57 protein-coding genes (2 of these 57 running past the window's edge) are annotated in these 54689 nt (G+C 67.7%); 29 read left to right on the top strand and 28 right to left on the bottom strand.

From position 1 onward, the window contains the following. The 6 genes in view from lepA to recO are tightly spaced (at most 54 nt apart) and all read left to right on the top strand, a layout consistent with a single transcriptional unit that may run on beyond the window. Positions 1–1378, top strand: partial view of a translation elongation factor 4 gene (gene lepA, locus B9Y82_RS13245; RefSeq protein WP_162292096.1) — the 3' portion only. The gene continues 416 nt to the left of window position 1, outside the view; the window shows 1378 of its 1794 coding nt (coding positions 417–1794); the start codon falls outside the window, past its left edge; the stop codon is at positions 1376–1378. 54 nt (positions 1379–1432) lie between these two features. Then, on the top strand, positions 1433–2227 hold the full coding sequence (gene lepB / locus B9Y82_RS13240) for a signal peptidase I (RefSeq protein WP_100473568.1): 795 nt from the start codon (positions 1433–1435) through the stop codon (positions 2225–2227). A 52-nt stretch (positions 2228–2279) separates the two neighbouring features. Next, complete coding sequence (locus B9Y82_RS13235) at positions 2280–2663, top strand: DUF4845 domain-containing protein (RefSeq protein ID WP_014038086.1); 384 nt, start codon at positions 2280–2282, stop codon at positions 2661–2663. Next, complete coding sequence (gene rnc, locus B9Y82_RS13230) at positions 2653–3333, top strand: ribonuclease III (RefSeq protein WP_100473567.1); 681 nt, start codon at positions 2653–2655, stop codon at positions 3331–3333. The genes B9Y82_RS13235 and rnc overlap by 11 nt, the downstream gene beginning before the upstream one ends. Further along, entirely contained in the window at positions 3330–4226 is an 897-nt protein-coding gene (era, locus tag B9Y82_RS13225) for a GTPase Era (protein WP_005410599.1), read from the top strand. Before rnc ends, era begins: the two co-directional genes overlap by 4 nt. A gap of 18 nt (positions 4227–4244) precedes the next feature. Further along, positions 4245–4964, top strand: a complete 720-nt coding sequence (gene recO / locus B9Y82_RS13220; protein ID WP_100473566.1) for a DNA repair protein RecO — start codon at positions 4245–4247, stop codon at positions 4962–4964. A gap of 513 nt (positions 4965–5477) precedes the next feature. Here recO and B9Y82_RS13215 read toward each other — a convergent pair. Then, positions 5478–6206, bottom strand: a complete 729-nt coding sequence (locus B9Y82_RS13215; protein WP_014038083.1) for a response regulator — start codon at positions 6204–6206, stop codon at positions 5478–5480. Between the two features lie 127 nt (positions 6207–6333). Between B9Y82_RS13215 and rlmD the strand changes: the two genes are divergently transcribed. The 9 genes from rlmD to B9Y82_RS13170 all read left to right on the top strand — a co-directional run bounded on the left by rlmD (position 6334) and on the right by B9Y82_RS13170 (position 13689). Further along, positions 6334–7668 (top strand): 23S rRNA (uracil(1939)-C(5))-methyltransferase RlmD, encoded by a 1335-nt coding sequence (gene rlmD / locus B9Y82_RS13210; protein WP_100473565.1) that lies wholly within the window; start codon positions 6334–6336, stop codon positions 7666–7668. Between the two features lie 34 nt (positions 7669–7702). Next, entirely contained in the window at positions 7703–8188 is a 486-nt protein-coding gene (locus tag B9Y82_RS13205) for a CYTH domain-containing protein (RefSeq protein WP_100473564.1), read from the top strand. Between the two features lie 113 nt (positions 8189–8301). Beyond that, positions 8302–8997 (top strand): DsbA family oxidoreductase, encoded by a 696-nt coding sequence (locus B9Y82_RS13200; protein WP_100473563.1) that lies wholly within the window; start codon positions 8302–8304, stop codon positions 8995–8997. A gap of 162 nt (positions 8998–9159) precedes the next feature. After that, on the top strand, positions 9160–10167 hold the full coding sequence (nagZ, locus tag B9Y82_RS13195) for a beta-N-acetylhexosaminidase (RefSeq protein ID WP_100473562.1): 1008 nt from the start codon (positions 9160–9162) through the stop codon (positions 10165–10167). Continuing rightward, positions 10167–10721, top strand: a complete 555-nt coding sequence (locus B9Y82_RS13190; RefSeq protein WP_005410592.1) for a hypoxanthine-guanine phosphoribosyltransferase — start codon at positions 10167–10169, stop codon at positions 10719–10721. Before nagZ ends, B9Y82_RS13190 begins: the two co-directional genes overlap by 1 nt. Positions 10722–10803: 82 nt before the next feature. Next, positions 10804–11550, top strand: a complete 747-nt coding sequence (locus tag B9Y82_RS13185; protein ID WP_049430529.1) for an S-methyl-5'-thioinosine phosphorylase — start codon at positions 10804–10806, stop codon at positions 11548–11550. Positions 11551–11638: 88 nt separating this feature from the next. Beyond that, complete coding sequence (locus B9Y82_RS13180) at positions 11639–11845, top strand: cold-shock protein (protein WP_005410590.1); 207 nt, start codon at positions 11639–11641, stop codon at positions 11843–11845. 125 nt (positions 11846–11970) lie between these two features. Next, positions 11971–13239 carry an FAD-dependent oxidoreductase gene (locus B9Y82_RS13175; protein WP_100473561.1) on the top strand — a complete coding sequence of 423 codons (1269 nt, stop codon included), beginning with the start codon at positions 11971–11973 and terminating at the stop codon, positions 13237–13239. Positions 13240–13419: 180 nt separating this feature from the next. Next, entirely contained in the window at positions 13420–13689 is a 270-nt protein-coding gene (locus tag B9Y82_RS13170; RefSeq protein WP_100473560.1) for a hypothetical protein, read from the top strand. A 1-nt stretch (position 13690) separates the two neighbouring features. On the opposite strand, the gene pdeM is transcribed toward B9Y82_RS13170, so the two are convergent. Genes pdeM through B9Y82_RS13150 form a run of 4 tightly spaced genes read right to left on the bottom strand, consistent with a single transcriptional unit; the run spans position 13691 to position 19380 of the window. Further along, positions 13691–14332: a ligase-associated DNA damage response endonuclease PdeM gene (gene pdeM, locus B9Y82_RS13165; RefSeq protein ID WP_100473559.1), complete on the bottom strand. Its 642-nt coding sequence runs from the start codon at positions 14330–14332 to the stop codon at positions 13691–13693. Continuing rightward, entirely contained in the window at positions 14322–16781 is a 2460-nt protein-coding gene (locus tag B9Y82_RS13160) for a ligase-associated DNA damage response DEXH box helicase (protein ID WP_100473558.1), read from the bottom strand. The genes pdeM and B9Y82_RS13160 overlap by 11 nt, the downstream gene beginning before the upstream one ends. Next, positions 16778–18385, bottom strand: a complete 1608-nt coding sequence (locus B9Y82_RS13155) for an ATP-dependent DNA ligase (RefSeq protein ID WP_100473557.1) — start codon at positions 18383–18385, stop codon at positions 16778–16780. Before B9Y82_RS13155 ends, B9Y82_RS13160 begins: the two co-directional genes overlap by 4 nt. Next, entirely contained in the window at positions 18382–19380 is a 999-nt protein-coding gene (locus tag B9Y82_RS13150; RefSeq protein WP_100473556.1) for a ligase-associated DNA damage response exonuclease, read from the bottom strand. The genes B9Y82_RS13155 and B9Y82_RS13150 overlap by 4 nt, the downstream gene beginning before the upstream one ends. 113 nt (positions 19381–19493) lie before the next feature. Between B9Y82_RS13150 and B9Y82_RS13145 the strand changes: the two genes are divergently transcribed. Beyond that, positions 19494–21131: an acyl-CoA dehydrogenase family protein gene (locus tag B9Y82_RS13145; protein ID WP_100473555.1), complete on the top strand. Its 1638-nt coding sequence runs from the start codon at positions 19494–19496 to the stop codon at positions 21129–21131. Between the two features lie 280 nt (positions 21132–21411). Here B9Y82_RS13145 and B9Y82_RS13140 read toward each other — a convergent pair whose 3' ends face one another. The 3 genes from B9Y82_RS13140 to B9Y82_RS13130 form a co-directional block, all read right to left on the bottom strand. Further along, positions 21412–21822: a hypothetical protein gene (locus B9Y82_RS13140; protein ID WP_100473554.1), complete on the bottom strand. Its 411-nt coding sequence runs from the start codon at positions 21820–21822 to the stop codon at positions 21412–21414. A 156-nt stretch (positions 21823–21978) separates the two neighbouring features. Beyond that, the gene (locus B9Y82_RS13135; RefSeq protein WP_049413058.1) at positions 21979–22320 is read right to left on the bottom strand and encodes a hypothetical protein; all 342 of its coding nucleotides are present in this window, start codon (positions 22318–22320) and stop codon (positions 21979–21981) included. Between the two features lie 124 nt (positions 22321–22444). Then, positions 22445–23620: a thiolase family protein gene (locus B9Y82_RS13130; protein WP_100473553.1), complete on the bottom strand. Its 1176-nt coding sequence runs from the start codon at positions 23618–23620 to the stop codon at positions 22445–22447. Between the two features lie 182 nt (positions 23621–23802). On the opposite strand from B9Y82_RS13130, the gene B9Y82_RS13125 reads away from it, so the two are divergent. Beyond that, entirely contained in the window at positions 23803–26646 is a 2844-nt protein-coding gene (locus B9Y82_RS13125) for an autotransporter serine protease (protein ID WP_100473552.1), read from the top strand. A gap of 47 nt (positions 26647–26693) precedes the next feature. Here the strand turns inward: B9Y82_RS13125 and B9Y82_RS13120 are convergent, their stop codons facing one another. Next, positions 26694–27791 (bottom strand): Glu/Leu/Phe/Val dehydrogenase dimerization domain-containing protein, encoded by a 1098-nt coding sequence (locus B9Y82_RS13120; RefSeq protein WP_008264553.1) that lies wholly within the window; start codon positions 27789–27791, stop codon positions 26694–26696. Between the two features lie 279 nt (positions 27792–28070). Between B9Y82_RS13120 and B9Y82_RS13115 the strand changes: the two genes are divergently transcribed. Next, a complete protein-coding gene (locus B9Y82_RS13115; protein WP_100473551.1) occupies positions 28071–29147 on the top strand; it encodes an HDOD domain-containing protein in 1077 nt (358 codons plus the stop codon). A gap of 3 nt (positions 29148–29150) precedes the next feature. On the opposite strand, the gene B9Y82_RS13110 is transcribed toward B9Y82_RS13115, so the two are convergent. The 3 genes from B9Y82_RS13110 to B9Y82_RS13100 all read right to left on the bottom strand — a co-directional run bounded on the left by B9Y82_RS13110 (position 29151) and on the right by B9Y82_RS13100 (position 32119). Beyond that, positions 29151–30743 carry a phospholipase D family protein gene (locus B9Y82_RS13110; RefSeq protein WP_100473550.1) on the bottom strand — a complete coding sequence of 531 codons (1593 nt, stop codon included), beginning with the start codon at positions 30741–30743 and terminating at the stop codon, positions 29151–29153. A gap of 129 nt (positions 30744–30872) precedes the next feature. Continuing rightward, positions 30873–31571 carry an RNA pseudouridine synthase gene (locus B9Y82_RS13105; RefSeq protein WP_100473549.1) on the bottom strand — a complete coding sequence of 233 codons (699 nt, stop codon included), beginning with the start codon at positions 31569–31571 and terminating at the stop codon, positions 30873–30875. Between the two features lie 47 nt (positions 31572–31618). Next, positions 31619–32119: a M48 metallopeptidase family protein gene (locus B9Y82_RS13100; protein WP_100473548.1), complete on the bottom strand. Its 501-nt coding sequence runs from the start codon at positions 32117–32119 to the stop codon at positions 31619–31621. Positions 32120–32182: 63 nt separating this feature from the next. Here B9Y82_RS13100 and B9Y82_RS13095 point away from each other — a divergent pair, with 63 nt between their 5' ends. Beyond that, positions 32183–32740: a DUF2058 domain-containing protein gene (locus B9Y82_RS13095; protein ID WP_014647975.1), complete on the top strand. Its 558-nt coding sequence runs from the start codon at positions 32183–32185 to the stop codon at positions 32738–32740. Between the two features lie 170 nt (positions 32741–32910). After that, entirely contained in the window at positions 32911–33177 is a 267-nt protein-coding gene (locus B9Y82_RS13090) for a DksA/TraR family C4-type zinc finger protein (protein ID WP_012480956.1), read from the top strand. A 38-nt stretch (positions 33178–33215) separates the two neighbouring features. On the opposite strand, the gene B9Y82_RS13085 is transcribed toward B9Y82_RS13090, so the two are convergent. Together B9Y82_RS13085 and B9Y82_RS13080 are read right to left on the bottom strand one after the other, a co-directional pair. Continuing rightward, positions 33216–33809, bottom strand: coding sequence for a mechanosensitive ion channel family protein (locus B9Y82_RS13085; RefSeq protein WP_005418176.1), 594 nt, complete (start codon positions 33807–33809; stop codon positions 33216–33218). A 35-nt stretch (positions 33810–33844) separates the two neighbouring features. Beyond that, the gene (locus B9Y82_RS13080) at positions 33845–34024 is read right to left on the bottom strand and encodes a hypothetical protein (RefSeq protein ID WP_100473547.1); all 180 of its coding nucleotides are present in this window, start codon (positions 34022–34024) and stop codon (positions 33845–33847) included. Between the two features lie 126 nt (positions 34025–34150). Here B9Y82_RS13080 and B9Y82_RS13075 point away from each other — a divergent pair, with 126 nt between their 5' ends. The 3 genes from B9Y82_RS13075 to B9Y82_RS13065 are packed head-to-tail and all read left to right on the top strand — an operon-like array spanning position 34151 to position 36152. Next, positions 34151–34729, top strand: coding sequence for an RNA polymerase sigma factor (locus B9Y82_RS13075; protein ID WP_100473546.1), 579 nt, complete (start codon positions 34151–34153; stop codon positions 34727–34729). Beyond that, positions 34726–35259, top strand: a complete 534-nt coding sequence (locus B9Y82_RS13070; RefSeq protein WP_100473545.1) for a hypothetical protein — start codon at positions 34726–34728, stop codon at positions 35257–35259. The genes B9Y82_RS13075 and B9Y82_RS13070 overlap by 4 nt, the downstream gene beginning before the upstream one ends. 11 nt (positions 35260–35270) lie before the next feature. Further along, a complete protein-coding gene (locus tag B9Y82_RS13065) occupies positions 35271–36152 on the top strand; it encodes a DUF4097 family beta strand repeat-containing protein (RefSeq protein WP_100473544.1) in 882 nt (293 codons plus the stop codon). 49 nt (positions 36153–36201) lie between these two features. Here the strand turns inward: B9Y82_RS13065 and B9Y82_RS13060 are convergent, their stop codons facing one another. From B9Y82_RS13060 to B9Y82_RS13050, 3 genes are all read right to left on the bottom strand, one after another. Then, entirely contained in the window at positions 36202–36384 is a 183-nt protein-coding gene (locus B9Y82_RS13060; RefSeq protein ID WP_005410566.1) for a hypothetical protein, read from the bottom strand. Positions 36385–36395: 11 nt separating this feature from the next. Next, a complete protein-coding gene (locus B9Y82_RS13055; RefSeq protein WP_053462562.1) occupies positions 36396–36689 on the bottom strand; it encodes a YkgJ family cysteine cluster protein in 294 nt (97 codons plus the stop codon). Between the two features lie 229 nt (positions 36690–36918). Next, positions 36919–38280 (bottom strand): Hsp70 family protein, encoded by a 1362-nt coding sequence (locus B9Y82_RS13050; RefSeq protein WP_100473543.1) that lies wholly within the window; start codon positions 38278–38280, stop codon positions 36919–36921. A gap of 192 nt (positions 38281–38472) precedes the next feature. On the opposite strand from B9Y82_RS13050, the gene B9Y82_RS13045 reads away from it, so the two are divergent. Continuing rightward, positions 38473–38808 carry a zinc ribbon domain-containing protein YjdM gene (locus tag B9Y82_RS13045; RefSeq protein ID WP_014038055.1) on the top strand — a complete coding sequence of 112 codons (336 nt, stop codon included), beginning with the start codon at positions 38473–38475 and terminating at the stop codon, positions 38806–38808. A 7-nt stretch (positions 38809–38815) separates the two neighbouring features. Here B9Y82_RS13045 and B9Y82_RS13040 read toward each other — a convergent pair whose 3' ends face one another. Beyond that, positions 38816–39967 (bottom strand): transglutaminase domain-containing protein, encoded by a 1152-nt coding sequence (locus B9Y82_RS13040; protein WP_100473542.1) that lies wholly within the window; start codon positions 39965–39967, stop codon positions 38816–38818. Between the two features lie 229 nt (positions 39968–40196). Here B9Y82_RS13040 and B9Y82_RS13035 point away from each other — a divergent pair, with 229 nt between their 5' ends. The 4 genes from B9Y82_RS13035 to B9Y82_RS13020 all read left to right on the top strand — a co-directional run bounded on the left by B9Y82_RS13035 (position 40197) and on the right by B9Y82_RS13020 (position 43072). Further along, positions 40197–40799, top strand: coding sequence for an HD domain-containing protein (locus B9Y82_RS13035; RefSeq protein ID WP_100473541.1), 603 nt, complete (start codon positions 40197–40199; stop codon positions 40797–40799). 48 nt (positions 40800–40847) lie between these two features. Beyond that, positions 40848–41021: an oxidoreductase-like domain-containing protein gene (locus B9Y82_RS13030; RefSeq protein ID WP_032958663.1), complete on the top strand. Its 174-nt coding sequence runs from the start codon at positions 40848–40850 to the stop codon at positions 41019–41021. Next, positions 41018–41635, top strand: a complete 618-nt coding sequence (locus B9Y82_RS13025; protein WP_100473540.1) for a DUF998 domain-containing protein — start codon at positions 41018–41020, stop codon at positions 41633–41635. The genes B9Y82_RS13030 and B9Y82_RS13025 overlap by 4 nt, the downstream gene beginning before the upstream one ends. Before the next feature lie 78 nt (positions 41636–41713). Next, positions 41714–43072, top strand: a complete 1359-nt coding sequence (locus tag B9Y82_RS13020; RefSeq protein ID WP_275539627.1) for a virulence factor family protein — start codon at positions 41714–41716, stop codon at positions 43070–43072. Between the two features lie 82 nt (positions 43073–43154). Here the strand turns inward: B9Y82_RS13020 and mprF are convergent, their stop codons facing one another. Next, a complete protein-coding gene (gene mprF, locus B9Y82_RS13015) occupies positions 43155–45719 on the bottom strand; it encodes a bifunctional lysylphosphatidylglycerol flippase/synthetase MprF (protein WP_100473538.1) in 2565 nt (854 codons plus the stop codon). A 193-nt stretch (positions 45720–45912) separates the two neighbouring features. Between mprF and B9Y82_RS13010 the strand changes: the two genes are divergently transcribed. Beyond that, complete coding sequence (locus B9Y82_RS13010; RefSeq protein ID WP_005418155.1) at positions 45913–46260, top strand: RidA family protein; 348 nt, start codon at positions 45913–45915, stop codon at positions 46258–46260. Between the two features lie 53 nt (positions 46261–46313). Here the strand turns inward: B9Y82_RS13010 and rnfB are convergent, their stop codons facing one another. The 9 genes from rnfB to B9Y82_RS12965 form a co-directional block, all read right to left on the bottom strand. Further along, entirely contained in the window at positions 46314–46727 is a 414-nt protein-coding gene (rnfB, locus tag B9Y82_RS13005; protein WP_100473537.1) for an Rnf electron transport complex subunit RnfB, read from the bottom strand. 25 nt (positions 46728–46752) lie between these two features. Beyond that, on the bottom strand, positions 46753–47343 hold the full coding sequence (locus B9Y82_RS13000) for an HAD family hydrolase (RefSeq protein WP_075677000.1): 591 nt from the start codon (positions 47341–47343) through the stop codon (positions 46753–46755). Positions 47344–47421: 78 nt separating this feature from the next. Further along, positions 47422–49503 (bottom strand): methionine--tRNA ligase, encoded by a 2082-nt coding sequence (metG, locus tag B9Y82_RS12995; RefSeq protein WP_100473536.1) that lies wholly within the window; start codon positions 49501–49503, stop codon positions 47422–47424. A gap of 102 nt (positions 49504–49605) precedes the next feature. After that, a complete protein-coding gene (locus B9Y82_RS12990) occupies positions 49606–50049 on the bottom strand; it encodes a DUF2147 domain-containing protein (protein ID WP_049421044.1) in 444 nt (147 codons plus the stop codon). Between the two features lie 155 nt (positions 50050–50204). Then, positions 50205–50609, bottom strand: coding sequence for an SMU1112c/YaeR family gloxylase I-like metalloprotein (gene gloA2, locus B9Y82_RS12985; protein ID WP_100473535.1), 405 nt, complete (start codon positions 50607–50609; stop codon positions 50205–50207). Then, entirely contained in the window at positions 50606–51676 is a 1071-nt protein-coding gene (locus B9Y82_RS12980; protein WP_100473534.1) for a serine hydrolase domain-containing protein, read from the bottom strand. Before B9Y82_RS12980 ends, gloA2 begins: the two co-directional genes overlap by 4 nt. A 16-nt stretch (positions 51677–51692) precedes the next feature. After that, complete coding sequence (locus tag B9Y82_RS12975; RefSeq protein ID WP_100473533.1) at positions 51693–53633, bottom strand: DUF885 domain-containing protein; 1941 nt, start codon at positions 53631–53633, stop codon at positions 51693–51695. 94 nt (positions 53634–53727) lie between these two features. Beyond that, positions 53728–54513: a queuosine precursor transporter gene (locus tag B9Y82_RS12970; RefSeq protein WP_100473532.1), complete on the bottom strand. Its 786-nt coding sequence runs from the start codon at positions 54511–54513 to the stop codon at positions 53728–53730. Beyond that, positions 54510–54689: the 3' end of a DUF502 domain-containing protein gene (locus tag B9Y82_RS12965; protein ID WP_100473531.1), read on the bottom strand. It continues 504 nt past the right edge of the window; only the last 180 of its 684 coding nucleotides appear in the window; its start codon lies beyond the right edge, outside the window; it ends in the stop codon at positions 54510–54512. The genes B9Y82_RS12970 and B9Y82_RS12965 overlap by 4 nt, the downstream gene beginning before the upstream one ends.

Here is a 54689-nt window from a genome sequence, read left to right as displayed (position 1 = left end):
CATCGAGCGTGCCAAGGCCGAGATCGAGGCCGTGATCGGCATCGACGCCTCCGACGCCGTGCCGGTCAGCGCCAAGACCGGCCTGAACGTGCAGGACGTGCTGGAAGCGATCGTGCACCGCATCCCGCCGCCGACGCCGCGCGATACCGAGAAGCTGCAGGCGCTGATCATCGATTCCTGGTTCGACAACTACCTGGGCGTGGTCTCGCTGGTGCGCGTGATGCAGGGCGAGATCAAGGCCGGCGACAAGCTGCAGGTGATGTCGACCGGCCGCAATCACCAGGTCGACAACGTCGGCGTGTTCACCCCGAAGCGCAAGGTGCTGCCGGCGTTGAAGGCCGGTGAAGTGGGTTGGGTGACCGCCAGCATCAAGGACGTGCACGGCGCCCCGGTCGGCGACACCCTGACCCTGGCTGGCGACCCGGCGCCGAAGCCGCTGCCGGGCTTCCAGGAAATGCAGCCGCGCGTGTTCGCCGGCCTGTTCCCGGTCGATGCCGAGGACTACCCGGACCTGCGCGAAGCGCTGGACAAGCTGCGCCTGAACGATGCCGCGCTGCGTTTCGAGCCGGAGAGCTCCGAGGCGATGGGCTTCGGCTTCCGCTGCGGCTTCCTCGGCATGCTGCACATGGAAATCGTGCAGGAACGCCTGGAGCGCGAATACAACCTTGACCTGATCAGCACCGCGCCGACGGTGGTGTATGAGGTCCTGAAGACCGATGGCTCGATCATCAACATGGACAACCCGGCCAAGCTGCCGCCGGTGAACCAGGTCGAAGAGATCCGTGAGCCGATCATCCGTGCCAACGTGCTCACCCCCGAGGAGTACATCGGCAACATCATCAAGCTGTGCGAGGAAAAGCGCGGCAGCCAGATCGGCATCAACTACCTGGGCAGCCAGGTGCAGATCAGTTATGAGCTGCCGATGGCCGAGGTGGTCCTGGACTTCTTCGACAAGCTGAAGTCGGTCAGCCGTGGCTATGCCTCGCTGGACTATCACTTCGTGCGCTTCGACGCGGGCCCGTTCGTGCGCGTGGACGTGCTGATCAACGGCGACAAGGTCGATGCGCTGTCGCTGATCGTGCACCGCAGCCATGCCGATCGCCGCGGCCGCGAGCTGTGCGAGAAGATGAAGGACCTGATCCCGCGCCAGATGTTCGACGTGGCCATCCAGGCCGCGGTCGGCTCGCAGATCATCGCCCGTACCACGGTCAAGGCGATGCGCAAGAACGTGCTGGCCAAGTGCTATGGTGGCGACGTTTCGCGCAAGAAGAAGCTTCTGGAAAAGCAGAAGGAAGGCAAGAAGCGCATGAAGCAGGTCGGCCGCGTGGAGATTCCGCAGGAAGCGTTCCTGGCCGTGCTGCAGATGGACAACAAGTAAGCCCGCACCGGCCCTGCTGGGCCGGTCGTCTGGTGACGTTGCAAAGGACCCTGAATGAAACTGTTTGAGATCCTCCTGGTCGTGCTGACCCTGGCCTCGGGCCTGATCCTGCTCGCGGACAAGCTGTATCTCGCCAAGCGTCGCGCCCAGCGCGCGGGCCTGCTCGATTCCGAGCCGGTGCTGGTGGATTACTCGCGCGCGTTCTTCCCGGTGCTGGCGATCGTGCTGGTCGTGCGCAGTTTCATCGCCGAGCCGTACAAGATCCCGTCCAGCTCGATGATGCCGAACCTGCTGATCGGCGATTTCATCCTGGTCAACAAGTTCTCCTACGGCCTGCGCCTGCCGATCAGCAACACCAAGATCGTGCCGTTCGGCGAGCCGTCGCGCGGCGACGTGGTGGTGTTCCACTTCCCCGGCCACAGCGACAACGACCCGGCCAAGGGCGAGAACTTCATCAAGCGCGTGATCGGCGTGCCAGGTGACACCGTGGTCTTCGAAGGCGACGGCGTGATCCTCAACGGCGAGCCGCTGAAGTACGACAACAAGGGCATCTATGCCGGCCACAAGGGCCAGGGCGAGGGCGCCAACCTGCTGGTCGAGCACCTTCCCGGTCGTACCCACACCGTGCTGGAGACCGACTATCCGCGCGGCCAGGGCCAGTGGACCGTGCCGGCCGGCAGGTACCTGGTGATGGGCGACAACCGTGACAACAGCGACGATGGCCGTTTCTGGGGGCTGCTGCCGGAAGAAAACCTGCGAGGCAAGGCCTTCCTGATCTGGCTGAACTGCCAGGGCTGGTTCTGCAAGGATGGCTTCGAGCCGTCGCGGATCGGCTCGAGCATCAACTGATCAGGCATCAACCGAGTATTTTCACATCCAACGCGTATCTGGGGAGAACGCAATGAAGACGATGAACACGCAGCGTGGCATGACCCTGACCTCGTTCCTGGCGGTCCTGATCGTGGTCGGTTTCTTCCTTTACATCGGCATGAAGCTGTTCCCGATGTACCAGGAGTATTACGCGGTGCGCTCGGCGATGAAGAGCCTGGCCAAGGAGCCCGGGGTGGGCAGCATGGAGCCGGCCCGGATCCAGGATCTGTTCTTCAAGCGCCTGTACATCAACTACTCGGAAAACGTGAAGCCGGCCAACGTGAAGTTCGACCGTCGCGACAATGGCTGGACCCTCAAGGTCAACTACGAAGTGCGCCGTCCGCTGGTCGGCAACCTGGATGTGGTTGGCAAATTCGATTCATCCCAGGACCTGACCCGAAGCGGTGCCGAATAAACCTTTCCAACGTGGTGACCTGATCGGTCATCCCTTCCACGACCCGGCGCTGCTGAAGCAGGCGCTGACCCATCGCAGTGCCGGTGCGCCACACAACGAGCGCCTGGAATTCCTGGGCGACAGCATCGTCAACATGATGGCGGCCGAGGCGTTGTACCGACGCTGGCCCAAGGCTGACGAAGGCGCGATGACTCGTGCCCGCGCCGAGCTGGTGCGTGAGGGCGCGCTGGCGGTGATTGGACGTACCCTGGAACTGGGTGAGCGGCTGATCCTGGGCCCGGGCGAAATGAAGTCCGGCGGACATCGTCGTGATTCGATCCTGGCCGACGCGGTGGAAGCCGTGGTGGCCGCGATCTACCTGGATGCCGGCTTCGAGGCCTGCCGGGCGGTGGTACTGCCCTGGTTCAGCGCTTCGATCGAGGCACTGCCGGCCTCCGGCCGGCCCGAGAAGGACCCCAAGACCCGCCTGCAGGAGTGGCTGCAGGCCCGCCAGAAGGCGTTGCCGCAGTACGAACTGGTGTCAGAATCCGGTGACGACCACGCCAAACATTTCCGGGTACGCTGCATCGTAGCTGACCCGGCCGCCAGCACCGAGGGCGAAGGCCCCTCGCGGCGGCTTGCCGAACAACAGGCGGCTGCGGCCGTCCTAGAACAACTGGATTCCAAGTGAGCGAACAAACTCCCCATCATTGCGGCAGCGTGGCCGTCATCGGCCGCCCGAACGTGGGCAAGTCGACCCTGACCAATGCCCTGGTCGGTGCCAAGGTCAGCATCGTCTCCAATCGTCCGCAGACCACGCGTCATCGCCTGCTGGGCATCGCCACCTATCCGGAAGGCCAGCTGGTGCTGGTCGACACCCCCGGCCTGCACAAAGTGCAGAAGCGGGCAATGAACCGGGTAATGAACCGCGCCGCGCGTGGCTCGCTGGAAGGCGTTGATGCTGGCCTGCTGGTGATCGAAGCCGGCCGCTGGGATGAAGAAGACAGCCTGGCCTTCAACGTGCTGCGCGACGCCGGTATCCCGGTCGTTCTGGTGGTCAACAAGATCGATCGCCTGAAGGAAAAGGGCGCGCTGCTGCCGTTCCTTCAGCAGGTGACCGAAGGTCGCGACTTCGCCGCCGTGCATCCGATCTCCGCGCAGAAGCGCAACGGCCTGGAAGCACTGGTGCGCGACGTGCTGAAGCTTTTGCCGGAAGCCCCGCCGATGTTCGGCGAGGACGAGATCACCGACCGCAGCCAGCGTTTCCTGGCCGGTGAACTGGTGCGCGAGCAGTTGATGCGACAGCTCGGCGAGGAACTGCCGTACGCCACCACCGTCGAGATCGAGCGCTTCACCGAGGACGGCAACCTGCTGCGCATCGGCGCGGTGATCTGGGTCGAGCGCGAGGGCCAGAAGGCCATCGTGATCGGCAAGGGCGGCGCTCGCCTGAAGGAGATCGGCGCCAAGTCCCGCCTGCAGATGGAGCGTCTGTTCGGGGCCAAGGTGTTCCTGGAAACCTGGGTGCGCGTGCGTGAAGGCTGGTCCGACGACGAGGCCGCGCTGAAGGCCTTCGGCTACGAATAAGCCGCGACGGTCGCTTCGATGATGATCGAGGACGACACCGGCTTCGTGCTGCACGCACGGGCCTACCGCGAGACCAGCCTGCTGGTCGAAGTGTTGAGCGCGCAGCATGGCCGCATTGGCCTGCTGGCGCGTGGCGTGTCCACTGCCAAGGGCCAGGTGCTGCGTGCCGCCCTGCAGCCGTTGCAGTGGATCCGCTTCAGTGCCCAGCAGCGGGGTGAACTGGCCCAGCTGCGTGGTGCCGAGGCGCTGGATGCCGCGCCGCGCCTGGTCGGCCAGGCGATGCTGGCCGGCTTCTACCTGAGTGAACTGACCCTGCGCCTGGCCCCGCGCCAGGACCCGTTGCCGGAACTGTACTTGGCCTACGGCGAGGCGCGCGCACGGCTGGCGGTGGGCGCCGGTCTGGCCTGGACCCTGCGCCGTTTCGAACGCGAGCTGCTGTCTTCGCTGGGCCTGGGTTTCGAGCTGGACAGTGCCAGCGATGGCCAGCCGATCGACCCGGCGGCGCGCTACGAACTGGATCCGCAGGAGGGCGCGCAGCGCCTGCTGAGCGAGCGCGGCGGGGAACGCCGGGCAGCGGCCACTGGCTCGGCGCTGCTGGCGTTGGCGGCAGATGAAGAGCCGGATGCCGCCGACCTGGCCAGCCTGCGCCTGCCGATGCGGCGGGTGCTGGCCCATCACCTGGGGCCGCGCGGCCTTAAATCATGGGAAATGCTCGAGCAGCTCGCGCCCAGGCGTTGAGGGGGGCGGCAGGGCTTGCAGCCCTGCACCTGCCGAGGCCAAAGCAACAGCAACAGCGTGCATACCGTGGGTAGGCGGGGTGGGTCCGGTTGAGGGGGGCGCTGCAAGTACGTCCATGTAAGCTCGGTCGCCGCATCCATGCGGCTCACGCCCCCGCAACCGGACCCACCCCGCCTTCGACAGTTTTCCGCGATCTGTCGGAATGGCATGGGGTCGGATCCGTTTTCCTCCGGAAAACGGATCCGACCCCAGTTTGAATTTCGATATCTGACAGAGATTCATCCACGGATGGCGTGGATCTACCCGATCGCGGAAATCTGTCAGAGGTGGGGCGGTGTCGGAGTGCGGGGTGTCAGCCGCATGGATGCGGCTGCCAAGCCTACAAGGACGTACTTGCGGCGTCCCCGCACTCCGACACCGCCCCACCAGCCCACGGAATTCCAGTTTTTGCTCTTGCCGTTGCCTTGGCTTGAAGCCTCTGCAGGTGCAGGGCGCAGCCCTGCCGAACACCCCTCAATGCAGCAGGGCAGCCACCGCATCGCGGAACCCCGCCTGGGCCTGTCCGGACTCGGGCGCATGATGTAGCTGGCGCACCGCCCGGCCCAACCGTGCCGCTCCCACGAAGCCACAGCTGGCCTGCAGCCGGTGCAGCTGGCTGCGCAGCTGGCGCTCGTCGTGCTGGTCCACCGCCTGCTCCACTGCATCACGCACGCCCGGCAACTCGGCCAGGAACAGCTCGCGCAGGGCGATCAGGTGGTTGCGCTGGCCATTGAGCGCGGCCAGGGCTGCGGTCTCGTCCCAGTCCTGTACGGCCAGCTCGACTGCGGCCGGGGCCTGTGCAACGAAGATTCCCGCCGGGCTGTTGACCAGCGCACGGCGCACCGCCTTCAGCAGCTGGTCGCGGCCCAGTGGCTTGACCAGGGTGTCGCTGAAACCGGCTTCGCGCAGGCGGGCGTGGATGGAGGTATCGCCGTCGGCGGTATGTGCCAGCGCCGGCGTGTCGGGGTGTGAACGGCGCAGCTCGCGCAGCAGCTGCGCGCCATTGCCGTCTGGCAGGTTGACGTCGATCAGCCACAGATCATGCGCGCCGGGTTCGGCACTGGCCAGGGCACTGGCCAGCGAATCTGCGGTATCCACATCCGCCGGTAACGTTTCCAACGCCGCCTTGAAAAAACCGCGGCTGATGATGTCGTCCTCGACAAGCAGGAAGCGGGGCCGTGCGGCCCGCGGGGTCATCTGCATCAGGGCTGCCTCCATGTCAGCTGTCCCAATCATCAAGCACGGCGGCCACGGGCGCAAGCGGGTCCCGGCCCCGTCGGTCAGGATCTGCGACAATACGCCCCCATTTTTGCCCGCAGCCTGTTGCCACGTGGCCCGATCCCGTTCCCGCACCGACCGTACCCCATTCCAGACCGAGATCCTCGACCTCAGCCATGATGGTCGCGGTGTCGCCCGCCGTGAAGGCGAGGGCGGCAAGGTCACCTTCGTCAGTGGCGCGCTGCCCGGCGAGGTGGTGATGGCTGAACAGACCGCCCGCAGCCGCCATTTCGACGAGGCGCGCACCGTGGAGGTGCTGCAGGCCTCGCCGCAGCGGGTGACCCCCAAGTGCCCTCATTTCGGTACCTGCGCCGGTTGCGTGCTGCAGCACCTGGACGAGGACCAGCAGATCGTCGCCAAGCAGCGCGTGCTGATGGACAACCTGGAGCGGATCGGTCATGTGAAGCCGGGCACCGTGCTGGCGCCACTGGTCGGAGAAAGCTGGGGTTACCGCCGCAAGGGCCGCTTCTCGGTGCGCCGGGTCGAGAAGAAGGACAAGACACTGGTCGGCTTCCGTGAACAGGATCCGCGCTTCGTCGCCGACCTCAGCCAGTGCCTGACCGTGATCCCCGAGATCGGCACCAAGGTCGAGGCGCTGTCCACTTTCATCGAGTCACTCGATGGCAAGCGTGACATCCCGCAGATCGAGTTCATCGCCGGTGACCAGGCCGTGGTCCTGACCGTGCGCCATCTGCAGCCGCTCAGCGATGCCGACCGCGTGGCCTGGGCCGCCTTCGGCCAGCAGCATGGCTTCGTGATCTACCTGCAGTCCGGCGGCGTGGACACGGTGCAACCGCTGGACGGGCAGGGCGTGCCGCTGTCGTTCCGGTTGGCGCCGTGGGATGTCGAGCTGGCGTTCCGTCCGCTGGACTTCATCCAGGTCAATGCCAAGCTCAACGAGAAGATGATCGCCCACGCCCTGGACCTGCTGGAACCGGGGGACGACGAGCGCGTGCTGGACCTGTTCTGTGGCCTGGGCAACTTCACCCTGCCGCTGGCGCGCCGCGTGCGCGAGGTGGTCGGCGTGGAAGGCGATGCCGGCCTGGTCGCGCGTGCGCGTGAGAACGCCGAGCGCAATGGCCTGGCCAACGCGCAGTTCTTCAGCGCCGACCTGACCCAGGACCAGCGCAGCACCCCGTGGATGCGCCAGGGCTTCGACAAGCTGCTGCTGGACCCGCCGCGCTCGGGCGCGATCGAAGTGCTGCAGCAGCTGCCGCTGAAGCAGTTCAAGCGCATCGTTTACGTCAGCTGCCACCCGGGCTCGCTGGCCCGCGATGCCGGCTATCTGGTCAATGAGCAGGGCTTCACCCTGGTCAGTGCCGGCGCCATGGACATGTTCCCGCACACCGCGCATGTGGAAAGCATCGCGGTGTTCGAGAAGCGCTGACAGGTTGTCATCACCCATCGCGCATAATGGCGCGATGGGCATCGAAATCGAACGCAAATTCCTCGTCAGCAGTGATGGCTGGCGCACCGCCGCGCATCGGGTGATCCCGATGGCGCAGGGCTACATCAACGACATGGGCGCGCTCGACCGCGGCACCCAGAACGCCTCGGTGCGCGTGCGCATCGAAGGCGACCATGCGGCCCTGAACCTGAAGTCGCGCACCATCGGCCATACCCGCCAGGAGTTCGACTACCCGATCCCGGTGGACGATGCGCGCGCGCTGCTGGCGTTGTGCGTGGGGGGGCTGATCGACAAGCGTCGCCATCTGGTTGAACACGCCGGCCTGACCTGGGAAGTGGACGAATTCCTCGGCGACAACGCCGGCCTGGTCGTGGCCGAAGTCGAGCTGGACAGCGCCGACCAGGCCATTGACCTGCCGGACTGGGTGGGCGCCGAAGTCACCGACGACGCGCGCTACTACAACGTCGCGCTGGCTAGCCGCCCCTATTCACAATGGTGAAACCCCAGAAAGGGGACGGAGGGGATTAAGTCGCCTTTACCCCACTTGTGCGGGAAACGACTTAATCCCCTCCGTCCCCTTTTTTCGAGGGAGGCGGGCCCCATGTCGGGGGGATGAGAATCGACATCTACTCCGACGTGGTCTGCCCCTGGTGCTGGATCGGCAAGCACCGCTTCCAGCAGGGCGTGCAGTTGCTGGGCGCCAATGCGCCTGAACTCGATATCCACTGGCAGCCGTTCCAGCTGGATCCGGACGCGGACGACACCCCGGTGCCGCTGCGCGAGGCCTACGTGCGCAAGTTCGGTGGCGTCGAGCGTACCGAGCAGATCCTCGGCCAGACCCAGACCACCGCACGGGCCGAGGGCCTGCCGATGGATTTCAGCCAGGGCCAGGTGCGGGTGACCACGCTGCCGGCGCACCGGGTGCTGTGGCTGGCCGGACAGCACGGCGTGCAGGATGCGGTCGGGGAGGCGCTGTTCCGCGCCCACTTCGAGCTTGGCCAGAACCTGGCGGACCCTTCGGTGCTGATCAAGGCCGGTGTGGCAGGCGGCCTCGACGCGGGTGAAATCGCGCAGATGCTGGCCTCCGACCGAGGCTTGGCCGAAGTTGAAGCAAAGCTGGAGGAGGCCCGCGCGTTGGGCATTTCCTCGGTGCCGACCTTCGTCATCGACGGCCGCTGGGCCATTTCCGGAGCACAGCCCCCAGAGGCATTCGCCAACGCCCTGCGCCAGATCGCGGCCGAACAGGGCACCCCGAGCACCCTGGCGGGCGGCGACGAGGCCTGCGGCCCGGACGGCTGCAAGGTCTGATCAGATCGCGGTCAGAGCCCCTGCGGGGATCCGACCCCGGGGTCAGACCCCCGCAGGGGCTCTGACCCCACGCTTCCCTTTTGCCTTGACCACTGCGCCTGTCGGCCGGTTCTGCGACAATGCGGCACTGCGCCATGCGGGCGCGTGTTGTGGAGATCGACCATGCTGCTGATCGGCGTTGCCGGCACCGAACTGACCGCCCAGGAACGCGACTGGCTGCAGCACGATGCCGTGGCCGGGGTGGTGCTGTTCAAGCGCAACTTTGCGTCGCGCCAGCAGGTGACCGATCTGAGCGCGGCGATCCGCGCCGCTGCCCCGCGCCCGCAGCTGATCTGCGTGGACCAGGAAGGCGGCCGCGTGCAGCGCTTCCGCGAGGGCTACAGCGCGCTGCCGCCGCTGCAGGAGATCGGCGCGCTGTACGCGACCGATCCGCAGCGGGCGCTGGCCCTGGCCGAGCAGCACGCCTGGCTGATGGCCAGCGAGGTGCGCGCCAGCGGCCTCGACCTGAGTTTCGCGCCGGTGGTCGATCTCGGCCGTGGCAACCGCGCCATCGGCAACCGCGCCTTCAGTGAAGACCCGCAGGTGGTGGCCGCGTTCACCGCCGCCTACGTGCGTGGCATGCATGCGGTCGGCATGGCCGCCACGCTCAAGCATTTCCCCGGCCACGGCACCGTGCTGGAAGACACCCACGTCGATACCGCGATCGATCCGCGCGCGCTGGAGGAACTGCGCACGCAGGACCTGGTCCCGTTCCAGGCCGGCATCGCCGCCGGTGCCGACGCGGTGATGATGGCGCACGTGATCTACCCGCAGGTGGCGCCTGAGCCGGCCGGCTATTCCCCGCGCTGGATCCAGGACATCCTGCGCGGCGAACTCGGCTTCCGCGGCGTGGTGTTCTCCGATGACATCGGCATGGCCGCCTCGCACAGTGCCGGCGGCGTGCCGGCGCGCGTGCATGCACACCTGGATGCCGGCTGCGACGTCGTGCTGGTCTGCCACCCGGAACTGGTCGATGAAGCCCTGCACGCCGTGCAGGGACGCTCCCTCAATACTGCTGCGCTGCTGGGCCTGCTCGGCCGCGGCGCGCTTGGCTGGGACGGCCTGCAGGCCGATGCCCGCCATGGCGATACCCAATCCCGTCTGCTTGAAACCCTTGGAAGAACCGTCTGATGCCCAACCTCACCATTTCCCAGGCCCTGGCGCAGGCTGACCTGCTGGTCGACCGCCCTACCATCGACAAGGCCATCGCTGGTATCGCCGACGCCATCGCGCGCGATTACAAGGGCGAGGTGCCGCTGTTCCTGTCCATCATGCACGGTGCGCTGCCGTTCGCCGGCCAGCTGGCGCTGGAACTGGGCGCGCGCGGCCAGGACGTGCAGTTCGATTACCTGCACGCCACCCGTTACCGCGGTGAAACCACCGGCGGCGACCTGGTCTGGAAGCACAAGCCGGCCACTTCGCTGTTCGGCCGCCGCGTGCTGCTGGTGGACGACATCCTTGACGAGGGCTACACCCTGCAGGGCGTGCGTACCTGGTGCCTGGAACAGGGCGCGACCGACGTGCGCATCGCCGCGATGACCGTGAAGAAGCACGACCGCGCACTGCCGGACGTGACCGCAGACTACGCCGGCATCGAGCTGCCGGACCGCTACGTGTTCGGCTTTGGCATGGACGTCAACGAAACCCTGCGCTGCGTGCCGGCCATCTACGCGATGAAGGAATAACGGCGTAGCTGCCCACAGCGCGTCTTCTTCCATCGCCGGCATCCTCGGGTGCCGGCGTTCGTCTTTTCATGGAGTGCTTCGAATGCAACAGATCGCCCTGGCCGTGATTGGCGGTACCGGTGTCTACAACCTGGCCAAGCTTGACGACGTGCAGACCCACGAGGTCGATACCCGTTTCGGCCGCCCGTCCGGCCCGGTGCGCGTGGGCACGCTGCTCGGCCATCGTGTGGCGTTCCTGGCGCGGCATGGCGAGGGGCATTCGCTGCCGCCGCACAAGATCAACTACCGCGCCAACCTGGCCGCGCTGCAACAGCTGGGCGCGCAGCGCGTGCTGGCGTTGAACACGGTCGGTGGCATCACCGAACACTTTGGTCCGCGCGTGCTGGCCTGCCCGGACCAGATCATCGACTATACCTGGGGCCGCATCAGCACGATCTGTGAAGAAGAAGGCACCGACGTGGTCCACGTCGATTTCGGCCATCCGTACACGCCGATGCTGCGCAGCAAGATTCTGGCGGCAGCCAAAGTGACCGGTGTCACGGTCCATGACGGTGGCTGCTATGGCGCAACGCAGGGCCCGCGCCTGGAAACCATCGCCGAAATCGCCCGCATGCGCCGCGACGGTTGCGATCTGGTGGGCATGACCGGCATGCCGGAAGCCGCACTCGCGCGGGAGCTGGGGCTGGATTACGCCTGCCTGGCGATCATCGCCAACTGGGCCGCCGGTTGTGGTGATGGCGAGGAGATTACGATGGCTGAAGTGCTGGCCAATGTGCAGGCGGCCAGCAACGGACTTCCGGAACTGGTGGGCGAATTGGCGCGGGGGTGATTGTCTTCCCCGAGCAAGCTTTGCATACTCAGCTTGTGCGCGGGTTCAGCGTACACCACCCATTCATTGCATAAGGTCTCGCATCACCATGCCGAACGGTACCGTCAAGTGGTTCAACGACGCCAAGGGATTTGGCTTCATCTCGCCGGAGGATGGCAGCGCCGACGTGTTCGCGCACTTCTCCGCCATCAACTCCAAGGGCTTCCGCAGCCTGCAGGAAGGCCAGCGTGTCACCTATGACGTGACCCAGGGCCCGAAGGGTGCCCAGGCTTCGAACATCACGCCGGCCGAGTGATCCACTCGACAGTGCGTTGAAAACCCCGCTTCGGCGGGGTTTTTTTTGCGTCACGGCAAGGATTGTGCTGCCGGGGGCAGGAGTGCAGATGGTCATCCGGAATTGCGCTCGGGCACAATGCGGCCATGAAGGAACGACTGCGTATCGCCGTGATCGGCTACGGCACCGCCGGACAGGCAGTGTCCATCCTGCTCTCCCGTGATGGCCACGAGGTGGAGATCTTCGAACGCGTGCCCACGCCGGGGCCCGTTGGCGCCGGCTTCCTGCTGCAACCCAGCGGCCTGCAGGTGCTGTGGCAGATGGGCCTGCTTGATGCCGTGCGCGCGCATGCCGCGCCGGTGCACCGCCTGTATGGCGATACCCCGTGCGAACGCGCGGTGATGGACATGCGCTATGACGGCCTGGATGCGCGGCTGCATGGCCTCGGCATGCAGCGTGGGGCGCTGTTCTCGCTGCTGGACGCGGCGCGTGCGGGTGCGGGCCAGCTGCATGCCGGCGTCACCATTGCCGCAGTAGATGCCGCGCAGGGCCGCCTGCGCGACAGTGACGGGCGCATGCATGGCCCGTTTGATCTGGTGGTGGCCGCCGATGGTGCCGCCTCGACACTGCGCAGCACGATCGAAGGCGGTACCGGGCTGGACCGGGTGTATCCCTGGGGGGCGCTGTGGTGCCTGCTGCCGGCCGAGGACTGGCCGCACCTGCAGGAGCTGCGCCAGCGCTACGTGGCCGCGCGCAAGATGATCGGGCTGCTGCCGGTCGGTACGCGGCCCGGTGATGACACGCCGCGCCTCAGTTTCTTCTGGAGCCTGCCACGCGCGGATTTCGAACGTTGGCAAGCCGATGGCATGGCGCCTTGGCTGGACGAGCTGCACGCGCTGTGGCCACAGGCCAGTGCGCGTTTCGCGCATCTGCATGATGCCGGCCAGCTGGCGCGCGCGGTCTACCGTGACGCTGTGATGACGCGCTGGCATCACGGCCGCATGGTGCTGGCCGGCGATGCCGCACATGCGATGAGCCCGCAGCTGGGGCAGGGCGTGAACATGGCGCTGCTCGATGCGCTGGCACTGCGTGATGCCGTGCGCGCGCATGGTGGCGGTGCCGCTGCATTGCAGGCCTACCAGGCGCAGCGCAGGGCGCACGTTGCGGTCTACCAGCGCTGGAGCCGTTGGCTGACGCCGCTGTTCCAGTCCGATCGTGACGCCTGGGCGAAGGCGCGCGACGTATTGCTCGGCCCGATGGGACGCCTGCCCGGAGGACGTGGCCACATGCTGCGCGTGCTCAGTGGTACCCAGCATGGCTGGTTCGGTTCGCTTGCGCTGGATCCGGCATTCATCGACGCGCTGGCCAGCGCCGCCGAACCACCTCGCGCGCACGTGGCCGCGGCAACGGCGTGAAGCACGCCGTCACGTGAATTAACGGTTGCCTCACCGTGGATATGCGAGAAGTAGATTGCACGCGATTGCGCGTCGCCCGTTTTCATTTCCGTGATCAACATCGCGCGTGGCCCGGGCGGCGCTGCCGTTGCGGCCTGTTGCGGCCCGGACGTGCCGCCTGTTGTTGAAGAGGAGGACGCCATGTTGTTCGCGGTCGAGGAGCTGGAATCGGAAATCTGCAAGCTGCGCGGACTGTTGCAGATGCTGCACGAGGACCAGCCCGACGTACTGGAGGACGTGTTTGAATTCCATGTGGGCAGCCTGATCAGTCATGCATCGCCGGAGCACCACGCACGCATCCGTGCCTGCGCGCAGGAGATGCTGGCGGCAACCCAGGCCCTGCCGCGGCGACGCGAAGATGACACGCCCGAGTTCCAGTTGATGCCGCAGCTGGGCATTGGTCCGGCCTGATTCAAACCACTGGCAGTTCCACCAGGCCGTTTTCCACGCAGGCGACCATCTGTTCGCCGAGAGCGGGAACAGGCACGATTCCGGCGGTGAACGCGGAAAAGGCCGGAAGGACCGTCATCCTCTCGCGCAGCCAGAATGCGGGGAAGCGCCGTCGCAACGGCGCCAAGGCGACCTGCGGATGCAGATGCCCGGCGATCACATGCAGCTCCGCATCGGGCGTCGGCTCATGGCGAAGCAGGAACGGCTGCAGCCGTACTTCGTCGTGGACCTGTACCTGCAGCTGGGCATGTGGCAGCTGGTGATCATGATTCCCGCGCAGGACGTGCACGTCCAGTGCGGTATTGCGTTCGCGCCATCCCAGCCATTGCTGGTGCCACGCGGCGCGATGCGCCGGCCCATGCAGGATGTCGCCCAGGATCCACAGCTCGCGGCAGGCATGCCGGTCCAGCAGTTCCTGCAGGCGTTGCAGGTCTTCGCCAGTGCCGCCACTGGGCAGCGCGATGCCGGCGCGGCGGAACACATCGGCCTTGCCCAGGTGCAGGTCGGCGATCAACAGCGCCTGCCGCGCGGGCCAGTACAGCGCACGCGCGCCAAGCAGACTCAGCGATTCGCCCGCGCGCAGCAGCGGAAGCTCATCGGCCATGGCGGCGCTCCAGCTGCTGGGCCGCGCGTTGCACGCGGGTACGCCAGTCCTCGTTGCTGAACTGCCCACGCAGGCGTTCGGCCCACAACGGGAAGCCCAGTGGTGTAAGTGACGACGGACGCTGCATCGAGAGGATCTGCGTGCCGATCCTTGCCAGTACCTGCTGTAACTCGGGCAGGTCGAGGCTGTCGTGCAGCACCTCGTGCTCGGCCAGCGCCAGCAGCAGGTGGTCAGGATCGTGCTCGCGCAGCACGTCGAAGAGCAGGCCCGCCGAGGCCTGCAGCTGGCGCAGTGATCGCGGCATGCCGCCGGGCAGGCTGGGTACCAGCAGGCCAGCTACCCGTGCGATGCCACGGAACTGGCGGCGCGCCAGCTCGCCCAGGTTCACCGCGGCACGCAGATCGTCGAGCAGCTGATCGGGGCTGAACAGCGCACGCCATTGCGTCGCGTCCAGATCGATTGCCTGTGCCGGTGCCAGCACCAGGCCATGGTCATTGACGGCATAGCCGATGCTGTTGCGCTGCTGACGGGTGCAGCGCAGCGCCAGCAGGGCGGCCAGCGCCTCATGCACGTGGCGGCCGGCAAAGGGATAGACGAACAGGAACTGGCCTTCGCGGCGTCGCACCTCTTCCACCAGAAGGTGGCCAGGGCCGGGAAGCGACGACAACTGCTGCTGCAGTGCCAGCAGGGGTGACAGCCAGCGTGATTCGGCACTGTCGTCGGCCCCGGACAGGACCCACTCCAGCTCGCGGCCGAGCGGCATCGACAGCGGCAGCTGGCCGCCCTGCCAGCGTGGCACGACACCGTCACCGCGCCCTCGTGCCAACCGCACGAAGGCGGTCATGTCGCGCAGCTGCACCAGCTCCAGCAGGCGTCCGGCGAACTGGAAGCGATCGCCTCGGCGCAGGCGGCTGGCGAACTGTTCTTCCACGGCGCCCAGGCTACCGCCGCGCAGGAACTGCACGCGCACGCTGCCATCGCTGCTGATGGTGCCGATCGACAGCCGATGGCGCAGCGCCTGGCGACGGTCGTGCATGCGGTACTGCCCATCGGCATCACGCACGACCTTGTGGAAATCGGGGTACTGGGCCAGCGCCTGGCCGCCCTGCACGATGAACGTGAGCACGGCCTGCCATTGATCGTCGCCGACAGACGCGAAAGCATGGGTACGCCGTACCTGCGCCAGCAGCGCGGCGCTGTCGAAGCCGCCAGCCAGAGCGCGGCTGACCGCATGCTGGGCCAGCACATCCAGCGAAAGCGTCGGTGGCCTGCGTGCTTCGACCACGCCTTCGGCCAATGCACGGCGCACCGCGGCGTACTCGGCCAGCTCCAGCGCATGGCTGGGGACGCACAGGATCGAGCCGCTGGCACCCGGACGGTGGCGTGCGCGTCCGGCGCGTTGGCGCAGGCGCGCCACGCCCTTCGGGCTGCCCAGCTGCAGTACCTGTTCAACCTCGGGGAAGTCCACGCCGAGGTCGAGGCTGGAGGTGGCAACGACGCAGCGCAGCATGCCCGCGCGCAGCCCGTCTTCCACCTCCTGGCGCAGCGCCGGATCCAGCGAGCCGTGGTGCAGCGCCAACGTGGCCGGGTCTTCCGGCCAGACCGCCGCCAGCGCCTGGTGCCACAGTTCTGCCTGCGCACGGGTGTTGGTGAACAGCAGGCTGCTGCGCGCCTGCATCAGTGCCTCCAGTACGCGTGGCAGCTGCGCCAGGCCGAGATGCCCGGCCCACGGGAAACGTTCGCCGGGGTCCGGCAGCAGGCTGCGCACGCTGATTGCGCGCGGGCGCACGCCCTGCACGATCGGTGCATCCGGCTGCCCGGGCAGCAGCACGTCGCGCGCTTCCTGCAGGTTTCCCAGCGTGGCCGATAGGCCCCATAGCTGCAATGCAGGCGCGGCCTCGCGCAACACCGCCAGGTTCAACTGCAGCAGCACACCACGCTTGCTGCCCAGCAGCTCGTGCCATTCGTCCACCACCACGCAGCGCAGCTGGCGCATGCGCTGCAGCGTATCCGGATAGCTCAGCAGCAGCGCCAGCGATTCCGGCGTTGTGACCAGTACGTCGATGCGGCCCTCGCGCGCCTGTCGTCGTTCGCGGTTGCTGGCGTCGCCACTGCGCAGGCCGACGCGCCATCCAAGCCCCACCCCATCAACCACGGCCTGCAGTGCGCGCGCGGTGTCGCTGGCCAACGCGCGCAGGGGCGTCACCCACAGCACCTGCAGTGGGCGCACCGCGCTTGCGCGCCGGGGCGGGGGCGGTGGGGCGATCATGGCCTGCAGCAGCGGTCCCCCGAACATCGCCAGTGTCTTGCCGCTGCCAGTGGGCGTGTGCAGCAACCCGGATCCGCCGGCGAGATAGTGCCGCCACATCGCGCGCTGGAACGGCAGCGAGCGCCAGCCTTTCGACGCGAACCAGTCTTCCAGCTGGCGCAGGGCCTGGCTGCGGTTCATCGCGCCAGCGCCTGCAGGGCGGCCAGCTGATCGGCCTCGCTGGCCGGCTTGTCGTGGCGCCAGCGCAGGATGCGCGGAAAGCGCACGGCGATACCGGACTTGTGCCGGCTGCTGCGGTTGACTGCCTCGAAGCCCAGCTCGAACACCTGTTCGGCGCGCACGCTGCGCACCGGTCCGAAGCGCTCGCGGGTGTTGGCGCGGATCCAGCGGTCGAGCGCGAGGATTTCCTTGTCATCCAGGCCCGAATAGGCCTTGGCCACCGGTACCAGCGCGTCGCCGTCCCAGACGCCGAACGTGTAGTCGGTATACAGCGTGCTGCGCCGCCCATGGCCAGCCTGCGCATACAAGAGCACCGCATCGATGGTGAGCGGATCGACCTTCCATTTCCACCAGTCGCCGCGGCGTCGCCCGGCCTGGTAGGGCGAGCCACGTCGTTTCAGCATCAGCCCTTCCACGCCGCGTTCGCGCGCTATTTCCCGCATCGCTGCAGCCTGCGGCCAGTCTTCGGCAGCAACGTCGGGTGACAGCCGGATCCGTGCATCACCCAGGGCACCGACGATCTCGGCAAGCCGTGCACGCCGTTCCTGCAACGGATGCTCACGCAGGTCCGCGCCATCGAGTTCCAGCAGGTCATAGGCGAGCACGCGCACCGGCGTGTTGCGCAGGGTGGCCGCACCGGGTTTGCGGCGCTGGATGCGGGTCTGCAGTGCGGTGAATGCACGCGGCAGGTCGGTGGCGTCGTCCCAGGCCAGCAGCTCGCCGTCCAGTACGCAGCCATCGGGAAGCGCCATCGCCGCCTGTTCGATTTCGGGGAAGCGGCCATCCAGCCGCTCTTCGCCGCGTGACCACAATGCGACCTCGCCACGCCGGCGCAGCAGCTGCAGGCGGATGCCATCCCACTTCCATTCCAGCAGCCAATCTTCGATAGGGCCAAGGCGCTCGGCAGGATCGCTTTCCAATGGCGAGGCGAGGAAGAACGGGTAGGGTTGCTGCCGGTCCAGTGGCAGCTCATCCGGCGACAGCAGCTGGCCCAGCAGCCCGGGCGAGGGCACCCATTCGCCCAGCATGCGCTGGGCGATGCGTGCGATGTCCAGGCCGGACCACTCCGCCAGTGCCTGCTGCACCAGGCGCTGAGAGACGCCGACGCGCAAGGCGCCGGTCAGCAGCTTGTTGAACACCAGGCGTTCGCCGCTGCAAAGCTGCCGCCAGCCGGTGACGACCGCCGTACGGCGCACCGCTTCGGGCTGGTTGGCCACCGCCAGCAGGTGCTGTTCGATCCATTCGGCCAACGGGCGGTCGGGCGAAGGCTGTGGTGGATCATCCAGCAGCAGGGTCAGTGTCTCTGCGAGGTCACCGACCTGCGCATAGCTGTCTTCCACCAGCCACGGTGGCAGCCCCGATTCGTCGGCGATCCAGGTGCGCAGTTCGCCACTGGCGGCGATCTTCCGGCGTGCGCCACCGACCTTGCCACCGCTGAGCAGGTACAGCGCCCACGCCGCATCATGCGCGCCTGCCTGGCGGAAGTAATCGACCAGCGCTGCGCGCTTGTCCAGGGTGGCGGTGCTGCGGTCCAAGCGCTGGTAGAGCGCAGCGAAAGCCTTCATTCCTCGCTCCCGAAATCGGTGCGGAAGGCTTCGGCCGCCACGCCGCGCTCGCGCAGGAAGGGAATCAATGCATCGGTATTGCCATGGGTGGCGATCACCCGCTGCGCGCCGGTCTGTTCGATGGTCTGCAGCAGTGCGGGCCAATCGGCGTGATCGGAAATGACGAAGCCACGATCGACGTTGCGGCGACGCCGGTTGCCGCGCAGCTGCATCCAGCCCGAGGCGAAGCCCAACTGGTGGCGGCCGAAGCGGCGCATCCACGGTGTGCCGGCAGCCGAGGGCGGGGCGAGGATCAACTGGCCGGCGGCATCCGGCTGGCGACCCTGCTCGGCCACCGCAAGCGTCTCCAGCATTGGCACGTTGGCCTGCCGGTACACCGCCACACCATTGGCGATGGCACCGTGCAGCCAGGCCGGGCGATCGTCCAGCGGCAGCAGTTCGGCCAGCACCCGTTGCGCCTTGCCCAGTGCATAGCACAGCAGGATCGCAGCTTCGCCGCGCTGCTCGCATTCGCGGCGCCACGCCACGATCTCCGCAGCGACGGTGCGCGTGTCCGGCCAACGGTAGATCGGCAGGGCGAAGGTGGCCTCGGTGATGAAGGTATCGCAGGGCACCACTTCGAATGGCGCACAGGTTGGATCAGGCTGGCGCTTGTAGTCGCCGGACGCTACCCAGACCTGCTGCCCGTCGTCGATGCGCACCTGCGAAGACCCCAGTACATGGCCGGCCGGGTGCAGCGATACCTGCACCTGGCCCAGGCGGAACGGCACGCCCTCGGCATGCGCCTGCACCGGCACATCGCCCAGGCGCCAGCGCAGGATCGGCAGGCTGCCGTCGCTGCAGTGGTATTCGCCCATTCCGGGGCGTGCGTGATCGCCGTGGCCATGGGTGATGACCGCGCGCGCTACCGGTCGCCAGGGATCGATGTGGAAATCACCGGCGGCGCAGTACAGCCCTTCGGGGCGCAGGACCACCAGATCGTCGTTGACTGCCATGTGATCACTGTGGCCGGCCGCTCGTGCACAGGGTGAGAATCGGCCTGAACACGGGCTTGGCAGGCGATGCGGCACAATCGAACCGCACACCTCTTGCCGCCAGGACGGACCGGATGAGTGGACCCAGCTTCAGCAGCAACGCGCCGTACGAAACCCATGTGGTGCTCAACCAGCCGCCGCCGTTCGCGGGGCGCCAGTTGTGGACTGACGACATGGCATTGATGGACGCCGCGCAGCGCGAAGGCGCTGGCAGCTTCGTGCCGCGACTGGCGGTCTATGGCGCGCTGGCGGGTGACGAGCTGTACCGGCTTGGCTTCGACGCGAACCGCGATCGACCCCGCCTGCGCACGCATGATGCGCAGGGCCACCGCATCGATGCGGTGGAGTTCCATCCGGCCTACCACCAGCTGATGGGCGCAGCGAAGCAACATGGCGTGGCGGGCCTGTCCTGGCACGAGCCGCAGCCGGGTGCGCACGTGGCGCGGGCGGCGCTGAGCTATCTGCACCACCAGGCCGAAGCGGGCACCAGCTGCCCATTGACCATGACCCATGCGGCAGTGGCGGTGCTGCAATCGCAGCCGCATCTGGCCGAGTGGGCGCGCAAGGCCGCCGCGCCGGTCTATGACCCGCGCGATGTGCCGGTGACGGACAAGGACGGCATTACCCTGGGCATGGGCATGACCGAGAAGCAGGGAGGTTCGGACGTGCGCGCCAACAGCACGCGCGCCGAACCGATCGATGGCGAGCGCTATCGCCTGGTGGGCCACAAGTGGTTCTTTTCCGCGCCGATGTGCGACGGCTTCCTGGTGCTGGCGCAGGCGCCGGGCGGGCTGACCTGCCTGCTGATGCCGCGCCGGTTGGCTGACGGCGACCGCAACGCATTCCGGCTGATGCGCTTGAAGGACAAGCTCGGCGACTGGGCCAATGCCTCCAGCGAAGTCGAGTTCTGCGGGGCGCAGGCGTGGCGCGTGGGTGAGGAGGGACGCGGCGTGGCCACCATCATCGGCATGGTGATGATGACCCGCCTGGACTGCATGCTGGGTGCGGCGGCGGAAATGCGCATGGCGCTGGCGCAGGCCCTGCATCACGCACGTCATCGCCGCACGTTCGGCAAGCCGCTGGTCGAGCACCCGTTGATGGCCAATGTGCTGGCCGACCTGGCACTGGAGTCGGAAGCGGCCACGGTATTGTCGATGCGCATCGCACGTGCGGTGGATCGGGCCGGCGTGGATGCCAACGAAGCTGCGTTGGCACGGGTGGGGACGGCGCTGGGCAAGTACTGGCTGTGCAAGCGCGCGCCGGCCTTCGTCAATGAAGCGCAGGAATGCCTGGGCGGTGCGGGCTATGTGGAGGAATCGATGCTGCCGCGGTTGTACCGGCAGGCACCGTTGAATTCGATCTGGGAAGGCAGTGGCAACATCCAGTGCCTGGACGTGCTGCGTGCGCTGGCGCGGGAGCCGGAGACGCTGGCGGCGCTGCGCGCTGAACTGGCGGCGGTGGCCGATCGTGATGCGCGCTATGCAGCGGCTTTGCAGCGTTGGGCAGCGGCGCCACCACCGGATGAGTCGCAGGCGCGGCTGTTCTGCGAGCGCACCGCGCTGCTGTTGCAGGCCGCGCTGCTGTTGCGTGCGCGCAGTCCGATGGCTGAAGCGTTCGTGCGCAGCCGGCTGGAAGGGAACCATGGGCTGGTGTTCGGGACGCTGCCGGCGGGCGTGGATCTGTCGGCGATGCTGGTGCGCGCGCTGCCGTAGGAGGCGGCCAACGGCGGTGCCCCTCGTGATGGGCGCCGATACTGTGGGTGGGGCGCGCGGGTAGGTCGCGCAGGGGCGCCGTGGATACGTCCTTGTAGGCTCGGGCGCGCCATCCATGGCGCTTGCGCCCCTGCGCGACCTGCCCGCGCGTCCTTGGACACTTTCCGTACGCGTCCACCACGGAATCAACAGAAAAAGCGGAAAGCGAAAAACAGAAAAGCCGCGGCAGTGCCGCGGCTTTTCCTGTAGCGCCGAGCCCATGCCCGGCTGGCGGTACGCCTCAGTGCTTGGCTTCTTCCTTGGCCGCGTTCGCCTTCGCGTCATTGGCGACGTCGCGGGCCTTGTCGGCCACCTTCTGCGCGGCGTTGGCGGTGGCGTCGCTGGCGTGTGCAGCGGCGTCGGTCGCGGCGTCCTTGGCCTTGTCAGCAGCGTTTGCGGTGGCGTCTGCGGCCGTGTCCAGTGCCTGCTGGGTATCGGCGGCGGCCTGCTCGGAGGCTGCAGCGGTCTTGTCGGCGGCGTCACGGGTGGCTTCTGCTGCCCTGTCGACCGCATCACGGGCGGCCGCACCAGCGCTGTCAGCGGCCTGCTGTGCGTCCTGCTTGGCCTGTTCGGCTTCCGGGCCCTTGCAGGCGACCAGGGCCAGCAGCAGGGAGGCGGCCAGCAGGGTGGTGGTGATCGGGCGAATCTTCATGGCGGTCTCCGGTACTGCAATGGATGGGGACGCCAGCCTATTCATGCCGTTGTGAAGACGGGGTCGCGATGCCAGTGGTACGCGGTGGCATCGGTGCAAAGAAAAAGCCGCTGGCGGACCAGCGGCTTTTCCAGAACAGCGTGAAGAAAGAAGTTATTACTTCTTGGCTTCTTCAGCAGCGTCCTTGGCCTGCTCAGCGGTAGCTTCGGCAGCCTTGGCAGCGTCCTTGGCTTCGCCAGCAGCAGCGTCGGTCGCAGCAGCAGCGGTGCTGGCAGCAGCATCGGTCGCAGCGTCAGCAGCGGTGGCGGCGGTGTTGGCAGCCTGCTGGGCAGCGTCGGCGGTCTGGGCGCCGGCAGCGGCGGCCTGGTCGGCAGCAGCCTGGGCTTCGGTGGCGGCTTCGTTGGCCGAAGCAGCGGCGTCCTGGGCAGCTTCCTGCTTCGAGCAGGCGGCCAGGGCCAGAGCCAGGGACATCGCGACCAGCAGCTTGTTGATGCTCATTGTGTAAATCCTCGTCGTTAGAATTAGGCAACGCGCATGCTGCGCGCCGACAACATGATGACAAGCCAAGATTGGGTGTCAAGCGATCCCGCATTCATTTTTGCGAAATCGTCGTTAAATCTTTTTAAATCAATTCGATGGCGATTGCCGTTGCTTCGCCGCCACCGATGCACAAGGTGGCAATGCCGCGCTTGCCACCGCGCGTGCGCAGGGCGTTGACCAGGGTCACCACCAGGCGTGCACCGGAGGCACCGATGGGATGGCCCAGTGCGCAGGCCCCGCCATTCACGTTGAGCTTGTCGTGCGGGATGCCCAGTTCACGCATCGGTGCCATCGCCACCACGGCAAAGGCTTCGTTGATTTCGAACAGGTCGATCTGGTCCAGTGACCAGCCTGTCTTTGCCAGCAGCGTGTGGATCGCGCCGATCGGGGCGGTGGTGAACCACTCCGGTTCCTGCGAATGGGTGGCGTGGCCGACGATGCGCGCCAGCGGAGTGATGCCACGTGCGGCCGCGTCTTCCTCGGTCAGCAGGACCACTGCGGCGGCGCCGTCGGAGATGCTGGAGGAACTGGCGGCGGTGACGCTGCCGTCCTTCTTGAAGGCCGGGCGCAGGGTCGGGATCTTGGCGATGTCCGAGCGCCCCGGCTGTTCGTCGGTGGCGACCTCGACATCACCCTTGCGGGTGGCCACCTTCACCGCGACGATCTCGTCGGCGAACGCACCGTTGGCCTGTGCGGCCTGCGCGCGCTTCACCGATTCGATCGCGTAGGCGTCCTGCTCCTCGCGGCTGAACTGGTACTTGTCCACGGCGCATTCGGCGAATTCACCCATGGCCTTGCCGTCGTAGGCGTTGACCAGGCCGTCGTGGGCCATGTGGTCGACCGCCTGGAAGTTGCCGAAGCGATTGCCGGTACGCGAGTTCGGCAGCAGGTGCGGGGCGTTGGACATCGATTCCATGCCACCGGCGACCACGATGCTGGCCGAACCGGCCTTGATCAGGTCATGGCCGAGCATGATGGTCTTCATTCCCGAACCGCACACCTTGTTGAGGGTGGTGGCACCGGTCGACAGCGGAATGCCGGCGGCGATCGCCGCCTGGCGGGCGGGCGCCTGGCCGAGGTTGGCCGGCAGCACGCAGCCCATGAGGACTTCGGAGACGTCGCCGGCCGGTACGCCCGACTGTTCCAGGGCGGCCGCGATGACGGCCGCGCCGAGGGTGGGGGTCGGCACGCCGTTGAACTGGCCGAGGAAGGAGCCGATGGCGGTGCGCTTGGCGGCGGCGATGACGATGTTGGACATGGCAATCTCGTTGATGCGTAAGCAATGTTCGGAAAGGAGACCGCAGACGTTGGAAGCGACGCGGTTTCCCGGCAGACTGCGTGGGGGTCGGCCCAAGTATAGAGGGTCGGGGAGGGCCGCCGCTGGGTGGCACCGCACACCTGCCGGGATGTAGGCAGGCCAACGTTCATGGGAAGGAATCGATGGAACGCACGATGATGGTGAGGTCCGCGCTGGCAACGGCGCTGGCGATGGCAATGACGGCATGTGGCGGCGGCGGAGGCGGCGGCAATGTCCGCATCGATCCGCCCCCGACCACCCCGACACCCCCGACCACGCCCCCTCCGACGACACCGCCTCCGGCCAAGCCGCAGGAACCGGCCTTCGACGCGCACCTGTCAGTGACCAATGCGCGTGCCGCACAGGCCGCCGGCCTGACCGGGCAGGGCGTGCGCATCGGCATCGTCGACTCGGGCGTACAGCGCAACGCAGCGGCGTTGAACGGGCGGGTGGTGGGCAACCTCAACTACATCGATCCGGCGCGCAACAACCTGCTGGTGGACGACGTGGTGGGCCACGGCACGGCGGTGGCCAGCCTGGCTGCCGGCGCGTCGGTGGGATCCTGGCCGGGCGGCATCGCCCCCGGTGCGCAGATCGTTTCGGCGCGGATCATCGCCGACAAGCCGCCCGTCGATGACGGCAGCGGCAAGGGCAATTCCTTCAGTGGCCCGCTGGGCGTGGCGCAGGTCCACCAGGACCTGATCAGCTACAACGTGAAGGTGATGAACAATTCGTGGGGCGGCCTGTACTGGACCGACCTGCCGACCACCGCGCAGGTAGCGGCCGAGTACCGTCCGTTCGTCATCAACCATGGCGGCCTGGTGGTGTTCGCGGCCGGCAACGATGCGCGCACCGAACCGAGCAGCCTGGCCGCCCTGCCCAGCCAGCAGGGCGTTGCCGGCTCGCTGCCGGCGGCCGACCTGGAGCGCGGCTGGCTGGTGGCGACCGCCGTGGATCCGTATGCACCGGGCACGCTGGCCAGCTACGCCAATGCCTGTGGCCAGGCCGCGCGCTATTGCCTGGCGGCGCCGGGCAGCGCGGTCTATCCGGACGCCAATGGCAGCACCTACTACTGGAACTACGGCACATCCTTCGCCGCGCCGCTGGTCTCCGGCGCCGCCGCGCTGGTCTGGCAGCGCTATCCGTACTTCGACAACAACCTGGTGCGGCAGACCCTGCTGGGCACCGCCAAGGACATCGGCGCGCCCGGCGTGGATGCGGTGTTCGGCTATGGCCTGCTCGACATCGGCCGTGCGATCAACGGTCCTGGCCGCTTCGATTGGGGCGATGTGGTCGCCAACGTGGATGTGGCTTCGACAGGCTCGAAGTGGAGCAACGACATCGTCGGCAGCGGCGGACTGGTCAAGCAGGGCGGGGGCACCCTGGTGCTCGCGGGCAACAACAGCTACAGCGGCGCCACCCGCATCGAGCGCGGCATCCTGTCGCTGCAGAACGGCGGTGTCATCCGTTCCAACGTGACCATCCTCGGCCAGCCCGATCCGGATTCGACCGGCCTGCAGTTCAATGGCGGTACACCGCGCGTGATCGGCAACGTGGTCAACGGCAGCAGCGTGTTCCTCACCACCGGCAACACCACCGGCACCATCGAGGGCAACTACACCCAGCAGGCGGGCGCGCAGTTGATGATCGCGCTTGGTGCCAATGCGCTGCAGGTAACCGGCAACGCCACGATCAATGGTGGCGTGCGCGTGCATGGCTTCGTCTCCGGCTATGTGCCGCAGAACGGCAGCCGCCAGGACCTGATCCACGCCGCCGGTGGCCTGAGCGGCACCTTCAGCGCCCCGGCCACTTCCAGCGGCCTGCAGGGACTGTCGCTGCTGCAGAGCAGCTATGGCTATGACAGCAACAATGCCTGGTTGAACCTGACCCAGGTCAGCGTCACGGCGGCGGCGACCGGGCTCACGGCCTCGGCGCAGTCCGCTGCGCAACGCGTGGACGGTGCGTTCAGTGCGCTCGATGGCAATACGGCGCTGCAGGGTTCGGCCTTCGGTACGGCGGCCGGTGCGCTGCAGTGGACCGGCGGTGGCAGCAAAGGGCTGGAGGCCAGCTTGCAGAGCCTGTCCGGGCAGGCGCATGCGCGGGCCGAGTCGGCCACCTTCGACAGCATCGACATGTCACGCCGTGCGATTGCCGAGCGTTTTGATCGCGTGCAGGCTGCGCCGCGCCTGCGCGGGGCCTGGCAGAGCGCGCTCGGCGAGGCCGGGCAGGGCAGCTTTGCCGGCAATGCCGCCGACAGCCGCGGTTGGATGGCCGGTCAGGACCTGCCGCTGGGCAGCAATGGGCTGATGGGCGTGGCCTTCGGCGAGACCCGCAGCAATGGTGGCAGCAGCTTCGGCGGCGATCGTGGGCGTGATCGCCAGGCGCAGGCGCAGCTGTATGCCGGCTGGAACCTGGGCCGGGGCTATGCGCTGGCCCAGGTCGGCAGCGGCCAGTTCACACGTGCGCTGGACCGCCAGCTGCTGCTGGGCGCCGGTGCCTATGGTGTTTCCGCACGTTACGGTGGACGCTTCAGCAGTGCCAGCGTCGAAGGTGGTTATCGTTTCGGGCGCTCGGGTGCGTCGTTGACACCGTACCTGGGTGCCAGCACCACGCGCGTGGATACCGATGCCTTCAACGAGCTGGGCGGGTTCGGCTTCGGCCTGCGTGGTGATGCCAACCGCGCGCAGCGCAGCCAGATGCTGGCCGGCATCCGTGGCGAGCGCGGCTGGGGGCGCTGGACGCTGCGTGGGCATGCCGAATGGCAGCAGCGGCTTGATGGTGCGGATGCGGACTGGCAGGCCAGCTTCGTTGGTGTCGATGCCTGGGCGCCGCTGGCGGGCTGGAACGCGCCGCGCGGCAGTGCGCTGTTCGGCGTGGCGCTGGAGTCGTGGTGGGGCCGTAATGGCCGCCTCAGCCTGGGCTTCGACCAGCGCGTTGGTGGCGAGGGCGCGCGCCAGGCGGCACTGCGCTACAGCACCGGGTTCTGAATGGGCGGTCGCGCCGGGACGTCAGCCCCGGCGCGACATTGGCAGGTTCAACCGCCGCGCAGGTTGCCCAGGCGCGGGGTGCTGCGGCCCAGCGGCATCTTCAGCTTGCCGATCGACAGGATGCGGCTTTCGGCGATGCGGTCGGCCGCCCGCTGCGGCGCGATGTTCTCGCGCTGCGACAGTTCGAAGATGCGGGTGAGGTTGTGATAGATGCTGCGGATCAGGCGCATCGCGCGTTCGCGGTTGTAACCGTCGATCTCCAGCGACACGTTCATCACGCCACCGGCGTTGACTGCATAGTCCGGCGCATACAGGATGCCGCGGGCGTGCAGCTCATCGCCGATTTCCAGGCTCGACAGCTGGTTGTTGGCGGTACCGCAGATGATCTTCGCCTTGATCCGCGGCAGGGTGTCGGCGTTGATCGCGCCTTCCAGCGCGCACGGTGCGAACACGTCGGCGTTCACTTCGTGGATCTCGTCCGGCTTGACCGCTTCGGCGCCGAAATCGCTGACCGCGCGATCAACCAGCGCGCTGTCCAGGTCGGTGACATACAGCTTGGCACCACGGTCGCGCAGCAGCTTGACCAGCTCCATGCCAATGTGGCCCAGGCCCTGCACCGCGATGCTGGTCTTGCCCACTTCCTCATGGCCGAACTTGAAGCGCATCGCCGCCATCAGCGCCTGCAGCGCGCCGTAGGCGGTGAACGGGGCCGGGTCGCCGGAGCCGCCATGGACCTGGTGCACGCCGGTCACGAACTGGCTCTCCAGGTAGATGTTTTCCATGTCATTGACGTCGGTGCCGACGTCTTCGGCGGTGATGTAGCGCCCACCCAGCGAGTCGACATAACGGCCGAAGGCGCGGAACAGCACCTCGGTCTTGTCCACCTTCGGATCACCGATGATCACTGCCTTGCCGCCACCGACGTTGAGGCCGGCCAGCGCATTCTTGTAGGTCATCGTCCGGCTCAGCCGCAGCACGTCGGCCAGTGCCTCGTCGGTGCTGGCGTAGGGGCGCATGCGCACGCCACCCAGGGCCGGGCCCAGGGTGGTGTTGTGGATGGCGATGATCGCCTTCAGGCCGGCATCGTGGTTGTGGCAGAACACCACTTGTTCGTGGCCGGTGGTGGCGAGGGTTTCGAATAGCATGGCGTCTCCGATGGCGCGAACAGCGGCGAACTGCAGCGAACGGCCAGTGAACGGTAGGGTCCCAAAAACAAAAAAAGCGACGTCGTCATGGCAGGGGGACGGGTCGCGCGGCGCCATTCTAGTCCATTCCCCCGGCCGCTGCCGTCGACGTTGGTGGCCGTCCGGTTAAAGAAGATGAAAGTGCGGCCGATGCTGCGACGACGGCGGGTGGCCGGATGGGCGTGAAGAGGCAGGTCGGTCAGTGATGGCAAGGGCATTACAACGACAGGGCGGGCGGCGATGACACCGGCCTGGTGGCGATCGCTGCGCGGCTGGCTGGCGCGTTCGACCGGGGCGGCACCGGCGCGGCTGGTTGCCGCGTCCCGCCAGGCGGTGGCTGCCGCTGCGGCGAGCCTGCAGGGCGAGGCGCTGCCGCCGGCGGAGATCGCCGCTCACCTGCAACGCGGTCTGCATGCGCTGGCCCTGTACCCGCGGCTGGCAGGCGAACCGGCACCTGTGCAGGACCCCGGCCTGGGCGAAGCGGTAGCGCGCGCGCTGCAGGACCGCGACTGGGCGGCCAGGCAGCTGCCCCGCCGGCCGCAGCTGCTGCCGCAGCTTATCCAGACCGTCAACGACGATGCCGCCTCGGCCCGGGTGATGGCCGCGATCATCGGCCAGGACCCGGTGCTGACCGGCAACCTGCTGCGCATCGCCAACAGCCCGGCCTACAAGGTCCACGAGCGCCCGGTCGAAAGCCTGCAGCGGGCGGTGACCCTGGTCGGCACCGAGGGCGTGCGGCAGATCATCAGTGCGGTACTGGTGCAGCCGGTGATGCAGGTGCAATGCGAGGTGTTCCCGCAGTTCAGCGCGATCATCTGGGAGCACGCGCTGCTGGCATCGCGTGCAGCGGCCGACCACGCGCGCACGGTCACTTTCGGCGATGCCTTCGCCGCGCAGTGGCTGGGCCTGGTGCAGGGGCTGGGTGCAGCACTGGTGATGCGCCAGCTGCTGCAGGAGGCGCAGGCCCGTGGCGAGGCCGTGGAGCCGGCGTTGGCCCTGCAGATGCTGCAGCAGTGGTCGTTGCCGCTGGCGCAGCGGGTGGCCGCCGCATGGGAGCTGCCTGAGCCGGTTCACCAGGCCTTGGCGGTGGATGCAGAAGGACCGTTGGCCGACAGCCTGCGCCTGGCCAGCGCCGCCGCAGCGGCCAGCCTGTTGTGCCGCCATGGGCATGCCAGCCAGAGCCGCATGCTGGCCCTGCTGGAACAGCTGCCATCGGCACCGCCGCATGCCCTGCGCTGGATCTGGCGGCGCCTGCATGGGCGCAGCGTGGAAACGCTGGATGAGGCGGCGCAGGACGATGTCGGGCCGCCCGCCTGAACGCTACAGCTGCGATTCCACCGGCAGCCAGCTGATCGCCCGCGACAACCAGCGCTTGCGCGCCGTGGCGCCCGGCTCGGCCTCCACCCAGTGCGGTGGCGGTTCTCGCTCCAGCCAGCGCAACCGGCGGCGGTCGTCCACCGCCAGCCACCAGCTGTGCCTGGGGTCAGCCAGGCGCAGGTACTCGTCCCGCAGCTGTGCGCCCAGCACCGGATCGTCGAACAGCACGCCCATTTCAGTGTTCAGATAGGCTGAGCGCGGGTCCAGGTTGAATGAACCGACGAAACCGCGGCGGTCGTCGACCAGGAACGCCTTGGTATGCAGGCTCGCGCCGCTGCTGCCGAAGACCCCGGCGTCGCCGGACTGCCCCTGCGCCTTCAGTTCGTACAGGTGGACGCCGGCGTCGAGCAACGGCACGCGGTAGCCCATGTAGCCACCGTGCACGGCGGCGACGTCGTTGGCGGCCAGTGAGTTGGTGATCACGCCGACCTGCACGCCCCGCCCGGCCATGGCCGAAAAGCCATCCAGGCCCTCGTTGCCGGGTACGAAGTAGGGCGAGATCAGCAGGGACTTGTGCCGGGCGGCCTGCAGCTCGCTGATCAGCGTCGACACCAGCCAGGCCCCGCGATCATCGTCGCGGTGCTTCATCGGCGGGTCCGAGACAATGCGCACCGCACCACTCCAGTGCAATGGCTCGGGGCTTGGACGCTGCCGTTGGCGCGATTCGGCCACGCGCGCAAGGTAGGGCCGCGCCACGTCCCGCTGCGCTTCATGGTCCGATTCGCGGACCAGCAGGCGCAGCTGTGCATCGGTATGGAAGGCTAGCGCCGATACTGGAATGGCTGCTTCACTGTTCCAGTAGTCGTCGAAGATCCGATTGGCCTGTTCCACGGCAGGGCCGGCCACCAGCAGGTCCAGATCCTGGAAGTTCACATCGGTGCGTGCGCTGAAGTATTCCTCGCCGATGTTGCGGCCACCGACGATCGCGACGCGGCCGTCGGCAATCCAGCTCTTGTTGTGCATGCGATGGTTCACGCTGAAGAAGCGCTGCACCATCTCCACCATGCGCAGGATGCCGGTCCGGTTGCGGAACGGGTTGTAAAGGCGGATTTCAATGTTCGGGTGCCGGTCCAGGGCCATCATCAGCGCGTCCTTGTCCTTGGCATTCATGTCGTCGAGCAGGATCCGCACGCGCACCCCGCGCTCGGCGGCGTCATGCAGCGCCTTGGCCATCAGGTGGCCGATCAGGTCGTCGTGCCAGATGTAGTACTGCAGGTCCAGGCTGCGGCCGGCCTGGCTGGTGATCAGCGCGCGCGCGGCGAAGGCATCCAGGCCATCGCTGAGGAAGGCCACGCCGGACTGGCCGGGATGGGCCGCCTGCAACGGCACGATCTGCTGGTCGATGCGGGTCTGCGCCGGCTGCAGCGGCAGCACGTGCGAGGGGGTGCCGTGCGCCTGCGGCGTGAGGTGGTCGGCCAGCAGCAGGCCGGACAGGACCAGCAGCAACAGCGCGGCGATGACGATCGCAGCGATGCGCATCAGGCGTCGCCACAAGGGTTTGGGCAGGCTCATGCCCCGATGGTAGATCCACGCCATGGGTGAAGGAATGCCTGCAGGATCGATAGGGGGTCAGAGCCCTTGCCTGCGGCAAGGGATCCGACCCCGAGAGGGCGTCACCGATGGGTCGGATCCCTTGCCACAGGCAAGGGCTCTGACCCGCATACCTCAGAACCGCTCGTCGCTGCCCAGATAACGCCACTGCGCCGGCGGCAGCGGCCCCAGCGCCACGCGCCCGATACGCAGGCGGCGCGCGGCAGTGACCTGCAGGCCGGCGGCGCTGACCGCCACACGCAGGCCCTTGGCCGTCAGGCCCTTGCCGGCGAAGCGCAGGCGCTGCTCGCTCTGCCAGCTGACCTTGGCGCCGCCGGATTCCTGCTGCAGCCGCGCCAGCAGCCACGGGCCGCGCTCGGGGCCGCCTTCGGCCACTTCGATCAGGTATTCCTGCTCGGTGCGGCCCAGGTTGCGCTGCAGGTGGGCCAGCGTGGCCGGGTCCTGGCTGACCACCACCAGCCCGCTGTCGCTGGCCGGAAGCGAGGCGGCCAACTGCAGGCCGTGGAAGTGACGCTGCAGCGGACGGATGTCGCTGGCATCAAGTTCGCTGCGGCTGTCACTGCTGACCAGCGCGCACAGGGTTTCGGCGGCGACACCGGCCGGCTTGTGCAGCAGCATGCTGACCCGTTCGGCCTTTTCATCGCTGGCCTGTTCGGCCACCACGATCACTGCGCTGTCATCGACCGGGCGCTGCGGCTGTTCCACCACGTCGCCGTTGACCGTGACCCAGCCGCCTTCGATGTAGCGTCGCGCTTCGCCGCGCGGGATGCCGAGCAGGGCGGACAGGCGTTTGTCGAGACGGATCGGTTCCATGATGGGCAGGTCGGGCAGGGGGCGCGCAGTGTAGCTGCTGCGGCCGGTCAGCGCTGGCTGCGGTTGGCCAGCTCGGTCAGGTACAGGCGGGTATCGAACTCCAGCTGCAGGTAATCAGGCTCCATGTGCTGGCACAGCTGGTAGAAGGCCTTGTTGTGGTCGGCTTCCTTCAGGTGGGCCAGCTCATGCACGACGATCATGCGCAGGAATGCCGCTGGCGCCTGGCGGAACACGGTGGCGATGCGGATCTCGCGGCTGGCCTTGAGGCGGCCGCCGTGCACGCGGGAGATGGCGGTATGGGTGCCCAGCGCGTGCTTGATCACTTCCAGCGTGTTGTCGTAGCAGACCTTGTTGAGTGGCACCGACTTGCGCAGGTAGCGGTCCTTCAGGTCCTGGGTGTAGTCGTACAGCTGGCGGTCGCTGCGCACCTCATGCGGGTCGGGGTAGCGCTGTTGCAGCCAGGGGCCAAGCTTGCCCTGCGCCAGCAGTTCGCTGACCTGTGCGACCAGGGGTTCGGGATAGCCGGTGAGGTACTTCAGGACTGCCATGCAGGGGCGGCGGGGCGTCGGTAGAATGGGGACATCCAAGATTACACGCGGTACGCACCGACCATGGCAAAGCCCAACGCGCTGCAGGAACAATTGCTCAAGGCCGGCCTGGCCAAGAAGTCGCAGGCCAGCGCCGCCGCGCGCGAGCAGGCCAAGGCCCGCCAGGGCAAGGCCGAATCGACGTCGGCCGAGGTCCAGCGCGAGGCTGAACGCGCCCGCGCCGAGAAGGTCGAGCGCGACCGTGCGCTGGCCGCCGAACGCAACGCCCAGGCCAGGCAGGCTGAACAGAAGGCCCAGGCCAGGCAGATCATCACGGCCCATGCCGTACCCCACAAGGGTGACGACGAGTACCGCTTCAGCGACGGCGCGGCGATCCGCACGTTGCTGATCGACCCCAAGCTGCGCAAGGCGCTGTCGGTGGGCGTGCTGGTCATCGTTGCCCATGGCGAGGGCTATGCCCTGCTGCCGCGTGCTGCCGCCGAGAAGGTGCGTGAGCGCGCCCCGGAGGCGATCATCGTCGACCACGGCCAGCCGGGCTCGACCGCCGAGATCTCCACCGGCAACGCCGAGGACGACGCCTATTACGCGCAGTTCCAGGTGCCGGACGACCTGGTCTGGTAAGCAAAAAGGGGACGGAGGGGATTAAGCCGCAATCGGCCTGATCGGATCCGCCCACGCTCTGTTCGTCATCCTGAAGAGCCGCCGAGCATGGCTCGGCTCCACATGAAGGCCTGTCTTTTTGCCGGGGTGTATCGTCCCCATATCAGGCGACACACGTGCGGAGGATGGCCATGGCCACCGGTTGGGCGGGAGACGGCGCGGTCCAGGACCAGATTGACGCCACCGTCGATGATGCGATCGCCCGCGCGCGGCGCCAGCTGCGCCAGGGCCCCGGTCTGGAACACTGTGAGGAATGCGACGCGCCGATCCCGTTGGCGCGGCGCCGAGCCGTGCCCGGGGTGCGGCTGTGCGTGGCGTGCCAGCAGGCGCATGACGATGAAGAACAGGCGCATGCCGGTTACAACCGGCGCGGCAGCAAGGACAGCCAGTTGAGGTAAAGGTTGTTCGGCAGGGCGCAGCCCTGCCGAACCCCCCCTCAGCCATCGCCCTGGATGCCGCCGGGGGCCTGCGCCGGGTCGCGCCAGCGGCGCACCGTGCGCTGGAAGAACAGGTTGTTCGGCAGCTGCAGCACCGTGCCTTCGTGGCCGTCGCCGGTTTCCTGCAGCGTGGTGTAGATCAGGTTCACGTCGATCACCCGGCCCTTCAGGCCCGGCTTCTCGCCGTTCTCCAGCACCTCGATGTAGTCGTGCAGGCGGAACGGACGCGTGGTGAAGATCAGCAGCGTGCAGAAGATGTTGGACAGCACGCTCCACGCCGCGAAGAAGGCGACCGCGCCCACGGCAGCGAAACCGGTGAAGGCGGTCCACAGCACCGAGGGCTTCGCGCCAAGCAGGCTGAGGATGTACAGCAGTGCACTGAAATAGACCACGAAACTGGTGATCCGGCGCGCGCCCATCACCATTTCGGGCGGCAGCGTGTAGTGCTCGGCGAAGCGGCGGATCAGGCGACGGGCGAGCACGCGCAGGAGCCACGCGACCAGCAACACCAGTACGATCTGCAGGGCGACGCCGGCGTAGTTCAACCACGGGTGGGACCAGGCGGGCAGGTGATCCTTCAGCGACAACATCATGGGGCGACTACGGAGGGGGGAAACGGCCCCCGATGTTACCCGGCGCGTGCGGGGGATTCGACCGCCGGGGTCCAGGCCAGGCACACCACCTCCTGGCGATGCTGCTGCAGGCAGGCGCGGCCATTGCCGGGACGCAGCTGCAGTGACAGGCCCAGCGCCTGCAACAGGACGCAGGCAGTGATCACCAGCAGGGCGGCGCAGGATGGGCTGGACATGGCAGGACTCCTGGACGGCAATTTCGCGAAGGACCCTCCATGGATGCAGCAGTCATCAAAAAGGTTGCATGGCATCGACCATGGATGGGCTCTAAACCTTTTCCCGGGTCGCCGCATCCAAGCGATATGCTCGACACCACCATGCCCGCGCCGCCTGCCGCCAACGACCCCGTCGACGAACCCGCCCTGGTGCGGGCGGCGGTCGCCGGCGATACCGCGGCCTACGAACTGTTGTACCGGCGCCATGCGCCGCGCGTGTTCGCCGTGCTGTGGCGCTTGTGTGGCGGCCAGCAGGCGCGTGCCGAAGATGCCTTGCAGGAAGCCTTCCTGCAGGCATGGAAGGCGCTGCCGGGGTTCCGCTTCGAAAGCAGCCTGTCGACCTGGTTGCACCGGCTGGGTGTCAACGCTGCGCTGATGGAACTGCGTGGGCGCGCAGCCGGGCAGGACCACGACAGTCTTGATGATGTGGACGGAGGACTGCAGGAACTGGCGGTGCACGACCGCTGTGCCGGGACCGAACGCGACCTCGAACGGGCGCTGTCGACGCTGCCGCCGAGGGCGCGCGCGGTACTGGTGCTGCATGACATCGAAGGCTGGAAACACCAGGAAATCGCCGAGCAGCTGCAGATGGCAATCGGCAGTTCCAAGGCACAGTTGCATCGTGCGCGCGGTTTGTTGCGTGCACGGCTGGGAGACATGACATGAGTACACACGAACACGATTCCGACCCCGATCTGGTGGCCCGACTTCGCGCGCTGCCGCCCGAACGCAGCGTGCCCGCCGATGGCTGGGCGCGGTTGTCGGCGCAGCTGCCGCCGCGTGAACCGCAGGCGGGGCCTGTGCTGGCCGACAACGTGGTGGCGCTGCCCGCTCGTTCGCGTCGGCGCTGGTGGTTGCCGGTGGGTACGGCGTTGGCGGCCAGCCTGGCGGTCTACGCGGTGGCGCCATGGCGCCATGCGCAGCCGGACGCGCCGGTGCCGTCTACCCTGCAGCTGCAGGCCGCAGCGATGACCGAGCAGTACCGGCAGGCAGTGGCCTCGTTGCCTGCGGGCCGGGCGCCGGAATGGCAGCCGGCGCTGCACGAACTCGATCAAAGCGCGGCACAGATCCAGGCCGCACTGGCGCAGGATCCACGTGCGCCGCACCTGCTTGGCCAGCTCAAGCGCACCTATGCGCTGCGGCTGGAATTGACCCGGCAGGCGGCCTATGCCGCCGAGTCCGGCCTGACGACCTGAGGAGCCCCCCGATGACACGAACCCTGATGACCTGCTGCGCTGCGCTGTTGTTGCTGCCCGCGGTAGCCCTGGCTGAGACCCGGATCGACGAGCGCCACAACCTGGCCACTGGTGGCCGCATCGAACTGAGCAACGTCGCCGGCAAAGTGACCGTGCGTGGCTGGGACCGCAATGACGTGCAGCTCACCGGTACGCTCAGCGACGGCCTGCAGCTGCGCCAGGAGAAGAGTGCCAACCGCGTGCGCTGGGAGATCGAATATCCGCGTCGCAACAACAACGGCGGCGCGACGCTGGTGCTGAACTTGCCGCGCTCGGTGGAACTGCTGCTGAGCACGGTCAGTGCCAGCCAGGACATCAGCGGCATCGATGTGCGCCGCCTGCAGGCCGACACCGTCAGCGGCAGCCTGAGCGCTTCCGGTCGCAGCGGCGACAGCAAGCTCAATACGGTCAGTGGCGGTGTCAGCGCGCGCCTGCAGACCCCGAAGCTGGATGTGAACACGGTCAGCGGCCGCATCGACGCCGGTGGCGGCGTGTCCGGTGATATTGGTGCACAGACGGTATCCGGCCGGGTCGAGGTGGATGCCGGGCGGGTGCAGCGGCTGGCAGTGGAAACCGTGTCGGGCAGCATCGACCTGTCGGCGGCCGGGCTGGCGCCGGGGGGGCGTATCAACGTCGAATCGGTGAGTGCGTCGGTCAACCTGCGCCTGCCACGCTCGGTGTCGGCGCAGCTGTCGGTGAACAGCTTCAGCGGGTCGATCAACAGCGATGCCGGCCAGGTGGAGCGGCCGCGCTACGGCCCCGGGAGCCATCTCGATACACGGCTCGGCAGTGGCGACGGTGACATCCGCATCCAGTCGCATTCGGGCAGTGTCCGGGTAAGTCTGGATCGCTGAGCGCGATCCGGCAGGCCGCGGCGGCAGCGCCGCCGCGGTCGGAGCTGGGTCAGCTGGCTTTCTTCAGCGCCCAGGTGGTGCCGAGGACTTCGATCTTGCCACCGGCCTTGCGGAACGCTGCCAGGTCCGAAGCGATCGAATCGCTGCTGACCACGGTGCTGGCGGCCGCGCCCTTGCGTTCGCTGCGGATGCTGTTGCTGGCCTTCGCGGGGGTCTTTGCCTTGCGGGGCATGGTTGCTCCTGTCAGGTGGAAGGGGAGGAAAGCGCCCAGGCGTCGGCCTGGCGCAGGTAGTCCTGCCGCTCGCGGCGGCAGTCATCGCCGCCCATCGAAAACTGGCGGCAGATCGCCGGGCGCTGCGAATAGATCGTGCAGCGCAGGTGATAGGGATCGATCGCCGCGCACCAGCCTTCCTCGTTGCGCGCCATCACGGCACGGCCGTGGGTGTCGCGTGACAGGAACTGGCCGGGCACGTGGTCGCCGGGCTGCAGCAGCACGGGCAACCGGCAACAGACCGCGTCACAACGGCGGCAGTCGATGGGTGCAGGTGCTGCGTCAGGTTGTAAGGCCTCAGGGGCCTGGCGGGTGCCCAAAGCGGGTCTCGATGGCGGCTCAGGTGGGACGCGGACCATGAACGAGCCAGAAAGGCATGGCCGCCAGGCCCGCAGGGCGGGCCTGGCTGCACCGTGGACACACACCGGCGTGGCCGATGGAAGGTGCAGCGAAGTTCTAGCCGACCAAGAGTAACTTAGACCGCGTAACGTTTTGTTAATCCTGGCTGGCTGCCGCCAGTGCCAGGCCCTGGACCACGCCCAGCGAGGGTTCGCCGTGGACCATGCGGGCGCCCGGGAACGCGGCCGCCACCGCTTGGCGCAGGTAGCCGGCGCGGGACATGCCGCCGGTCAGGAACACGGCATCCGGGTCGCCGCCGATGTCGCTGCGGACCTGGGCCAGCAGCTCGCGGATCTGCTCCAGGTAGCCATGGGCGGCGGCGGCCAGTCCATCGGCGCTGCTGTCGGCATGCAGGTCGCGGGCAATGTAGTCCAGCGTGCTGCGGTGTTCGCTGACGGCGCTGAGGGCGATCTTGGCACGCTCGACGTCGCGGTACAGGCGCGCGGTATTGCCGGTGTCCTGCAGGGCCTGCAGGCGCGGGCCCCATGGAGCGTCGACGTGGTCGTACGTGTGCTGGCGGAAATCGCGCTGGCGGGTCATGTCCTGCACGGTGGCGGCTTCCACGTAGTGGTGGGCGGGCACGCGGGTGAGGCCGCGGCCGAACAGCGGCATGTAGCTGGACAGGCTCAGCGCCAGATCGATATCGGTACCGCCACGGGCGATACCCCAGGCGCGGTGGATGCGCGGGGCGTCGTCGCCGCCGACCTCGGCATGGGCGATGTCGGTGGTGCCACCGCCGATGTCGACGATCACCGCCTGGTGCCGCTCGCGGCTTTCGGCGTGGTAATGCATGGCCGCCGCGGCTGGCTCCTCGAGGAAATCGATCTGGTCGAAGCCGGCCTGGGTGGCCGCTTCGCGCAGGATGTCCAGCGCCTGGTCGTTGCCGGCGGCGCCGATCGAACTGCGGAACTGCACCGGGCGCCCGAGCAGGGCGGCGCGCAGCGGCTGGCCGAGCTGGGCGCTGGCGGTCAGGCGGATGTGTTCGAGAATGTGCGCGGCGATGCCGGTGATGGTCTGCTTCGCGCGCGGGTGCAGGTTGTAGCCGAGCATCGACTTCGGGCTCTGCACCAGGTTGCCTTCGTGTTCTTCGAAATAGGCTTCCAGCGCTTCGTCACCGTAGACCGCGTTCTGCAGCAGGTCGCTGGCGCTGCGTTCCTTGCCGGCGCGGGCTTCCATCCATTCCCGGCGCAGTGCGCGCAGGGCTTCGCGGCGCAGGGCCTGCGGCGTGCGCTCCTGGCCGGCGGCACGCGCCGCGCGCGCGGCGCTGTCGATCATCTGCTGCAGCTGGTGTTCCTGGCCGTCGTCGAGCTGGAAGTCGTCCGGGTCGGGCACCACGCCGGGGAAATACACGCTGGTGCGGAACTGCTCGGCGTCGCCGAAGCGGATCGGCAGCAGTTTCCCCTCATGCACGATGGCGGCGGCGGAGTTGCTGGTACCGAAGTCGATGCCGAGGCGCATGGGGAGGTCCGGGGGCGATCAGGGGCCGCGCACTCTGCTGCAGTTCGCCGCCGACTGCAAGTTCCTGCGGCCACCTGTTCCGGATCCAGGAGGCCGGATCGGGTCAAGCAGGCAGCCGGGCGCTGCCCGGAAAAGGCCAGGGGAGCCGGCGGTTACAATGGCGGCTGTTGATTCACTTTGAGGTACTTGCTGATGTCTTCTGCCCCCGCCTGCCCGCAGTGCACCCTGGAAAACACCTATGCCGATGGCGCGCTGTGGATCTGCGCCGACTGCGGTTTCGAATGGACCGCCGAGGAAGGTGCCGGTTCGACCCTGGTCGTGCGTGACAGCAACGGCAACACCCTGCAGGCCGGTGACACCGTCACCGTGATCAAGGACCTGAAGGTGAAGGGTTCCTCGATCCCGCTCAAGCAGGGCACCGTGATCCGCAACATCCGCCTGGTCGAGGACGATGCCGAGCACATCGAAGGCAACTCGGACAAGATCAAGGGCCTGGTCCTGAAGACCTGTTTCCTCAAGAAGGCCTGACCGGCCTTCAGCGCCTGGCCTGTTGCTGTGCGCGCCAGCGGGCCAGGCTGTCCAGCTTGGCCTGGTAGCGCGCCTGCTGCGGGGCACCGCCCAGTTCCTGCGCGCGCAGCAGTTCACGATCGGCGCGCTTGAGCTGGCCGGCCAGGAAATAGGCCCGCGCCAGCCCGAAGTGAAACTGGTGGGCGGTGTCGTACAGGCGCACGGCCTGCCGGTAATGGCGGATTGCCTGATCCAGTTGGCCGGCGCGTTCGGCCTCGGCGCCGAGCATGTACTGCGCGAACGGATCCTCGCGCTGCACCGACTGCAGCCGCTGCTCCAGCGCCTGCGCCTGCACGACCATGCCCAGCTTTCGGTACAACGCGCTGGCGTTGGTCAGTGCAGCGTCCTGGCGGCCGTCCAGTCGCAGCGCCGTTTCCAGTGCCCGGCGCGCGGCGGCGGTATCGCCCGTACGGTTTTCCAGCACGCCCAGGTTGTTCCAGGTGGCGGCGAAGCTGTTGTCCTGTGCCAGCGCGGCATTGAAGAAGGTACGTGCGCCCAGCAGATCGCCGCTGGCCATGCGTTCGGCGCCGCGGTTGTTGTAGAAGTGTGCCAATGCCCGTGCCTGGCTGATCGGCAGCGGCCCGCGGCGGTCGTACAGCACGTTGCGATCCAGGTCGACGGTGGCGAAGCGGCCGGCGAAGCCGACCCCGGCATTGACGTGGCCGACGCTGTAGACCAGGCCCTGGTCCTGGTCCTGGTACCACGACACCACCTGGCCGACTTCCTGCACGCGCGCCTGGATGCCGGCTTCGCGTGCCAGGGCGACGAACATCAGGGTGAAGGCCAGGCAGTTGGCGCGCCGCTGCTGCCAGATTTCGCTGACGGTGAGGGTCGCGTCGGCGTCGTACTGCAGGTCCAGGCCGTGGCGGTCGAAGATCATCTCCACCAGCGCCTGCAGGCGCTGCTCGCGCGAGTAGCTGCGATTGATCACCTGCGTGCGCAGCATGTCGAGCATCGCCGGTGGAATTGCGGACACCTGCTGCGGCGTCGGCATCGCCGGAATGGCGGTGTTGGCAACGACCAGGGGGGCGGCCGTTCCGGCGCGATCCTGCGCGATCGCGGACGGTGCCGCCCACGCGACCAGTGCGAGCAGAGCGAATCGGGCGGCAGGACAGTACATGACGGCTCCCGGCAACGGCGGGCGCTCCCGCCTGAGGCGAGTGTAGACCTGTGCGCGCACCGCTGCAGCGACCGTTGGTCGGTCCACGCGTTCATCCACAACCGGTGTGGACCAGCGCTCGAAAAAGCTGTGGACAACCGCGATGCGGCTTAGTGCGAAGGGCGTTGTGAGGGGGTGGTGAAAAAAGCGACATCTTGCCCGCCAACGGCGCAGGCGGGATGATCCGGGCATGGACTTTTCCCCGCTGACGCTCGCTCCAGAGCAGTGGCAGGCGCTGCAGGACAGCTATGCAACGCCGCCACGGGCCTACCACCACTTCGGCCACGTGCGCGCGGTGCTGCAGCACTGCCAGGAGGTTGCCGACGGCCCCGGCTGGCAGCAGCCGGCCGAAGTCTACCTGGCGGTGCTCTACCACGACGCGATCTACGTGGCGGGGCGAAAGGACAACGAGGCGCGTTCGGCGCAGCTGGCCCTGCAGGCGATCGCGCAGGCGCCGGAGCTGGCCACGGTGGATGCCGCACGCGTCGAACAGTTGATCCTGCTGACCGCCCGCCATGGCGCGCTGGGACCGGAGGATGTGGATGCCGAGGCGGCGCTGTTCCTGGACTGCGACATGGCGATCCTGGCCGCACCGGAGCCGGTGTTTGCTGCCTATGACCGTGGCGTGGCCGAAGAATACAAGGGCGTGGTGCCGGGCTTCCTGTACCGAGCCGGTCGCCGCCGATTCCTGCAGGGCCTGCTGCGCGCACCGCGGATCTTCCTCAGCGAGTTCTTCCACCAGCGCCTCGACGCCGCCGCCCGTGACAACCTGCGCCGCCAGCTGGGCCGCTGAGCCAGCCCGGTACACTAGGCCCGTTTCCAACGATCGTCGCTTCCAATCGTGTCCGTCCCTGATCCCGATCCCCGCCCGCTGCCACCGGAAGAGCCCGGTCCCAACGAATGCTGTGGCAGCGGTTGCCCATTGTGCGTGCTGGATCTGTATGCCGATGAGCTGCAGCGTTATCGCAAGGCGTTGGCCGAGTGGCAGGCGCGGCACCCGGAGGCGTCCGCATGAGCCGCGCGCGTCCGGCGGCGCTGCTGGCGCTGGCAGCCCTTGTTCTGTTCCTGGCCACCGCGCTGTGGACGCAGTTCGCACGCACCGATCTGGACTGGGTGCGGGCCACGCTCAGCCTCTACCTGCACGGGCCGTGGGGACTGACGTTGCGCGCGGCCTACTGCCTGCTGGCACTGGCGATCGCCCTGCTCGGCATCGCCCTTTATCGCGGCAGCATCGGCCCGCGGCGCAGCGCGGCGGCGCCGCTGCTGTTCACGGTCTCGGCGCTGGGCCTGGCCACGGTCGCCATCGGTGACAGCTGGCTGCCCGACGCAACCCCGCTGCTGGCACCGTTCATCCATGGGCTGGCGGCCAACACCGCGTTCCTGTGCGCCAGCGTCGGCATGCTGCTGCAGGCCTGGTACCTGCGCCGCGAACCGGGTTGGCAGTCTGCCGCCGGCCTGCTCTGGGGCTGGGCCTGGCTGGCCTTCGTGATGCTGTGGCTGCACGTGCTGTGGCGTGGCGGGCCGCCACGCGGGCTGGGACAGAAAGCGGTGATCGTGGTGATCGTAGGTTGGCTGCTGTATCTGGCGCTGGCGCTGTATCGGCGCAGTCGTCGCGCCGCGGCCTGCTGAAAGCCCAATGGCCTGCGCTGGTACGTGCCGTGCACGTGCAGGCAGCGTATCGTGTGCGCATTCCATCGGGGCTGCGATATGAAGCGTGCAGGGCTGGGCAGGGCAATGGGTGTGGTGCTGGCACTGGCCGCACTGCCGGCAACCGCGGCAGCCACCGCGACAGCACCCGCGCAGCAGTTCAGCCACGGGCGGTTCGAACTGATTCCGGTGCATATGCCGGCCGGCACGCCGCAGCGGGTGGTGATCTGGTTCCATGAACCTTCCGCAGGCGGCGATACCAGCCGTCTGCCGATCGAGGCCCTGCGTGCCGATGGCGCGATGGTCGCAGCCGTGGACATCGCGCGCCTGCGCGGGGTGCTCAAGCGTGAAGGCGGCCTGGCCTGTTCGTTCGGCTCCGGCGACGTCGAGAACTTCTCGCGCTGGCTGCAGGCCTTCCTGCACCTGCCGGGCTACCACCTGCCGCTGGTCGGCGGTGATGGTGAAGGTGCCGAAGTGGCCTATTCGCTGGCTGCGCAGGCCGATACCCAGGTATTCGCCGGCCTGCTCACCACCGGCTTCTGCCCGGACCACAACCACGAACGCATGGTCTGCGGCGATGGCGTGAAGCGCAACGCGCTGCACCCCGCCGAACTGAACGTCCCGTGGTTGAGTGCGGCCGGTGATCACGGCTGCAAGGCGGGCGAGGCCGGCCAGTTCGTGCAGCAGGTCGCGATGGCACGCGAGTTCAAGCGCACTGCGCGCGGTGATGCGTCACCAGGCCTGGTGGCTGCGGCACGGGTGATGGGCGCACAGGCCGGCGTCAGCCTGGCACCGCCACCCGCTGCACTGAAGGGCCTGCCGGTGGTGGAAATGCCGGCGACTGGCAGCGGCGATACGCTGGCTGTGTTCGTCTCCGGTGACGGTGGCTGGGCCGGCCTGGACAAGAACGTGGCGTCTTCACTCAACGAGCATGGCGTGGCGGTAGTCGGCATCGATTCGCTGCGCTACTTCTGGAGCGAGCGCACGCCGAAGGGGTTCGCCGCTGACCTGCAGAAGATCATCGACCACTATCGCCGGCAGTGGCACCGCGACAAAGTGATGCTGATCGGTTTCTCGCAGGGCGCCGACGTGCTGCCGGCCACCATCAACCAGCTCGACGCCGGTACCCGCGAGGCGCTGGAGCGCATCGTGCTGCTGTCGGTGGGCAGGAAGGCCGACTTCGAATTCCATGTCAGCAACTGGCTGGGCGGTGGCGGCGACGGCGTGCCGATCGCGCCGGAAGTGGCCAGGCTGCCGGCGGAGAAAACGCTGTGCGTGTACGGCGACAAGGATGAGGACGCACTGTGCCCGGACCTGCCGGCCAATGACGGCGTGAGGAAGGTGAAGCTGCCGGGCGATCACCATTTCGGTGGTGACTACGACCGCTTGGCCGAAGTGATCCTCAAGGGCGGGGCGTAAACCGGAGCGCGTGCGAACCCACGGTTCGCACCCACCGGAACGCGCCGCGGTAGCGTCGAGCTGGGCCCGGCGGACCGCGGCGTCAATTCCGCCGTGGATCCAGCGAGATCAGGCGCGTGGCATCGAGCAGCGCCGCTGGCAGGTGCATGCCACCGGGTGCGGCCAGGTAACGCGGCCGCCACTGCGGATCGAACTTCGACTTGAAACGGCGCAGGCCACTGAACCCGTAGAAGCGTTCGCCATGCCTCGCCAACAGGCCGGCCAGGCGGTTCCAGCGGCCGGCCAGGCGATGCTGTGCCAGCCCGGACAATGGCGCCATGCCCAGCGAGAAGCGGGCATAGCCCTGCGCGCGGCCCCACAGGAACAGTTCGATGAAGAGGAAGTCCATCGTGCCCTTCGGCGCCTCGTTGACGTGGCGCATCAGGTCCACCGACAGCTCGGCTCCGGCCGGCGCCTGCCACAGGTTGGCGAATGCCACGATCTGGCCTTCGGCTTCGACCAGCGCTACCGGGAAGCGCGCCAGGTAATCCGGGTCGTAGCTGCCGAGCGAGAAGCCCTTTTCGTCGCCGGCCTTGTCTTCCAGCCAGGCGTTGGAGATCGCGTGCAGGCGTGGCAGCAGGCTGGGGATTTCTTCCACCTGTGCCACGCGGAACGACAGGCCGCTGCGCTTGCCACGGTTCCAGGCCTGGCGCAGGTCGGCACGTTCGCGGCCTTCCAGGCCGAAGTCGTGCAGGGGCACCATCGCTTCTTCGCCCAGCTTGACCAGCCCCAGGCCGAGGTCGAGATAGGTCTGCCAATAGGCCTCGCCGACCTGGTAGAACACCGGGCGCAGGCCGAGCCGGTCGGCTTCCTCGCGGAAGCGCCAGATCAGCGCGCGCGCCACGTCAGGCGGACCCACCGGATCGCCCATCGCGATCAGCGAACCGCCGTAGCGTTGCATCATCACGAAGCCCTGCTTCGCATCATCACGCAGCACCGCCTTGTCAGCGGTCAGTACCAGGCAGGCCTGGGTATCGGTGGCACCGGCCAGTACCGGCGCCAGCGATTGCAGCGTGGCCTCGTCAGCGGCTGGCAGCGGGCTGCGCGTACTGTGCAGCAGCCGCGCCAGGCCGAACATCACCAGCGCGATCGCCACCACCAGCAACGCACGCAGCGCGCGTGGCGCGTTGCCGGACAGCGCGAACTGCCACCACAGCTCGTTCTGGTATTCGACATGGCTGTAGGTGAAGAACAGCAACCAGGTCACCGCTACCAGCACCAGGCCAAGGTTGCGCAGCCACGGCCATGACCAGGCCTCATCCAGCAGCGCGCCCTGGCGGTAGAACTCGCGCCGGGCGGCCCACAGCGCCGTTGCCACCAGCAGTGCGGACACCGCGATCAACAGTTGGCCGCCACGCAGCCACAGCGGCAGCGGGGTGACCACGCACACTGCCATTGCCAGCATCCACGCTGCGTGGCTGCGCCGTGCCAGGCCCTGGCCGATCAGCAGCAGCGCAACGCCACTGAGGCTGCCGATCAGGTGCGAGGTTTCCAGGATCGGCAGCGAGGCATTCACCAGGTGACGGCGTGGCGTCGGCAGCGTGCCATCGATGACCAGCGCCGCGCCGATGCTGAACACCGCCAGCGCGATGATCTGCGGCAGCCACGGGCGAAGTGCGTTCCAGCCGGCACGGGTCGCTCCGGCACTGGCCTGCAGCGGTTGCCGCAGGGTGGGCGCGAGGGCGAGCAGAGTGGCCAGCACGAGCGGCAGTACGTAGTAGGTGACGCGGTAGATCAGTGCTGCCGCCAGCACCGCCGCAGGTGCCACCTGTGGCAACAGCTTCAGCAGGCTCCATTCGAACACGCCCAGGCCGGCCGGCACGGTCGAGACCAGGCCGGCCAGCACCGCCACCAGGTACAGGCCGACGAAGCCGGGCAGGCCGGTCGGCGTGGAGTCCGGCAGCAGCACGTAGAAGGCGGCACTGGCCAGCACCAGCTCGATCACGCTGAGCACGGTGACGCCGATCATGGTGCGGCGGTCGGGCAGCCACAATGCATGGCCGAACACGCTGAACTGCCGTCCCTCGCGGCCGACCAGCAGCACGGTGGCGAGGTAGGCGAGCAGGGCGACGACGCCGACGATGCGCACGGCATCGGGATTCAACGGCAATGCCAATGCCGCCGCCGCCGGTTCCATGCACAGCGCCACGCTGATCAGCAGCCACGCACCGAACACGAATCCGAGCGTGCTCATCAGCACCACCTGGCCGATCTGCGCCAGGTCCAGACCGGCGCTGCGGTAGCCGCGCAGGCGCACCGCGCCACCGGTCAATGCCGCAAAGCCCACGGTCTGGCCCAGCGTATGCGCAAGGAAGGCGGTGATGCCGATGCGCGCCGGATGCACGCGGATGCCGCTGCGGCGCAGGCCGATGGCATCGAAGCCGATCAGGCAGGCGTAGCTGGCCAGGCCGAGTGCGACGGTGAGCGCGATCTGGGCGCCACTGAGCTGGCGGAACGCCTGGCGGATGGCTCGGTAGCCGTGCTCATCGAATTCACTGGCCAGGCCATGCAGGGCCAGCGAGAGGATCAGCAGGGGAACGACGATGGTGAGCAGCCGCTTCCATGCCGGGGTGGAGGAAGCGGTGGCGGGCGTGGTGGCTGGAGTCATCGGCGCAAGGGTGCGTCAGGAGGGGCGAGTGCGATGTCAACGCGGGGCGTGGCGCATCGTGCGCCTGTCGCCGTCATTTGACCAGCCGGCGTGTCGGAGCCCGGTAGTGACGTTGCGCGAAGCGTCCCCCTGCACCCACCGTTGACCGGTTTGGAGGACAATGCAGGCCTGATCAACCGCAGGAGCCACGCCCATGATGGAGCGTTACGACGTCGGACCGCGCATGTCCGAAATGACCGTGTACAACAAGGTCGCCTACCTCTCCGGCCAGATTCCGGAAGACACCAGCCAGGACATCACCGGGCAGACCCGGCAGGTGCTGGCGGAGATCGACAAGCTGCTGGCGCTGGTCGCCAGTGATCGCCAGCACGTGCTGCGCGCGGAAGTGTTCCTGGCCGACATCGCCGACTTCGACGGCATGAACAAGGCATGGGACGAATGGGTGGTCGAGGGCGCGACTCCGGCCCGCGCAACGTTCGAAGCCAAGCTGGCCCACGCCGAGTGGAAGGTCGAGATCGTGGTGACGGCAGCGGTGCCGTAATCATTGAACGGGGTCAGATCCCTTTTCCGAAGGAAAAGGGATCTGACCCCCTGTTACAGGCGCACCAGCTCGATGCAGTCCACCGGGCACGGTGGAATGCACAGCTCGCAGCCGGTGCACAGGTCGGCAATGACCGTGTGCATGTACTTGGCACCGCCGACGATGGCGTCCACCGGGCAGGCCTGGATGCACTTGGTGCAGCCGATGCAGTCGGCTTCCACGATCAACGCGACCTGCGGTGCCTTGTGTTCGCCACGCGAGCGGTCGTAGGGAACGGCCGGCACGCCCAGCACCTGCGCCAATGCGCGCGCACCGGCATCGCCGCCCGGCGGGCAGTGGTCCACGCCGGCCTCGCCGCGTGCCATGGCCTGCGCATATGGGCGGCAGCCGTCGTAGCCGCATTGCCCGCATTGGGTCTGCGGCAGCAGGCGGTCGAGGCGTTCGGTCAGGGGCGGGATCAGGCTCATGCGTGGCGAAGGCTGCGCGTCGGGGTTACTTCAGGGGTTTGCCGCGGAACCAGCGCTCGTGAGCCAGCGCCAGCATCGGCTTGTCTTCGGAACTGTCACCGTAGGCATGGATGCGCACGTAGCGCGACAGATCGAACTGGCGACGGATGTGCTCGACCTTGCGCGGACCACAGTCGCCACCGGCATAGCGACCGGTCAGGCGGCCGTCCTGGCTCTCCAGCCGGTTGCAGATCAACTGCAGGCCCAGCTGTTCGCACCATGGCCGCAGGTACAGGTCCAGCGAGCCGGACACGATCACCACGGTGTGCTGCTGTTCCTTGTGCCAGCGGATCTGCTCCAGCATTTCCGGACGCACCACCTCGGGCAGGAACTCACGCGAGAAGCCGGCCGCCAGCGTGGTGATGTCATCGCTGTGGCGGTCGCTGAAGGTCAGGCGGGTGACGCGTGCACGGATGCGTTCGGCCGAGATCAGTTTCAGCTTGTACGCGGCCAGCCACGGGCCGACCTTCCACCACGCCTGCGCCAGCTGTTCGGCGGTGGCCACGCGGCGCAGGAAACGGCCATAGGTATCGCAGGTGGTCACGGTGTGGTCGAAGTCGAACAGCGCCAGTTCCATTCCGTTGCTTCCCATCGCGTTGCCTCCGGTGGCCGGTGCTGCCGGCGGGCGCGGCGGTGGCCACGCCCGCTGCAGGCATCAGCGCACCGGCATGCCCGGCTGTGCGCCGCTGTCGGCGTCCAGCAGCGCCAGTGCGCCGCCGTCGAAACCGGCCGACAGGATCATGCCTTCGCTCAGGCCGAAGCGCATCTTGCGCGGAGCCAGGTTGGCGATGAACACCACGCTGCGGCCGACCAGCGTTTCCGGCTCGCCGTAGCTGCCGCGGATGCCGGAGAAGATCTGGCGCTTGCCCAGTTCGCCGGCGTCCAGTTCGAAGCGCAGCAGCTTGTCCGAACCTTCCACGAACTCGCACACCAGCACCTTGCCGATGCGCAGGTCGAGCTTGGCGAAATCGTCGATGCCGATGTAGGCCGAAGCATCGGCGCTCTTTGCGTCGTCCTTGGCCGGTGCCGGTGCGGCCGGCTTGGCCGCTTCGGTCTTGGCGGCGGGGGCGGCAGCGGCGGCCGGCTGCAGGGTGTCCTTGGAGGCGTCGATCATGGCGTCAATCTTCTTCGGGTCGATACGGGTGAACAGCGGGGTGTAGTCGGTGATGCGGTGGCCCAGCAGCGGCTGCACCAGGTCGGTCCAGTCGTTGGCCGGCGCGGCGAGGAAGGCCTCGGCCTGCGCGGCGGTGGCCGGCAGCACCGGCTTCAGTGCGGTGACCAGCACGCGGAACAGGTTCAGGCCCTGGCTGCACACGGCCTGCAGTTGCGCGTCGGCGCCTTCCTGCTTGGCGATGACCCACGGCTTGACGTCGTCGATGTAGCGGTTGGCTTCGTCGGCCAGGGTCATGGTCAGGCGGATCGCCGCGGCCGGGTCGTTGCGTTCGTAGGCTTCACGGATCGGCGCCAGGCCATCGACGAAGCGCTGATACTGCGCCGCATCGGGCAGCTGCGCGGCCAGCAGGCCGTCGAAGCGCTTGCTGATGAAGCCGGCGCAGCGGCTGGCCAGATTGACGAACTTGCCGACCAGATCGGCGTTGACGCGGGCGATGAAGTCACCCAGGTTCAGGTCGAGATCGTCGACGCCGCCGCCAGACTTGGCGGCGTAGTAATAGCGCAGCGCTTCCGGCTCCAGGCCGGCATCGAGGAAGGTACGGGCCATCACGAAGGTGCCGCGCGACTTGCTCATCTTGGCGCCATCCACGGTCAGGTAGCCGTTGACGTGCAGGCGGGTCGGCGCGCGGTGGCCGGTACCGTGCAGCACCGCCGGCCAGAACAGGCCGTGGAAGTTGACGATGTCCTTGCCGATGAAGTGGTGCAGCTCGGTGGCGGTGCCGGCGCGCAGGTGCGCTTCGAAATCTTCGCCGAGCTTGCCGCACAGGGTCTGGAAGCTGGACAGGTAGCCGATCGGCGCATCCAGCCAGACGTAGAAGTACTTGCCCGGCTGGCCGGGAATCTGGAAACCGAAGTACGGTGCGTCGCGCGAGATGTCCCACGCGCGCAGGCCACCTTCGGCATTGAGCCACTCACCCAGCTTGGCCTTCACGCCCGGCAGGGCGACATCGCCGGCCAGCCATTCGCGCAGGAACGCATCGAAGTGGCCCACCTCGAAGAAGAAGTGCTCCGAATCGCGCAGTTCCGGCGTGGCACCGGAGATGACCGAACGCGGCTCCTTCAGGTCGGTCGGCGCATAGGTGGCGCCGCAGACTTCGCAGTTGTCGCCGTACTGGTCGGGGCTGCCGCAGTTCGGGCAGATGCCCTTGACGTAGCGGTCGGGCAGGAACATGCCCTTGGCCGGGTCGTAGAACTGCGCCACAGAACGGCGGCTGATGTGGCCGGCCGCTTCCAGCTTCAGGTAGAACTGCTCGGTCAGCGCCTTGTTGGCCGCCGAGTTGGTCGAGTCGTAATGGTCGAAGGCCACGCCGAAGGCGGCGAAGTCACGTTCGTGGCTGGCCTGGATGTTGGCGATGAAGGTTTCCGGGGTGACCCCGGCCTTTTCCGCGGCCAGCATGATCGGCGTGCCGTGGGTGTCGTCGGCACAGACGAACCAGGCCTTGCCGCCGCTCATTCGCCGCGCACGCACCCAGATGTCGGCCTGGATGTAGCCGACCAGGTGGCCCAGATGCAGCGGGCCGTTGGCGTAGGGCAGGGCGGTGGTGACGAGCGCGGTACGGGTCATGGTCGCGGGGTGAAGCCGAGGGGAACCGCAGAGTATCGCATGCCCGCAACGAGGTGACCCGGCCGGGGCCGGGTCACGGGGATGAAGCGGGGGCCGGGGCGCTTACTCGCGCTGCCAGGTCTGCGCGCGGCAGATGAAGGCAATGCAGCCGGACACGTCCAGCTTGGTGCCGCCGGGCTGCAGTTCCATCTTCGACTTGTAGGTCTTGCCGTTGGCCGGGTCGAGGATGGTGCCGCCGGACCACTTGTTGGTGCCGTCGGCCTTCAGGTTCCAGAGGATGGTCATGCCCTTCACGGGCTTGTTCCTGTTGGCGCCTTCACAGCCGTCGCAGACCGGGTTCGGGCCCTTGTCCGAGTGCAGGATGTCGACCACTTTGCCGGTCAGCGTGCCGTTGGCGGCCTGGGTGATCTCGACGATCGACTTCACCTTGCCGGTCTTGTCGTCGATGGTCTTCCAGCGGCCGGCGGCGCCGTCGGCGGCCTGGGCCGACAGGGCGGCCAGGCACAGCGGCAGTGCCAGCAGCAGGGTCTTGAAGGTGTTGCGCATGGTCCCCTCCCAGGGTTCATTCCGGCACGGTGCCGGTACGGGTCGACTGTATACCCATTCGGCTGGGTATGGGGAAGGGGGGCTTTGCAGGGCTGCGCCCTGCACCTGCAGAGGCAACAGCAACGGCAGCGGCGGGATTCCGTGGGAATGCGGGGTCAACCGACCTCGTACAGCTCCAGCGGCAGGTCGTCGGGGTCGGCGAAGAAGGTGAAGCGGCGGCCGGTGTACTCGTCCACGCGGATCGGTTCGCACACCACGCCATGCGCGGCCAGGCGCTGGATGAATGGCTCCAGCGTGGCCACCCGGAACGCGAGGTGACGCAGGCCCTGGGCTTCCGGGCGGCTGGGACGGGGCGGGGGGGAAGGGAAGGAGAACAGTTCCAGCTGGCTGCCGTCCGGAAGGGCCAGGTCCAGTTTCCAGGAGGCGCGCGCGCTGCGGTGGTTCTCGGCCAGCACGCGCAGGCCGAGGATGCGCACGTAGAAGTCTTTTGAACGTGCGTAGTCGCTGCAGATCAGTGCAGCGTGGTGAATGCCCAGCAGGGCGTCGGCATCGCGGGTCATTGCAGGGTGTCCAGCCAGCGCTGGGCGATCTTCAGCGCCAGCGGATAGGGTTCGGGGTCGTTGCGGTTGGTCAGCACGATCACGGTCAGGTGCTTCTCCGGATGGCGCACGATCACGTTGCGGAAGCCGATGCTCTCGCCGCTGTGCCATTGCACCGGGCCATTCAGGCGCCAGCCGAAGCCGTAGTGCGGCACGTCCGGTTCGGGTGTTGCCGTGGCCGGGCTGAACATCGCGCGGCGCGAGGCCTTCGACAGCAGGCGGTCGTCGTACAGCGCCGCATCCCAGCGGGCCAGGTCGTCCAGCGAGGAATAGATGCCGCCATCGCCGAGCACGGCGCTGGTGGTGCTCTGGTCGGTGCGTTGCCAGCGGCCATCGATCCAGCTGTAGCCATAGGCGCGTGCGGCGATGGTATCGACGCCGTCCTGGTGGGCCACGGTGTGGGCCATGCCCAGCGGGCGGAAGATGCGCTGCTGCAGGAAGGCTGCGAAGTCCTGCCCGGAGGCGCGACCGACGATCAGTGCCAGCAGGGCATAGCCGCTGTTGCTGTAGCGGTACTGCGTGCCGGGGGCGAAGTTCAGCCGGTCCTGGCGCGACAGCAGGGTCAGCACATCGGCGTCGTGCACCTGGCGGCTGTTGGCCGGGTCCATCAGGTCTTCGTAATCGAGCAGGCCACTGGTGTGCGAGAGCAGCTGGCGGATGGTGATGCCGGCGCCAGCCGGAGGCAGTTCGGGCAGCCAGTGCCGGGCAGGTTGATCCAGCCCGAGCCGGCCATCCTCCACCAGCAGCAACACCGCCGCAGCGGTGAACTGCTTGCTGACCGAGGCCAGCCGGAAGTTGCTGGCCGCGGTGACCGCGGTGCCGTCTTCCACCACCGCCAGGCCGTAGCCGCGGCGGAACACCGGTTTCCCGTCATGCAGCACCAGAACGGCGGCGCCGGGCACCTGGCCGTCGTAGGCCCGCATCAGGCCGTCGATGCCCGCATCCGGTGGGGTCAGCACCGGTGCGGCAGAGGTGGCCAGCGGCAGCAGGCCCAGCACGACGGCAAACAAGGCGGCGGCAGGGCGCATGGCGGCTCCGTAAGGGTCAGGGTGACGGCGCGGGCGAGGCGCTGGCCGGCTGCGCCATCCAGCGTTCCATCTTGCGGTCCAGCACGTCCAGCGGCATCGAGCCGTCCTTCAGCAGTTCGGCGTGGAAGCGGCGCAGGTCGAAGGCAGCGCCCTGGCGTGCCTTGGCCTTGTCGCGCAGGGCCACGATGGTGGTCAGGCCGGCCACGTTGGACAGCGCCTGGCCGGGCTGGGCCATGATCCGCTCGACTTCCGCGTTGGCGTCGTCGCTGCTCATATCCACGGTTTTCTGCAGGTAGGTGACGGCCTGCTGCTTGCTCCAGCCCTGGGCGTTCACGCCGGTATCGGCCACCACGCGGGCGGCGCGCAGCAGGCGCGAGTACAGGTAGCCGATGCGGTCGTAGGGATCGGTGTAGATGCCCAGGTCTTCGCCCAGCGTTTCGGCGTACAGGCCCCAGCCTTCGACGAAGGCGAGATCGCCACCGAGGCGGCGGAAGCGCGGCAGCTTGGCCAGCTCCTGCTGCAGGCCCAGCTGCACGTGGTGGCCGGGGATCGCTTCATGCAGGTACTGCACCGGCACGTTCCAGCGCTTGCGGCTGGGCAGGTCGCGGGTGTTCACGTACAGCACGCCCGGTTGCCCGGCCGCCGACGGCTGATAGGCCGCTGCGGCGGCGGTCAGCGCACGCTCCGGTTCCACTGCGCGCACGTCCAGCGTCGACTTGGGCAGCGTGTCGAGCACCTGCGGCAGGCGTGCGTTGACCTGCTGCTGCACCTGGCGGTAGCGATTGAGCAGCGCGTTGGCATCGCCGTACTGGAACTGGCGGTCATTGCGCATGCTGCGCAGCAGCTTGGTGGGCGTGCCGCGCAGCTTGGCATCCTTCATCACCGTGGCGATCTGGGCCTGCAGTTCCTGCACGCGTTGTTCGCCCAGCGCGTGCAGCTGCGCGGCGCTCTGGTCGCTGGCGGTGGTCTGCACGATCAGGTTGGCGTACCAGGCCTGGCCATCGGGCAGCGCGCCCAGGCCGCTGCTGGCGCGCGTGGCGGGCAGGTATTCGGTGGCAATGAAGCCGCGCAGGGCGCGGTAGGCCGGCATGATGCGCAGTTCGATCATGCGCTTGTACTCGGCGCTGATGCGCGCCTTGTCCTCGGCCGCGATGGTAGTGGGCATGGTGCGGATCGGTGACCAGAAGATGCTCTCCTCGGCGGTCGGCTTGATCACTGCATCCAGCTGCGGCAGCACTTTTTCCATCAGGTCGCGCGGCTGTACCACGCCGGCCTTCATGCCCTGGCGCATGTTGTCGATGGCCTGGTCGAACAGCCCGGGAATGCCCAGCGAACGGCGCGACCAGGTGTCGTAGTCCTGCACGGTGTTGAACGGCTGGGCGCCGGCACCGGCACCGAGAATCGCCATGATGCTGCCGATGTTGTAGTACTGGCTGATCGGCATCATCCAACTGGGGTAGCGCTCGGCGGCCAGCGAGGCGCGTGCGTCGCGCACGAAGATCTCGTAGCTGAGCAGGTCCTGGCCCTGCAGGCCATCGCTGCCGAGTTTCTCGACCTTGCCCAGCCACTCTGTGGTGAAGTCGTGCGACTGCTGGCGCCAGGCGGCGGACAGGATGTTGGGCAGCTGGTCGTTGTAGCGGGCCTCGCCCTGGAAAGTGGCCTGCAGCGGATTCAACCGCATCGAGGCATCCCAGTATTCGTCATACAGGCGCTCCAGCTGCACCTGCTTGGGTACGGCACGGGCCGGTGCGACCGGACGCGGGGTGGCGCGTCGCGCCGAGCTGCCACGCGCCGGCGCGGTGGCGCGGGCGGGCCGGGCCTTGGGCTTGGCGGCCTGACGGGTCTGCGCGGCGGCGGGGCGGCTGGCCTTCTTCTTCGCGGCCTCGGCCGACGGCACGGCACTGAACAGGAACAACGCGGCAATGGCGACGGCCAGGGCGCGGGTGGGATGCGGCATCAGGGGCTTCCGTGGAACACAGACCGTGGAGCTTGCACGATCCGGCCGCCTACGGCCAGCGTGAAGGCGCAGTCAGCTTGCCGTCGCTGGGGCTTCAGTCAGCCGCGGCGGCGGCGCGCAACGCGGCGGCCCTGTCTGCGCCGAGATAGCGGGTGATCGCACGTCGCATCAGGTACAGCAGCGGAATCAATGCGATCGCAAAACCCATCTTGTAGATGTAGTTCACGCTGCTGACGGCCAGGAACAGCGAGGTCGGCCAGTGCTGCGGGCCGAGCACGAAGGCGATCCAGATCACCACGAAACTGTCCACCACCTGCGAGACCGCGGTAGAGCCGGTCGCGCGCAGCCACACGTGGCGTTCGCCGGTGGCCTGGCGGATGCGATGGAACACCGCTACGTCGATCAGCTGGCCGAGCAGGAAGGCCACCAGCGAACCGGCGATGGTCCACATGCCCTGGCCGAACACCGCTGCGAATGCGGCCTGGTAGTCGGGCACGCCGTGACCGTTCATCGAGGTGACCCACCAGCTGGCCGGCGCCAGCGAAATGGCGGCGAAGGCGAACAGGAAGCCATAACCGATCAGCACCACGGCCAGCCACGAGATGAAGCGCACGCCACGCTTGCCGAAGAACTCGTTGATGGTGTCGGTCATGATGAACACCACCGGCCACAGCAGGGTGCCGGCGGTGAAGCTGAGCGAACCGGTCTGGCCGAACAGGTTCCAGTTCAGCGGATCGATGCCGAGGGTGTCTTCCAGGGCGAAGATCTTCACCCCGATCAGTTCGGCCAGTACCGCATTGCCGCAGAAGAACGCGGCCAGCACGATGAACAGCAGGACCGCGCGGTCCTGCAACGGGCGCTCGATCGGCGCCGCAGTCATTCGGCGCGATCGCCGGCGCGGGTGAACGGTACGCTGGCGGGTGCCACGGCGCCGCCGGAAATGATGAAGCTCATGGCCTGGTCGACGGTCCAGTCGGTCGGGGTCAGCAGCTCGACCGGCACGATTTCCAGGTAGCCCGACGTCGGGTTCGGTGTGGTCGGCACGTATACGGCGGC

Origin of the sequence: Stenotrophomonas maltophilia (genome assembly GCF_002799155.1) — a bacterium.
In the GTDB taxonomy this organism is placed as follows: Bacteria; Pseudomonadota; Gammaproteobacteria; order Xanthomonadales; family Xanthomonadaceae; genus Stenotrophomonas; species Stenotrophomonas maltophilia_R.
This window is presented reverse-complemented; position numbering and strand designations above follow the sequence as displayed.

What these genes read in the sequence shown, in the direction of transcription:
- B9Y82_RS13150 (WP_100473556.1), bottom strand. Translation starts at nt 19,380, where the DNA reads ATGGCAGTCAACGACGATCTGGTGGTCCTGCGCCCCGAAGGGCTGTAC.
- B9Y82_RS13145 (WP_100473555.1), top strand. Translation starts at nt 19,494, where the DNA reads ATGAGTGGACCCAGCTTCAGCAGCAACGCGCCGTACGAAACCCATGTG.
- B9Y82_RS13130 (WP_100473553.1), bottom strand. Translation starts at nt 23,620, where the DNA reads ATGTCCAACATCGTCATCGCCGCCGCCAAGCGCACCGCCATCGGCTCC.
- B9Y82_RS12970 (WP_100473532.1), bottom strand. Translation starts at nt 54,513, where the DNA reads ATGACTGCGGCGCCGATCGAGCGCCCGTTGCAGGACCGCGCGGTCCTG.
- rnfB (WP_100473537.1), bottom strand. Translation starts at nt 46,727, where the DNA reads ATGAGCCTGATCCCGCCCCTGACCGAACGCCTCGACCGCCTGCTGCCG.
- B9Y82_RS13065 (WP_100473544.1), top strand. Translation starts at nt 35,271, where the DNA reads ATGACACGAACCCTGATGACCTGCTGCGCTGCGCTGTTGTTGCTGCCC.
- B9Y82_RS13085 (WP_005418176.1), bottom strand. Translation starts at nt 33,809, where the DNA reads ATGATGTTGTCGCTGAAGGATCACCTGCCCGCCTGGTCCCACCCGTGG.
- B9Y82_RS13070 (WP_100473545.1), top strand. Translation starts at nt 34,726, where the DNA reads ATGAGTACACACGAACACGATTCCGACCCCGATCTGGTGGCCCGACTT.
- B9Y82_RS13045 (WP_014038055.1), top strand. Translation starts at nt 38,473, where the DNA reads ATGTCTTCTGCCCCCGCCTGCCCGCAGTGCACCCTGGAAAACACCTAT.
- B9Y82_RS13140 (WP_100473554.1), bottom strand. Translation starts at nt 21,822, where the DNA reads ATGAAGATTCGCCCGATCACCACCACCCTGCTGGCCGCCTCCCTGCTG.
- B9Y82_RS13235 (WP_014038086.1), top strand. Translation starts at nt 2,280, where the DNA reads ATGAAGACGATGAACACGCAGCGTGGCATGACCCTGACCTCGTTCCTG.
- B9Y82_RS13010 (WP_005418155.1), top strand. Translation starts at nt 45,913, where the DNA reads ATGATGGAGCGTTACGACGTCGGACCGCGCATGTCCGAAATGACCGTG.
- B9Y82_RS13075 (WP_100473546.1), top strand. Translation starts at nt 34,151, where the DNA reads ATGCTCGACACCACCATGCCCGCGCCGCCTGCCGCCAACGACCCCGTC.
- B9Y82_RS13095 (WP_014647975.1), top strand. Translation starts at nt 32,183, where the DNA reads ATGGCAAAGCCCAACGCGCTGCAGGAACAATTGCTCAAGGCCGGCCTG.
- B9Y82_RS13050 (WP_100473543.1), bottom strand. Translation starts at nt 38,280, where the DNA reads ATGCGCCTCGGCATCGACTTCGGTACCAGCAACTCCGCCGCCGCCATC.
- B9Y82_RS13020 (WP_275539627.1), top strand. Translation starts at nt 41,714, where the DNA reads ATGAAGCGTGCAGGGCTGGGCAGGGCAATGGGTGTGGTGCTGGCACTG.
- B9Y82_RS13035 (WP_100473541.1), top strand. Translation starts at nt 40,197, where the DNA reads ATGGACTTTTCCCCGCTGACGCTCGCTCCAGAGCAGTGGCAGGCGCTG.
- B9Y82_RS13175 (WP_100473561.1), top strand. Translation starts at nt 11,971, where the DNA reads ATGAAGGAACGACTGCGTATCGCCGTGATCGGCTACGGCACCGCCGGA.
- gloA2 (WP_100473535.1), bottom strand. Translation starts at nt 50,609, where the DNA reads ATGACCCGCGATGCCGACGCCCTGCTGGGCATTCACCACGCTGCACTG.
- metG (WP_100473536.1), bottom strand. Translation starts at nt 49,503, where the DNA reads ATGACCCGTACCGCGCTCGTCACCACCGCCCTGCCCTACGCCAACGGC.
- B9Y82_RS13080 (WP_100473547.1), bottom strand. Translation starts at nt 34,024, where the DNA reads ATGTCCAGCCCATCCTGCGCCGCCCTGCTGGTGATCACTGCCTGCGTC.
- B9Y82_RS13105 (WP_100473549.1), bottom strand. Translation starts at nt 31,571, where the DNA reads ATGGAACCGATCCGTCTCGACAAACGCCTGTCCGCCCTGCTCGGCATC.
- nagZ (WP_100473562.1), top strand. Translation starts at nt 9,160, where the DNA reads ATGCTGCTGATCGGCGTTGCCGGCACCGAACTGACCGCCCAGGAACGC.
- lepB (WP_100473568.1), top strand. Translation starts at nt 1,433, where the DNA reads ATGAAACTGTTTGAGATCCTCCTGGTCGTGCTGACCCTGGCCTCGGGC.
- B9Y82_RS13120 (WP_008264553.1), bottom strand. Translation starts at nt 27,791, where the DNA reads ATGCTATTCGAAACCCTCGCCACCACCGGCCACGAACAAGTGGTGTTC.
- B9Y82_RS13185 (WP_049430529.1), top strand. Translation starts at nt 10,804, where the DNA reads ATGCAACAGATCGCCCTGGCCGTGATTGGCGGTACCGGTGTCTACAAC.
- B9Y82_RS13205 (WP_100473564.1), top strand. Translation starts at nt 7,703, where the DNA reads ATGGGCATCGAAATCGAACGCAAATTCCTCGTCAGCAGTGATGGCTGG.
- B9Y82_RS13060 (WP_005410566.1), bottom strand. Translation starts at nt 36,384, where the DNA reads ATGCCCCGCAAGGCAAAGACCCCCGCGAAGGCCAGCAACAGCATCCGC.
- B9Y82_RS12990 (WP_049421044.1), bottom strand. Translation starts at nt 50,049, where the DNA reads ATGCGCAACACCTTCAAGACCCTGCTGCTGGCACTGCCGCTGTGCCTG.
- B9Y82_RS13160 (WP_100473558.1), bottom strand. Translation starts at nt 16,781, where the DNA reads ATGAACCGCAGCCAGGCCCTGCGCCAGCTGGAAGACTGGTTCGCGTCG.
- recO (WP_100473566.1), top strand. Translation starts at nt 4,245, where the DNA reads ATGATGATCGAGGACGACACCGGCTTCGTGCTGCACGCACGGGCCTAC.
- B9Y82_RS13135 (WP_049413058.1), bottom strand. Translation starts at nt 22,320, where the DNA reads ATGAGCATCAACAAGCTGCTGGTCGCGATGTCCCTGGCTCTGGCCCTG.
- B9Y82_RS13090 (WP_012480956.1), top strand. Translation starts at nt 32,911, where the DNA reads ATGGCCACCGGTTGGGCGGGAGACGGCGCGGTCCAGGACCAGATTGAC.
- B9Y82_RS13155 (WP_100473557.1), bottom strand. Translation starts at nt 18,385, where the DNA reads ATGAAGGCTTTCGCTGCGCTCTACCAGCGCTTGGACCGCAGCACCGCC.
- B9Y82_RS13125 (WP_100473552.1), top strand. Translation starts at nt 23,803, where the DNA reads ATGGAACGCACGATGATGGTGAGGTCCGCGCTGGCAACGGCGCTGGCG.
- pdeM (WP_100473559.1), bottom strand. Translation starts at nt 14,332, where the DNA reads ATGGCCGATGAGCTTCCGCTGCTGCGCGCGGGCGAATCGCTGAGTCTG.
- B9Y82_RS12975 (WP_100473533.1), bottom strand. Translation starts at nt 53,633, where the DNA reads ATGCCGCATCCCACCCGCGCCCTGGCCGTCGCCATTGCCGCGTTGTTC.
- B9Y82_RS13100 (WP_100473548.1), bottom strand. Translation starts at nt 32,119, where the DNA reads ATGGCAGTCCTGAAGTACCTCACCGGCTATCCCGAACCCCTGGTCGCA.
- B9Y82_RS13025 (WP_100473540.1), top strand. Translation starts at nt 41,018, where the DNA reads ATGAGCCGCGCGCGTCCGGCGGCGCTGCTGGCGCTGGCAGCCCTTGTT.
- B9Y82_RS12980 (WP_100473534.1), bottom strand. Translation starts at nt 51,676, where the DNA reads ATGCGCCCTGCCGCCGCCTTGTTTGCCGTCGTGCTGGGCCTGCTGCCG.
- B9Y82_RS13040 (WP_100473542.1), bottom strand. Translation starts at nt 39,967, where the DNA reads ATGTACTGTCCTGCCGCCCGATTCGCTCTGCTCGCACTGGTCGCGTGG.
- B9Y82_RS13200 (WP_100473563.1), top strand. Translation starts at nt 8,302, where the DNA reads ATGAGAATCGACATCTACTCCGACGTGGTCTGCCCCTGGTGCTGGATC.
- B9Y82_RS13215 (WP_014038083.1), bottom strand. Translation starts at nt 6,206, where the DNA reads ATGCAGATGACCCCGCGGGCCGCACGGCCCCGCTTCCTGCTTGTCGAG.
- B9Y82_RS13000 (WP_075677000.1), bottom strand. Translation starts at nt 47,343, where the DNA reads ATGGAACTGGCGCTGTTCGACTTCGACCACACCGTGACCACCTGCGAT.
- B9Y82_RS13115 (WP_100473551.1), top strand. Translation starts at nt 28,071, where the DNA reads ATGACACCGGCCTGGTGGCGATCGCTGCGCGGCTGGCTGGCGCGTTCG.
- B9Y82_RS13170 (WP_100473560.1), top strand. Translation starts at nt 13,420, where the DNA reads ATGTTGTTCGCGGTCGAGGAGCTGGAATCGGAAATCTGCAAGCTGCGC.
- B9Y82_RS13180 (WP_005410590.1), top strand. Translation starts at nt 11,639, where the DNA reads ATGCCGAACGGTACCGTCAAGTGGTTCAACGACGCCAAGGGATTTGGC.
- mprF (WP_100473538.1), bottom strand. Translation starts at nt 45,719, where the DNA reads ATGACTCCAGCCACCACGCCCGCCACCGCTTCCTCCACCCCGGCATGG.
- B9Y82_RS13110 (WP_100473550.1), bottom strand. Translation starts at nt 30,743, where the DNA reads ATGGCGTGGATCTACCATCGGGGCATGAGCCTGCCCAAACCCTTGTGG.
- B9Y82_RS13190 (WP_005410592.1), top strand. Translation starts at nt 10,167, where the DNA reads ATGCCCAACCTCACCATTTCCCAGGCCCTGGCGCAGGCTGACCTGCTG.